The 51785-nt window shown below is 63.5% G+C and carries 47 protein-coding genes and 2 pseudogenes; 43 read left to right on the forward strand and 6 right to left on the reverse strand.

Translation table 11 applies throughout. The features are described from left to right. Positions 1 to 74 precede the first annotated feature (74 nt). Both ACDELDRAFT_RS26070 and ACDELDRAFT_RS25545 read left to right on the forward strand, forming a co-directional pair. Positions 75 to 755: pseudogene (locus ACDELDRAFT_RS26070) on the forward strand (MBL fold metallo-hydrolase); the annotation flags it as partial. 72 nt (positions 756 to 827) lie between these two features. After that, positions 828 to 1187, forward strand: a complete 360-nt coding sequence (locus ACDELDRAFT_RS25545) for a rhodanese-like domain-containing protein (RefSeq protein ID WP_232504711.1) — start codon at positions 828 to 830, stop codon at positions 1185 to 1187. A 63-nt stretch (positions 1188 to 1250) separates the two neighbouring features. Here ACDELDRAFT_RS25545 and lysM read toward each other — a convergent pair whose 3' ends face one another. Continuing rightward, a complete protein-coding gene (lysM, locus tag ACDELDRAFT_RS03385) occupies positions 1251 to 1736 on the reverse strand; it encodes a peptidoglycan-binding protein LysM (protein ID WP_005793452.1) in 486 nt (161 codons plus the stop codon). Between the two features lie 211 nt (positions 1737 to 1947). Between lysM and ACDELDRAFT_RS03390 the strand changes: the two genes are divergently transcribed. Next, positions 1948 to 2715: a type III pantothenate kinase gene (locus ACDELDRAFT_RS03390; RefSeq protein ID WP_005793453.1), complete on the forward strand. Its 768-nt coding sequence runs from the start codon at positions 1948 to 1950 to the stop codon at positions 2713 to 2715. Between the two features lie 48 nt (positions 2716 to 2763). Here the strand turns inward: ACDELDRAFT_RS03390 and ACDELDRAFT_RS03395 are convergent, their stop codons facing one another. The 3 genes from ACDELDRAFT_RS03395 to ACDELDRAFT_RS03405 form a co-directional block, all read right to left on the reverse strand. Beyond that, complete coding sequence (locus ACDELDRAFT_RS03395; RefSeq protein ID WP_005793455.1) at positions 2764 to 3540, reverse strand: hypothetical protein; 777 nt, start codon at positions 3538 to 3540, stop codon at positions 2764 to 2766. Positions 3541 to 3559: 19 nt separating this feature from the next. Further along, a complete protein-coding gene (locus ACDELDRAFT_RS03400) occupies positions 3560 to 4234 on the reverse strand; it encodes a TetR/AcrR family transcriptional regulator (protein WP_005793456.1) in 675 nt (224 codons plus the stop codon). A 208-nt stretch (positions 4235 to 4442) separates the two neighbouring features. Continuing rightward, positions 4443 to 5072, reverse strand: a complete 630-nt coding sequence (locus ACDELDRAFT_RS03405) for a phasin family protein (RefSeq protein WP_005793458.1) — start codon at positions 5070 to 5072, stop codon at positions 4443 to 4445. Between the two features lie 256 nt (positions 5073 to 5328). On the opposite strand from ACDELDRAFT_RS03405, the gene rfbB reads away from it, so the two are divergent. Genes rfbB through rfbC form a run of 6 tightly spaced genes read left to right on the forward strand, consistent with a single transcriptional unit; the run spans position 5329 to position 9401 of the window. Next, positions 5329 to 6402, forward strand: coding sequence for a dTDP-glucose 4,6-dehydratase (gene rfbB / locus ACDELDRAFT_RS03410; RefSeq protein ID WP_005793460.1), 1074 nt, complete (start codon positions 5329 to 5331; stop codon positions 6400 to 6402). Next, a complete protein-coding gene (rfbD, locus tag ACDELDRAFT_RS03415; RefSeq protein ID WP_005793461.1) occupies positions 6399 to 7292 on the forward strand; it encodes a dTDP-4-dehydrorhamnose reductase in 894 nt (297 codons plus the stop codon). Before rfbB ends, rfbD begins: the two co-directional genes overlap by 4 nt. A gap of 59 nt (positions 7293 to 7351) precedes the next feature. Beyond that, positions 7352 to 7549: a type II toxin-antitoxin system VapB family antitoxin gene (locus ACDELDRAFT_RS03420; protein ID WP_005793463.1), complete on the forward strand. Its 198-nt coding sequence runs from the start codon at positions 7352 to 7354 to the stop codon at positions 7547 to 7549. Then, entirely contained in the window at positions 7546 to 7917 is a 372-nt protein-coding gene (locus ACDELDRAFT_RS03425; protein ID WP_040327954.1) for a type II toxin-antitoxin system VapC family toxin, read from the forward strand. Before ACDELDRAFT_RS03420 ends, ACDELDRAFT_RS03425 begins: the two co-directional genes overlap by 4 nt. 21 nt (positions 7918 to 7938) lie before the next feature. Beyond that, entirely contained in the window at positions 7939 to 8847 is a 909-nt protein-coding gene (gene rfbA / locus ACDELDRAFT_RS03430) for a glucose-1-phosphate thymidylyltransferase RfbA (RefSeq protein ID WP_005793466.1), read from the forward strand. Positions 8848 to 8855: 8 nt separating this feature from the next. After that, a complete protein-coding gene (gene rfbC, locus ACDELDRAFT_RS03435) occupies positions 8856 to 9401 on the forward strand; it encodes a dTDP-4-dehydrorhamnose 3,5-epimerase (RefSeq protein WP_005793468.1) in 546 nt (181 codons plus the stop codon). Between the two features lie 18 nt (positions 9402 to 9419). On the opposite strand, the gene ACDELDRAFT_RS03440 is transcribed toward rfbC, so the two are convergent. Further along, on the reverse strand, positions 9420 to 11297 hold the full coding sequence (locus tag ACDELDRAFT_RS03440; protein WP_005793470.1) for a hypothetical protein: 1878 nt from the start codon (positions 11295 to 11297) through the stop codon (positions 9420 to 9422). Between the two features lie 336 nt (positions 11298 to 11633). Between ACDELDRAFT_RS03440 and gspE the strand changes: the two genes are divergently transcribed. The 17 genes and pseudogenes from gspE (at position 11634) to ACDELDRAFT_RS03520 (ending at position 29574) form a co-directional block, all read left to right on the forward strand. Next, entirely contained in the window at positions 11634 to 13364 is a 1731-nt protein-coding gene (gene gspE / locus ACDELDRAFT_RS03445; RefSeq protein WP_040327956.1) for a type II secretion system ATPase GspE, read from the forward strand. Then, complete coding sequence (locus ACDELDRAFT_RS03450; protein WP_005793473.1) at positions 13357 to 14607, forward strand: type II secretion system F family protein; 1251 nt, start codon at positions 13357 to 13359, stop codon at positions 14605 to 14607. Before gspE ends, ACDELDRAFT_RS03450 begins: the two co-directional genes overlap by 8 nt. 28 nt (positions 14608 to 14635) lie before the next feature. Further along, positions 14636 to 15091 (forward strand): type II secretion system major pseudopilin GspG, encoded by a 456-nt coding sequence (gene gspG / locus ACDELDRAFT_RS03455; RefSeq protein ID WP_005793475.1) that lies wholly within the window; start codon positions 14636 to 14638, stop codon positions 15089 to 15091. Positions 15092 to 15129: 38 nt separating this feature from the next. Then, positions 15130 to 15579 carry a type II secretion system protein gene (locus ACDELDRAFT_RS23885; RefSeq protein ID WP_081470076.1) on the forward strand — a complete coding sequence of 150 codons (450 nt, stop codon included), beginning with the start codon at positions 15130 to 15132 and terminating at the stop codon, positions 15577 to 15579. Continuing rightward, the gene (locus tag ACDELDRAFT_RS03460; protein WP_040327958.1) at positions 15576 to 15986 is read left to right on the forward strand and encodes a prepilin-type N-terminal cleavage/methylation domain-containing protein; all 411 of its coding nucleotides are present in this window, start codon (positions 15576 to 15578) and stop codon (positions 15984 to 15986) included. The genes ACDELDRAFT_RS23885 and ACDELDRAFT_RS03460 overlap by 4 nt, the downstream gene beginning before the upstream one ends. Continuing rightward, a complete protein-coding gene (locus tag ACDELDRAFT_RS03465; protein ID WP_005793476.1) occupies positions 15983 to 16663 on the forward strand; it encodes a prepilin-type N-terminal cleavage/methylation domain-containing protein in 681 nt (226 codons plus the stop codon). The genes ACDELDRAFT_RS03460 and ACDELDRAFT_RS03465 overlap by 4 nt, the downstream gene beginning before the upstream one ends. Before the next feature lie 236 nt (positions 16664 to 16899). Then, entirely contained in the window at positions 16900 to 17526 is a 627-nt protein-coding gene (locus ACDELDRAFT_RS03470; protein WP_232504708.1) for a type II secretion system protein GspK, read from the forward strand. Between the two features lie 129 nt (positions 17527 to 17655). Further along, the gene (locus ACDELDRAFT_RS03475) at positions 17656 to 18813 is read left to right on the forward strand and encodes a PilN domain-containing protein (RefSeq protein WP_232504709.1); all 1158 of its coding nucleotides are present in this window, start codon (positions 17656 to 17658) and stop codon (positions 18811 to 18813) included. Further along, the gene (gspM, locus tag ACDELDRAFT_RS03480; protein WP_005793481.1) at positions 18810 to 19370 is read left to right on the forward strand and encodes a type II secretion system protein GspM; all 561 of its coding nucleotides are present in this window, start codon (positions 18810 to 18812) and stop codon (positions 19368 to 19370) included. Before ACDELDRAFT_RS03475 ends, gspM begins: the two co-directional genes overlap by 4 nt. 700 nt (positions 19371 to 20070) lie before the next feature. Beyond that, positions 20071 to 22425, forward strand: coding sequence for a type II secretion system secretin GspD (gene gspD, locus ACDELDRAFT_RS03485; RefSeq protein ID WP_040327960.1), 2355 nt, complete (start codon positions 20071 to 20073; stop codon positions 22423 to 22425). Positions 22426 to 22523: 98 nt separating this feature from the next. Next, a complete protein-coding gene (locus tag ACDELDRAFT_RS03490) occupies positions 22524 to 22910 on the forward strand; it encodes a hypothetical protein (RefSeq protein ID WP_040327971.1) in 387 nt (128 codons plus the stop codon). A 187-nt stretch (positions 22911 to 23097) separates the two neighbouring features. Beyond that, positions 23098 to 24612, forward strand: coding sequence for a hypothetical protein (locus tag ACDELDRAFT_RS03495; protein WP_005793489.1), 1515 nt, complete (start codon positions 23098 to 23100; stop codon positions 24610 to 24612). A 293-nt stretch (positions 24613 to 24905) separates the two neighbouring features. After that, positions 24906 to 25604 carry a peptidylprolyl isomerase gene (locus ACDELDRAFT_RS03500; RefSeq protein WP_232504710.1) on the forward strand — a complete coding sequence of 233 codons (699 nt, stop codon included), beginning with the start codon at positions 24906 to 24908 and terminating at the stop codon, positions 25602 to 25604. A 75-nt stretch (positions 25605 to 25679) separates the two neighbouring features. After that, positions 25680 to 26479: pseudogene (locus ACDELDRAFT_RS03505) on the forward strand (ABC transporter permease). Then, positions 26476 to 27726 (forward strand): ABC transporter ATP-binding protein, encoded by a 1251-nt coding sequence (locus tag ACDELDRAFT_RS03510; RefSeq protein ID WP_005793493.1) that lies wholly within the window; start codon positions 26476 to 26478, stop codon positions 27724 to 27726. Before ACDELDRAFT_RS03505 ends, ACDELDRAFT_RS03510 begins: the two are co-directional and overlap by 4 nt. 48 nt (positions 27727 to 27774) lie before the next feature. Beyond that, positions 27775 to 28665, forward strand: a complete 891-nt coding sequence (locus ACDELDRAFT_RS03515) for a class I SAM-dependent methyltransferase (RefSeq protein ID WP_005793494.1) — start codon at positions 27775 to 27777, stop codon at positions 28663 to 28665. Positions 28666 to 28716: 51 nt separating this feature from the next. Then, positions 28717 to 29574: a class I SAM-dependent methyltransferase gene (locus ACDELDRAFT_RS03520; protein WP_005793496.1), complete on the forward strand. Its 858-nt coding sequence runs from the start codon at positions 28717 to 28719 to the stop codon at positions 29572 to 29574. A 148-nt stretch (positions 29575 to 29722) separates the two neighbouring features. Here ACDELDRAFT_RS03520 and ACDELDRAFT_RS03525 read toward each other — a convergent pair whose 3' ends face one another. Further along, positions 29723 to 33493, reverse strand: coding sequence for a methyltransferase domain-containing protein (locus tag ACDELDRAFT_RS03525; RefSeq protein ID WP_005793497.1), 3771 nt, complete (start codon positions 33491 to 33493; stop codon positions 29723 to 29725). 73 nt (positions 33494 to 33566) lie between these two features. Here ACDELDRAFT_RS03525 and ACDELDRAFT_RS03530 point away from each other — a divergent pair, with 73 nt between their 5' ends. The 17 genes from ACDELDRAFT_RS03530 to ACDELDRAFT_RS03610 all read left to right on the forward strand — a co-directional run. Further along, on the forward strand, positions 33567 to 34352 hold the full coding sequence (locus ACDELDRAFT_RS03530; protein WP_005793500.1) for a glycosyltransferase family 2 protein: 786 nt from the start codon (positions 33567 to 33569) through the stop codon (positions 34350 to 34352). After that, positions 34349 to 35455 (forward strand): glycosyltransferase family 4 protein, encoded by a 1107-nt coding sequence (locus ACDELDRAFT_RS03535; RefSeq protein WP_005793501.1) that lies wholly within the window; start codon positions 34349 to 34351, stop codon positions 35453 to 35455. The genes ACDELDRAFT_RS03530 and ACDELDRAFT_RS03535 overlap by 4 nt, the downstream gene beginning before the upstream one ends. Before the next feature lie 72 nt (positions 35456 to 35527). Next, a complete protein-coding gene (gene argB / locus ACDELDRAFT_RS03540; RefSeq protein WP_040327964.1) occupies positions 35528 to 36418 on the forward strand; it encodes an acetylglutamate kinase in 891 nt (296 codons plus the stop codon). 168 nt (positions 36419 to 36586) lie between these two features. After that, positions 36587 to 37279 (forward strand): response regulator transcription factor, encoded by a 693-nt coding sequence (locus tag ACDELDRAFT_RS03545; protein WP_005793504.1) that lies wholly within the window; start codon positions 36587 to 36589, stop codon positions 37277 to 37279. Positions 37280 to 37317: 38 nt separating this feature from the next. After that, positions 37318 to 38781, forward strand: a complete 1464-nt coding sequence (locus ACDELDRAFT_RS03550) for a sensor histidine kinase (protein WP_005793506.1) — start codon at positions 37318 to 37320, stop codon at positions 38779 to 38781. 520 nt (positions 38782 to 39301) lie between these two features. Then, positions 39302 to 39967, forward strand: coding sequence for a nucleoid occlusion factor SlmA (gene slmA, locus ACDELDRAFT_RS03555; protein ID WP_005793510.1), 666 nt, complete (start codon positions 39302 to 39304; stop codon positions 39965 to 39967). 183 nt (positions 39968 to 40150) lie between these two features. After that, positions 40151 to 40855 (forward strand): TetR/AcrR family transcriptional regulator, encoded by a 705-nt coding sequence (locus ACDELDRAFT_RS03560; RefSeq protein ID WP_005793512.1) that lies wholly within the window; start codon positions 40151 to 40153, stop codon positions 40853 to 40855. 4 nt (positions 40856 to 40859) lie between these two features. Further along, positions 40860 to 42656 carry an acyl-CoA dehydrogenase C-terminal domain-containing protein gene (locus tag ACDELDRAFT_RS03565; protein WP_005793513.1) on the forward strand — a complete coding sequence of 599 codons (1797 nt, stop codon included), beginning with the start codon at positions 40860 to 40862 and terminating at the stop codon, positions 42654 to 42656. 44 nt (positions 42657 to 42700) lie between these two features. Next, positions 42701 to 43135 (forward strand): DUF2147 domain-containing protein, encoded by a 435-nt coding sequence (locus tag ACDELDRAFT_RS03570; RefSeq protein ID WP_005793515.1) that lies wholly within the window; start codon positions 42701 to 42703, stop codon positions 43133 to 43135. Positions 43136 to 43253: 118 nt separating this feature from the next. Continuing rightward, a complete protein-coding gene (locus tag ACDELDRAFT_RS03575) occupies positions 43254 to 45656 on the forward strand; it encodes a 3-hydroxyacyl-CoA dehydrogenase/enoyl-CoA hydratase family protein (RefSeq protein WP_005793517.1) in 2403 nt (800 codons plus the stop codon). Positions 45657 to 45810: 154 nt separating this feature from the next. After that, entirely contained in the window at positions 45811 to 46323 is a 513-nt protein-coding gene (locus tag ACDELDRAFT_RS03580; RefSeq protein WP_005793519.1) for a DUF4442 domain-containing protein, read from the forward strand. A gap of 12 nt (positions 46324 to 46335) precedes the next feature. Then, on the forward strand, positions 46336 to 47535 hold the full coding sequence (locus ACDELDRAFT_RS03585; protein ID WP_005793521.1) for an acetyl-CoA C-acyltransferase: 1200 nt from the start codon (positions 46336 to 46338) through the stop codon (positions 47533 to 47535). Between the two features lie 228 nt (positions 47536 to 47763). After that, positions 47764 to 48642, forward strand: coding sequence for an alpha/beta hydrolase family protein (locus ACDELDRAFT_RS03590; RefSeq protein ID WP_005793522.1), 879 nt, complete (start codon positions 47764 to 47766; stop codon positions 48640 to 48642). Positions 48643 to 48669: 27 nt separating this feature from the next. Further along, positions 48670 to 49497, forward strand: coding sequence for an acyl-CoA thioesterase (locus ACDELDRAFT_RS03595; protein ID WP_005793524.1), 828 nt, complete (start codon positions 48670 to 48672; stop codon positions 49495 to 49497). A gap of 80 nt (positions 49498 to 49577) precedes the next feature. After that, positions 49578 to 50345, forward strand: coding sequence for an enoyl-CoA hydratase (locus ACDELDRAFT_RS03600; protein WP_005793526.1), 768 nt, complete (start codon positions 49578 to 49580; stop codon positions 50343 to 50345). A 247-nt stretch (positions 50346 to 50592) separates the two neighbouring features. Continuing rightward, positions 50593 to 51078, forward strand: coding sequence for a thioesterase family protein (locus ACDELDRAFT_RS03605; protein ID WP_005793528.1), 486 nt, complete (start codon positions 50593 to 50595; stop codon positions 51076 to 51078). A 161-nt stretch (positions 51079 to 51239) separates the two neighbouring features. Beyond that, a partial coding sequence (locus ACDELDRAFT_RS03610) for a bactofilin family protein (RefSeq protein WP_005793530.1) occupies positions 51240 to 51785 on the forward strand: 546 nt, incomplete at its 3' end.

The raw sequence follows: 51785 nt of genomic DNA on the forward strand, positions 1-51785 counted from the left end.
CCCGCAGCAGCCAGGCGCGCGGCCGCGCGGCACAATGGCACCACCCGTTGAATATTTTGTCCCGGATGCCCGCCATGATTCCCCTGCAGCTGTTCGACCCCGCTTCCAGCACCTACACCTACATCCTGCACGATCCCGCCACGCGCGAGGCCCTCATCATCGACCCCGTGGACGAGCAGCTCGAGCGCGATCTGGCGGTGCTGCAGGCGCACGGCCTCACGCTGCGCTGGGCCCTTGAAACCCATGCGCATGCCGACCACATCACTAGCGCCGGACGCCTGGCCGAGCACACGGGGGCGCAGACGGCGGTGCCGCAGGGATGCGGCATCGGCACGGCGGCGGTGCAGCTGCACGACGGGCAGACGCTTGAATTCGGCCGCGAAACCTTGCGGGCGTTGCACACCCCGGGGCATACGGCGGGCAGCATGTCGTACCTGTGGCGCGATCATGTCTTCACGGGCGACACCCTGCTCATCAACGGGTGCGGCCGCACGGATTTCCAGTCGGGCAGCGCAGCGGATCTGTACCGCAGCATCACCGGCGTGCTGTTTGTCCTGCCGCCGCAGACCACCGTCTGGCCGGGCCATGACTACCAGGGCCGCAGCCATTCCACCATCTGCGCCGAAAAAGCCGCCAATGCCCGCGTGGCCGGCCGCAGCCAGGCCGAGTTTGTCGCGCTGATGGAGTCGTTGCACCTGCCCCGCCCCCGGCGCATCGATGAAGCGGTGCCTGCCAATCGCCATTCGGGACTGCGCCACGATGCCGAAGGCGCCGCACTGCAGGCGCCGCGCGCGGCCGAGGGCTATGCGGGCGACGTATCCGCGCCCATGGCGTGGCAGTGGGCGCAAAGCGGGGAGGCCGTGCTCATCGACGTGCGGACCGACGCCGAGCGCGAATGGGTGGGCAGGGTTCCCGGAGCCATTGCGGTGGCCTGGAAACAGTGGCCCGGTATGGCGATGAATGCCGATTTCGACGCCCAGCTGCGCGCCGCGGTGCCCGAGGGCGGCCGGGCCCTAATGCTGTGCCGCAGCGGCGTGCGCTCGATTGCGGCCGCACGGCGCGCTACCGAGCTGGGCATCACGGCCTACAACGTTCTCGAGGGCTTCGAGGGCGACCCCGACGAGAACGGACAGCGCGGCAAGAAGGGCGGCTGGCGCCGGCAAGGGCTGCCCTGGCGCCAGGGGTGAGTGCACAAAGAAACGGGCGCTCTCGCAAGAGGGCGCCCGTTTTTTTTGGGGTGGTTGCCGCCGTTACAGGGGCGGAATGCGCAGCTTCTGCCCCGGGTAGATCTTGTCGGGATGCGTCAGCATGGGCTTGTTGGCCTCGAAGATCTTGGGGTACTTGTTGGCGTCGCCGTAGAACTTCTTGGCAATGGCTGACAGGGTGTCGCCCCGCACCACGTCGTGGTACTGCGCTTCGGGCGCCGGCGCCACCACGGCCATGAGGTTGTCCACATCCTTCACGTTGGCCACGTTGCCGCAGCACAGCGTGACTTTCTCGAGGGCTTCCTGCGTGGGGGCCTGGCCGCGCACCGTGACCTTGCCCTGCGTGCCGTCAAAAGTGACCTGAACAGCCTCGACCCCCAGGTTCTGCGAGGCGATGTAGGCCTCGATCGCCGTGGCGGCCCGGGCGTTGAGTTCTTCCATGGCGGCCGGGTTGTCTTGCACCGCCGCCTCTGCTTCCTTGCCCCCGAAAAGCTTCTCTCCGGCTTCCTTGATGAAACTGAAAAAACCCATGGTGATCCTCCTGTGGTTGCAGCATGCGAAGCGGCCACTTTAGCCGAGCGCATGCCGTTCGTGTGTCAGAGAATTGCCCGAGGTGGCGCGGCCACCACGGCGGGCAGCCTGCACGAACCCTGCGCCCAGGAAAGCATCCGCGCAGGCCTGGGCCGTCAGGGCTGTCCGCCAGGCGAACGGGTGGGCGCGAAAACTCGGGATAATCCGCCGCATGACATTTCTGGCCATCGACGTCGGCAACACACGTCTCAAATGGGCGTTGTACGACGCCCACCGCCCGGGGGCTGCCCTGCTGGCGCATGGTGCCGAATTTCTCGACCACATCGACCGCCTGGCCGAAGGCTCATGGGCCCAGTTGCCGGTGCCAAGCCGCATGCTGGGCTGCGTGGTGGCCGGCGATGCCGTCAAGCGCCGCGTGCAGGACCAGATGGAACTGTGGGACGTGCCCGCCCAGTGGGTGGTGTCGTCGGCCCAGGAGGCGGGCGTCACCAATGGCTACGACTACCCCTCGCGCCTGGGCTCGGACCGCTGGGTGGCCATGATCGGCGCCCGCCACCACGTGCTCGCGCAGGGGCCCGCACGTCCCATCGTGGTGGTGATGGTGGGCACCGCGGTCACGGTGGAATGCCTGGATGCGGACGGCCGGTTTCTCGGCGGGCTCATCCTGCCGGGCCACGGCATCATGCTGCGCGCGCTCGAGGCCGGCACGGCCGGCCTGCATGTGCCCACCGGCGAGGTGCGGCTGTTTCCCACCAACACCAGCGATGCCCTGACCAGCGGAGGCACCTATGCGATTGCCGGCGCGGTGGAGCGCATGGTGCAGCACGTCATTGCCCACTGCGGGGCAGAGCCGGCCTGCGTCATGACGGGCGGGGCGGGCTGGAAGATGGCGCCCAGCATGACGCGGCCCTTCGAGCTGGTGGACAACCTGATCTTCGAGGGGTTGCTGGAGATCGCCGCGCGGCGGTTTGGCCCCTGAGCAGCGTGGGCGCTGCCTTCACACAGGCCAGAACCGTGTGAGCAGGCCTTAGTCTTCCGCCAGTTCGGTGCGCGCCAGTTCCACGTCGAGGTGTTCGCGCGCATCCTGGGGTGTACAGGCAGCCGCCTTTTCATAGAGCTGCGTGGCTTCTTGCATTTTGCTGTCGCCTTCGAGCATCACGAGGGCGTTGGCGTATTCGATCATGCCGATGGCCGAGTCCGGGTTCAGGCGCAACGCCTCTTCGAACAGCCGAAGGCCCATGTCCTTTTTGGCACCGTAGGTCATGCCACCGATCAGCGGGCCCACCTTGTCGATCACTTCGGCATGGAAGGCGCCCAGAGCGATGCGGGCATCGGCATGCCGGGGCGACAGGGCTACGGCCTTCTCGAGCGCATTTCTGACCTTGCTGCCCAGCCCCTGCGCCAGGGCCTTGGCCACGCTGATGCCCTGGCTGTAGCGGCCCAGCGCGTAGGCATGCCAGTACCACGCGTTGGCGTTTTGCGGCTCTTGTGCCGTGAGAGCCTCGGCGCGTTCGGCCACCCGTGTGAACAAAGCCAGGCGTGCCTCTTCTCGCGGTTCGAGGTAGTTGGCATAGATCGCGGTGGCCTTGTTGGCCACGGTGAGCCCGGGGCCGCCGGCGTCCAGCCCCGCTTGTGCCGCGCGCTCGAATTCGCCGTTGTGGAAAAGTGCCCAGGCCCGCAGCACGGCGTCGTCCTGCGGACAGGGCTCGGCATCGCCGCGGTGCAGCGCGCCCCACAGGGCCTTGACGCTGGCGACATCGAAGCGGTAATCGCCCGCGTGGGGAAAGGGGGTCCATTCGGCCATGGTGCGTCTCCTGGGATTGTTACGGGGTAGCTCGGCCAGTCACCGGCGCGTAGGCGCCCACAATCTGCTGCAGGTGCTTGCGCTGCCCGTCCTCAAGGTAGGGTGTGAGCAGGGTCAGTACGTGGTGTGCACCCCGCAGCAGCGCGGCCTGTGCGCTTTCGGGCTCGAGCGCGCGGCGCGGGTCGCGCACGTATTCGAAGCTGAGCCAATAGGTGAGCACCACCACCATGCTCGTGGCAGTGGCCTCCTGGTCGCAGGCGTCGATGCGCACGGCACCGCTGCGGCCCATGCCATCGAGCATCGCCCGCACCGCGCGGGTCTTGCGCGCCAGGATGGCCTGGACATGCGTCTCGAGGCGGCGGTTCTTGGAGAGCAGGTCGTTGAGGTCCCGGTAGAGAAACCGGTATTGCCAGATGATTTCGAACAAGGTGTGCACGAAGAACCAGGCGTCCTCGACGTTGCGCACGTTGTCGGCGGCGCCGAGCAGCTCGTTCAATGCATGTTCGTACCGGTCGAACAGCGCATTGATGAGCTCGTCCTTGGCGGGGTAGTGGTAGTAGAGATTGCCCGGGCTGATGCCCAGCTCGGCCGAGATGAGCGTGGTGGACACATTGGGCTCGCCGAACCGGTTGAACAGGTCGAGGGTGACTTCCAGAATGCGTTCGGCGGTGCGGCGAGGCGCTTTCTTCACCATGGGGCGTGCCTTTGCTTTTGGTTGTTGCGGGCTCTCTGAGGCCTACTCTAACCGAGCGAAGATTGCTGCACTGCAGCAACGCCAACCGTGCGATGCGCGGCCTGCCAAGGCGTCCGTGCACGCGCTCCGCCGTGGTGGTGTGCGCACAGCGGCCCAGCCAAAGCGACCGCGTGCGATGGCGCACGCGGTCGCAGGGAGGGATGCAAGCTCAGCCCCGCGCCGGGGCTGGAGCATGCGTGCGGTTCAGGGGGGCAGAGATGGTGTCGGACGGTGCCGTGGCCTTGGGCGCGGCTGGCGCGCGGCGCTTGGGTGCCGCCTTCTTCGCTGCGGCCGATTTCACGGCGGGCGCCGCGCTGGCCTGCTTGCGCGCGGCGGTCTTCGCGGGGGCCTTGGTTGCTGGTCCGGCGGCGGATCTGGCAGTGGTCTTGGCTACGGGTGCTTTGGCAGCCTTGGGGGTGAGGGCTTCGATGCGCGCATGCAGGGCCTCGATGTCGCGCGCGGAAGGTACACCGAGTTTGCCCAGGGCCTTGGCCACCCGCTCTTCAAAGATGTTTTCGAGCTTGTCCCACTGCCCCGCCGCGCGCGAGCCGATATCGGTGGCCATGGTGGTCACTCGGCTGGTGGCCTCGGTGATCTTTTCCTCGGCCACGGCCTGGGTCTTGCGCTGCAGGGTGAGACCTTCCTTGACGAGGGCCTCGAACACCTTGCCGCCTTCTTCCTGCGCCTTCGAAAACGCGCCCAGCCCGGCCAGCCAGATCTGCTGCGCCGATTCCTTGACGGTGCTGGACAACTGCGCGTCGCTCTTCTTGTTGTTGCCGACCTTCTGCTTCTTGACCATGAGACCTCCGGTAAAGGGTGAATGGTTACCAGGACTGCACAGCACTGGCACACGAACGCACTTTACGCCGCCACGCGTTGCAGGTGTAGGTGCGTGCTCCTAAAAAAGGAGAGGCGGAGGCCGTCGAGCCACGCAATGGCGGCCGCCCAGCGGAGAAGATGCGCTCATGCTGCGCGCAGCGTCCGGTTACGTGTCGGGCGCATGCCGATGGGATAATCGCCAGCTTTGCCAATCGGCAGCTACCTCGGCTCACACCATGATTCTTGTCTCCGGCGGTGCCGGTTTCATCGGCGCCAACTTTGTTCTGGACTGGCTTGCCACCTGCGACGAGCCGGTGGTCAACCTCGACAAACTCACGTACGCGGGCAACCTGCACAACCTGGAAAGCCTGCAGGGCGATGCGCGCCACATCTTCGTGCAGGGCGACATCGGTGACAGCGCGCTCGTGCAGCGCCTGCTGGCCGAACACCGGCCCCGCGCCATCGTCAACTTCGCCGCGGAATCGCACGTGGACCGCTCCATCCACGGCCCCGAAGACTTCATCCAGACCAACGTCGTCGGCACCTTCAGGCTGTTGGAAGCCGCACGGCACTACTGGCAAGCGCTGCCTGCTGCAGAAAAAGAAGCATTCCGGTTCCTGCACGTGAGCACCGACGAGGTGTACGGCACGTTGTCCGCAGAAGCCCCGGCCTTCACCGAGGCGCACTGCTACGAACCCAACAGCCCGTATTCGGCCAGCAAGGCCGCCAGTGACCACCTTGTGCGCGCCTGGCACCACACCTACGGCCTGCCGGTGCTCACCACCAACTGCAGCAACAACTACGGCCCCTACCACTTCCCCGAAAAGCTCATCCCGCTGATGATCGTGAACGCCCTGGCTGGCAAGAACCTGCCCGTGTACGGCGACGGCATGCAGATCCGCGACTGGCTCTACGTCAAAGACCACTGCAGCGCCATCCGCCGCGTGCTCCAGGCCGGCCAGCTGGGCGAGACCTACAACGTGGGCGGTTGGAACGAAAAGCCCAACATCGACATCGTGAACACCGTCTGCGCCCTGCTGGACGAGCTGCGCCCCCGCTCTGACGGGCAAAGCTACCGCGCGCAGATCACTTACGTCCAGGACCGCCCCGGCCACGACCGGCGCTACGCCATCGACGCCCGCAAGATCGAGCGCGAGCTGGGCTGGAAACCAGCCGAAACCTTCGACAGCGGCATCCGCAAGACCGTGCAGTGGTACCTGGACCACCCCGAATGGGTGGGCCAGGTGCAATCGGGCGCCTACCGTGAATGGGTGCAAAAGCAGTACCAGGCCGCCGAGGCAACGGCATGAACATCCTGCTGCTGGGCAAAGGCGGCCAGGTGGGCTGGGAACTGCAACGCAGCCTGTCCGTGCTGGGCACGGTCACCGCGCTGGACCACGACAGCACCGGGCATTGCGGCGACTTCGCCAACCCCGCAGGGCTGGCCGACACGGTGCGCGCGCTGCGCCCCGACGTCATCGTCAATGCCGCGGCGCACACCGCCGTCGACAAGGCCGAAAGCGAGCCCGAGTTCGCGCGCACCCTCAATGCCACCACGCCCGGCGTACTGGCCGAAGAAGCCGCGCGCCTGGGCGCCTGGCTGGTGCACTACAGCACCGACTACGTTTTTGACGGCAGCGGCACCCGCCCGTGGGTAGAGACCGACACCCCCGCCCCCCTGAGCGTGTACGGCCGCACCAAGCTCGAAGGCGAACAGCGCATCCAGCAATCCGGCGCCAAACACCTGATCCTGCGCACCAGCTGGGTCTATGCCGCGCGCGGAGGCAACTTCGCCAAGACCATGCTGCGCCTGGCGCAAGAGCGTGACCGCCTCACCGTCATCGACGACCAATGGGGCGCGCCCACGGGCGCCGACCTGCTGGCCGACGTCACCGCGCACGCACTGCGCCACCTGCAGCAGCACCCCGAGGCCGGCGGCCTGTACCACTGCGTGGCCGGCGGCGAAACCAACTGGCATTTGTATGCGAAATACGTGCTTGCGCAAGCACAGCAAGCGCAACCTGCTATCAAGATTAAAGCAACCGAGGTGGCGCCTGTGCCCACCAGCGCGTTCCCCACGCCGGCGCAGCGCCCGCACAACTCACGCCTGGACACCACCCAATTGCAAACCATCTTCGGCCTGCAACTGCCGCACTGGCAAACCGGCGTCGAGCGCATGCTACAAGAAGTGTTGTCATAAAATAAGTCATCATTTGATGTCGAAATCGACGCATCGCTTGATGTCCAAAGGATGAACCCATGCGTACCACACTCACTCTTGACGATGAATTGTTGGCCCAGGCGCAGCAAATCAGCGGTTTGACCGAACGTACCCAGTTGATCCGCGAAGCACTGCTTGCGCTGGTGCAGCGCGAGAGCGCGCGCCGTCTGGCCCGACTCGGCGGGACCGAACCCCAATTGCAGCCCATCCCCCGCCACAGAGAGCCTGAAGCGTGATGCTGGTGGACACATCCGTTTGGATAGACCATTTGCGTCACGGTGAAGCCGAACTAACGGCCGCACTACAGGCCGGGCAGGTGGATATGCACCCATTTGTGGTTGGTGAGCTGGCCTGTGGAAGCTTGCGCGCACGCGCCGAGGTGCTGGGTCTGCTGCAGGCGCTGCCCCAGCTCCGGGTGACCACTGACAGGGAAGTGCTGTTTTTTATGGACGCGCACGCACTTATGGGGCGCGGCATAGGCTATGTGGATATGCATCTGCTGGCAGCCGCCCGGCTGGGGGCGCAACTACTCTGGACTCGCGACAAAAGACTGCACGCCATCGCCGCCGAACTGGGTCTGGCGCATACCGAAAAACAACACTGATTCAAGAAAACGCGTCACACCATGAACGCTTACAAAGTCACCCAAGCCACCAACCGCAAGGGCATCATCCTGGCCGGGGGCTCCGGCACCCGGCTGCACCCGGCCACCCTGGCCATCAGCAAACAACTGCTGCCGGTGTACGACAAGCCCATGATCTACTACCCGCTCAGCACGCTGATGCTGGCGGGTATCCGCGACATCCTCATCATCAGCACGCCGCAAGATACCCCGCGCTTCGAACAACTGCTGGGTGACGGCAGCCAGTGGGGTATCCACCTTGAATATGCAGTGCAGCCCAGCCCCGACGGACTGGCGCAGGCATTCATCATTGGCGAAGACTTCATCGGCGACGCGCCCAGCGCCCTGGTGCTGGGTGACAACCTGTTCTATGGCCACGACATGCACCTGCTGCTGGGCAACGCCATGCAGCGCAAGGAAGGCGCCAGTGTCTTCGCCTACCACGTGCACGACCCCGAGCGCTACGGCGTGGCCGAATTCGACGCCTCGGGCAAAGTGCTCTCGCTGGAAGAAAAGCCCGCATCGCCCAAATCCAGCTACGCCGTCACGGGGCTGTACTTCTACGACCGCCAGGTGGTCGAACTGGCGCGCAATCTCAAGCCCTCGGCACGCGGCGAACTCGAGATCACCGACCTCAACCGCCTGTACCTCGAGCAGGGCCGCCTCAACGTCGAGATCATGGGCCGGGGCTACGCCTGGCTCGACACGGGAACGCACGACAGCCTGCTCGAAGCCGGCCAGTTCATCGCCACGCTCGAGCGCCGCCAGGGCCTGAAGATTGCCTGCCCCGAAGAGATTGCGTGGCGCCAGCGCTGGATCGACGCAGCCCAACTGGAAAGCCTGGCCAAGCCCTTGAGCAAGAACGGCTACGGCCAGTACCTGCTGCGCGTGGTCCAGGAAAAGATCTATTGAGAACCCGTATGCAAGCCACCCGCCTCGCCATACCCGACGTCGTCCTGATCGAGCCCAAAGTGTTCGGCGACGCGCGCGGGTTTTTTTACGAAAGCTTCAACCAGCGCGATTTCAACGCTGCCACCGGCACGGACTACCAGTTCGTGCAGGACAACCACAGCCGCAGCAGCAAAGGCGTACTGCGCGGCCTGCACTACCAGGTCCAGCAGCCCCAGGGCAAGCTCGTGCGCGTGGTGCACGGGGCCGTGTTCGACGTGGCGGTGGACATCCGCAAAAGCTCGCCCACCTTCGGGCAATGGGTGGGGGCGGAACTGAGTGCCGACAACCACCACCAGCTGTGGATCCCACCCGGCTTTGCCCACGGCTTCGTGGTGCTCAGCGATGTGGCGGAGTTCCTGTACAAGACCACCGACTATTACGCGCCGGAGCATGAGCGGTGCATTGCGTGGAATGACAGCACCTTGGCCATCGATTGGCGTTTCGAGGGCACGCCCAACCTGTCGGTCAAGGATGCTCAGGGGCGGGTGCTTGTGCAGGCGGAAGTGTTCGCCTGAGGGGCTGCGTCAGCTGGCTTATGGCCGGGGCGTGGACAAAGTCTGCTGCACTGACCGGTAGAGCGCGGCTGAACCATAGCTCGCATTGTCCGGGTCGAACGCAAATGGGTTGTGGCTACGGGGCACGAGCCGACCGTACCAACGTGGCTCCATAAAGAACGAGAGAAACTCCGCTCCTCGGGCGGCATGCTGGCCCAGCATGCGCTGCACCGAAGCTGTGTCCATGGCCTTGAGGGGATGGAATTCTGTCACCCCGTACCCGTGGTGTGCGGAGCGGGCATACCACCGCGAAAACGTGTCGCCGTAGGCGGCGTCGCCGTACAGGCTCACTCCCAGCCTAATGGCGCCCATCGGTTGTAGCGACGCCTGGATGGCATATTTGTTCGCATCCCAGCCTGGATTGGTAAACGGGATGATCTGGTGGGTGTAGTGCGGCGTGCCGGCAAGGCATGACTGGCGCACCGCACCATCGAAGAACTTCAGATAGTCCACGACCTGCTGGCTGCGGAATGTGTGCCAGAAGGGTACCAGCGGGTTGTAGTAATAGGCCGACTGATCGGCCGGCAGATCGATATGGGCCTGCGCGCCATGGGGGATGGGCTTGCTGTGCGGAAGCGGCTGTTGAGGCAGTGCGCTGGGCGTGCTTTGCTCGCGGTCCATCAGAGCGATGTTGCGTGTCCCCAGGAGGATCAACTGCCCCGGTGTCTGCTCGATGAATACATCGATGCGGTGCAGCCCCGTGGGCAAGCGCCGGAAGTCCAGGTCCCAGCGCCACCCAGTGTTGGCGTCGCCAAATTCGGGGTGGGCGGCAAGTACGTCCTGCCGCCCCTGATTTGCCGGGGTCTTGCCCACAAAAACACCGTTGCGGTAGATGTGCACCCAAGGCGGTGGAGCTCCTTCCGTTCGGAGTGCGTAGGCCCACCCTGCGATGGGCAGGCTTCCGTGGGCGAATGAGTCGATGTGTTCCGTGAACCGTTGAAGCGGCTCTGTGCGAATGTCGCGCGAGGGCGGTTGCACCTCCTCGAACGAGGCATAGTCCGATCCCAGCACTCGGTTGAGTTGTTCGATGCGTCCAAATTCCTGCTTCAGGAATTGGCGAAACCACGCCACGGAATGCGGGCTGTAATCGGTCACCCGATAGGGAGGAGCAAAGCCCATGCCGGCCTCAAAGTCGGGGAACAGGTGGTGCAGCTCGCCCAGCAAGGTCACGCCCCTGATCTTGGCGACGTCCACAGCCGGCAAGCGGCATACGGCCTCCAGCAACGCCTTCGTGGCCTGCACTCGCCGAGCAGTCAGCTCGGTCTCGGTGGTCGCGAAAGTCCAGTTGTTGAGTGGGGCCCCGTAGTAGCGGCTTTGGGCCAGTGGGCCGTCCCGGGTCTGCGCGAGGTTGGCGGAGTCTGCGGCAAGGGCTTTCTCCAGCGGCGCGTCGGTGCTGAAGTGCGTTGAAAACAAATACAGGATCAGAGGTCGGGAATTGTCACGCACGGTGCGCACCAATCGACCCACGGTGTCGGTGTCTATCTCCCAGCCATCGGCACTTTTGCGAAACAGCTGCAATAGAGGAACGGGGAGGGTATAGCCCAGAGGGTATGTGGGTGCGGCACCGGCGGCGTGCTGCAGGCCGGTAAGGGTGGACTCCACCAGTTTTGCCGCCGAGCCACTTGGGCCCGTACATGTCGCGCGCAAATCGTCGAACTCCGGCGCGCCAGCACCCTCCTGCGCCATGACGCAGGGTTCGATCACGCCGATCATCGGCGCCAGCAGCATGGGGGCACGCTGGCCGTGTGCGGGGAGGCTGCGAACCATGAGCAGCCCACCTACTCCGGCGGCCAGCACGCCGCAGGCAGCCAACGCCATGGCCAGGTCGACAAAGCGGCGGGGGGAGCGACAGTTCATGGCGGATGCGGGAAGGGCGATCGAGAGAGAGGCGGTGAATGTAATTCAAGTGATCCCCGTGGCCGTTTGCTGAACGGCCGTTGGTACCTGACCAGCCGCCGGTTTTGGCAGGAAGATCTGATGGCGGTTGGTGACGGCGGAGCCGAGAGCCACCGGAATGCCGGTTTCTTGGGGATGTCCCGTGCCGACGCATTGTGCGTGTACAGCAGCATTCACGAGTGGCGGAGCGGGGAACCTAGCGGCGGCTACACTCAAGCCCATTTCCTGCGAGGTAGTGGCTGGGCCCTGCCTGTGCCCCTTATGGATGGCCCCCCGCAGTTCCGTACCCCGACATTCATGACGACAAATACACTTTCGGCTTCGAGCGAACCGTTCATGGCGGTTGCCGAGCAGCGGCCACGCATCGGCGAATTGCTGGTGCAGGCTGGCAAGCTCAGTGCGCGCGACCTGGAGCGCGCACTTTCAGCGCAGCAGGAGATGGGAGGCATGCTGGGCCGGGTGCTGGTGCGTCTGGGGCTGGTGTCGGACGCCGATGTAGCCAGGGCCCTGTCTTCGCAATTGGCCATTCCGCTGGTGCCGGGCGACGATTTTCCGGACTTGATGCCTGAAGTGGACGGCTTGCTTCCAGAATTTCTGCAAGCGAATGCCGTGTACCCCCTGCGCCTGGCAGATGGCGTGCTGCACGTTGCCATGGCGGTGCCGCAGGATGCGTTTGTCGTCAAGGCACTGCGCCTGGCCACGGGCTTGGCGATCCAGCCGCACTTGGCACTGGAGGGGGATATCGAGAAGGCCCTGGCCGAGCCTGTGGAGGAGGCCCCCGAAGATGAAGATGACGGCTTTGGCGATGGGCTAGATGGCGGCGACTTTGTCGAGCACCTGAAAGACCTGGCCAGCGAGGCGCCCGTCATTCGTTTGGTCAATACCATCATTGGCCGCGTGATCGACCTGCGGGCCTCGGACATTCACCTGGAGCCGTTTGACGACGGCCTGCATGTGCGGTATCGGGTGGATGGCGTTATTCATCCGGGCGAACTTGTGCCGCCGCGCCTGTCCGCCGCCGTCAATTCGCGTGTCAAGTTGCTGGCGCATCTGGACATTGCCGAGCGCCGCCTACCGCAAGACGGCCGTATCAAGACGCGGGTCAAAGGCCGTGAGCTGGACTTGCGCGTCTCCACGGTACCCACCGTACACGGCGAAAGCGTGGTCATGCGCGTGCTGGACCGAGCGAGTGTGCGTCTTGAACTGGAAAAGATGGGGTTTGAAAAAGACACGCTGGAGCGCTTCAACACGCTGCTGGCGCGTCCGCACGGCATCTTGCTGGTTACCGGCCCAACCGGTTCGGGCAAGACCACCACCCTTTATGCTGCGCTGGCCAAAATTGATGCTTCGGCGCAGAAGATCATCACCGTGGAAGACCCGGTGGAATACCAGCTCGAAGGCATCAACCAGATCCAGGTGCATTCGCAGATCAACCTGACGTTTGCCAACGCTTTGCGTTCCATCCTTCGGCAAGACCCCGACATCATCATGATCGGGGAAATGCGCGACGGTGAAACTGCGCAGATTGCCGTGCAGTCGGCGCTGACGGGGCATCTGGTGCTTTCCACGCTGCACACTAACACCGCTGCAGGTGCGGTGATCCGCATGCAGGACATGGGGGTGGAGCCCTATCTCATCACCTCGGCCGTGAATGGCGTGCTCGCTCAGCGCCTGGTGCGCACCCTGTGCAGTCATTGCAAGCAGGCCTACGATCCAGGCACTGAAGTGCGCAGCACTACCGGGCTGTCGCGCTTTTGTCCGGCGACCCAGCCCGTGTACCGGGCGGTGGGCTGTGAACACTGCCGTCAGTCGGGCTACCGGGGCCGCACGGGGATCCACGAACTGCTATTGCTGGATGAGCCCATGCGCCGCGCCATCATCGAAGGGCGCGATGCGAATGTGCTTAACGGTATTGCGGCCCAGGGTGGTATGTTGAGCCTCTACGAAGATGGCTTGCGCAAGGTGGCCGCGGGCCACACGACTCTGGACGAGTTGGCGCGCGTCACTCAGGACCAGTCCGATGCCTGAGTTCGTATGGCGAGCTGCAGCGGCCTCTGGCAAGGTGGAGGAAGGCCGCACCAATGCCTCCAGCGCGGCTGCGGTTCTCAAGCAACTGCGGGGGCAGGGGCTGACACCCCTGCGCATCGAAGATGCCGTTGCTGCGGCGTCGGCGGGAGGCGGCACCGCATCGGTTCCAGGCAGCTTCGCGCAACCCAAGGTGCGCCAGTCCAAGGGGCCTGTGACGGCGCCCGATGTATTGGCGATTACTTCGGAGCTGGCCATCATGCTGCGTGCGGGCCTCGCGCTCGATAATGCCCTGCGCGTGCTGATAGACATGAGCCACAAGCCCAGTGTGGCAGCCCTCATGCAGGGCATTCTGGATGCCGTCAAAGGCGGCACACCCCTCAGCCGTGCGTTGTCGCACCATCGCGAGCTATTTGGTGATTTTTATATCAATATGGTTCGCTCCGGGGAAGCGAGCGGCCAGATGTCGGCCGTGCTGGACCGACTGGTTGAGCATATGGAACGCCAGCGTGCCCTGCGGGACAGCGTCATCTCTGCCACTATTTATCCGGCCATCTTGTTGGCGGTGGCAGTGCTATCGCTGATTGCGATGCTGGGTTTCGTGGTGCCACAGTTCGAGAAGTTGTTTACCGATATGGGCGATGCACTGCCCCTGCCGACCCGCTTGGTGATGGGCCTTGGCCATGCATTTACTAGCTATGGCCTTCTGATGGGGATGGTGGCCCTGGGGGGTGGTTTGCTGCTGGTGAGGTGGTTGAAATCGCCCCCTGGGCGCCGTTGGTGGCAGACGCGGCTGTTGCGGTTGCCATTGATGGGGCGCCTTGCTCTCAAATACCAGTTGACACTGTTCTCACGCTCGCTGGGCACGCTGCTGGGCAATGGCGTGCCCATGCTTACGGCGCTGCACATTGCGACGGAGACAGTTGGCAACACGGTGTTGCAACAGGCTTTGGGGCGGGTGGCTCCTATTGTCAAAGAAGGGGGCAAGGTGGTGCAGGCCATTTCCGCTACCGGTATCTTCGAGCCCCTGGCAATCAATCTCATCCGGGTGGGCGAAGAAACCGGCCGGATTGGTCCCATGATGCTGGAATTGGCAAACATATTGAACCGCGAAGTTGAAACCGGTATCAAACGCCTGCTGACGTTGGTGGAGCCGGTCCTCATTCTGGTGCTGGGCGTGTTGATCGCCGCCATCATTGTTTCCATCCTGCTTGGAATTCTGTCTATCAATGACCTCGCCGTATAATTTTTGTTTGCCCAAGGAACAGTCTCCCATGGTGAGTATTCGTGCCCGCCGCGCTTGCGGCATTTCGTCTTTTCGCAAGCCCTCTCGGGGTTTCACGCTGATTGAGTTGTTGGTGGTGCTGGCCATCCTCACGCTGTTGGCGGGGCTGGTGGGACCGCGCGTGCTCAATCAATTGGGTGGAGCGAAGTCCAAAACTGCGGGTGTGCAGATTGCAGATTTGGACAAGTCGCTCGAACTTTTCAAGCTGGATGTGGGGCGTTATCCCACCACTGAAGAGGGTTTGGAGGCGCTGGTTAAAAAGCCCGGTAGCGTGAATGGATGGGCTGGGCCTTACCTCAAGGGTGGTGTGCCAACCGATCCTTGGGGGCACCCCTACCGTTACACGAACGCGGGCGCATCTGGCGGTATTGACATCGTCTCTCTTGGCTCTGACGGCGCTCCCGGGGGAGAGGGTGAAGCCGCGGATATCCGCAATAAACCCTGAGTCTGTTGGATCGCCACCCATCTCACAAGGGCGTCGCTGTGCGAGGCGAGCGAGGCTTCACCCTGGTTGAGTTACTGGTCGTTTTCGGTATCTTGGCTTTGCTCATGGGTCTTGCCCCTGTGGCGTTTGACCGCATGCGAGACGCATCGGCCTACCGTGACACTGTGCGGACCATGCTGGGCCAAATGCGCAGTGCGCGCTATCGTGCAATCGCAGAAGGGCGCGAAGTGCGGTTTTCTGTCAATTTGGCTGAACGAAATTATGGGGTGGATGCCGAGGTGCGACGCACTTTGCCAGATTCGTTGCGACTTCGTGCTGTGGTTGCAGGCAACGAGCTTGTAGGGCGAGGTGAGGCGTCGATCCGGTTCTTGCCGAGTGGTGGCGCTACCGGCGGTAGCATTGAAGTTCTGCGTGCTTCTGGAGGCGGAACTCGCTTGAGAGTTGATTGGCTTTCCGGTCGCGCCACGCTGGAAGCGCTTTTGCCATGAGCCGTGGAGGCCAATCGCAACGAGGATTCACCTTGTTGGAGATGCTCGTTGCCTTTGCCATCATGGCCTTGTCATTGGGAATGCTCTATCGCGCCAGTGGCGGTACTGCGCGCACTGTGGCGCAGGTCGAGCAATATCAAGGTGCAGTTTTTCTGGCAGAGTCGCTTCTGTCGCTGAGGGATGCGGTCCCTGAGCAGGGTTGGAACCAATCGGGGGCCTCCGCTGGCTACGCATGGGCCATCACCAGTGCGCCATTTCCCACATCGGTGGGCAATTTGAATGCACCTCCTCTGCACGAAATAAAGATCGCCATATCCTGGGATGAAGGCTCAGGCCGTCAGCGTCAGTTTGAATTGAACACGGTGCGGCCCCAGAGAAAGCCAATGCCGGTTGGGCGCAATTTATGACCAAGTTCGTGCACGGCAGTAAATCTGTCGGGGCCAGCCGGGGTTTTACTCTGGTTGAGTTGTTGGTCGTCATTTCTCTTCTTTCGTTGGTCATGCTCGCGATGGCGTCTGCGTTGCGCACGATGGCTCAGACGGAAGAGCGGGTTGACCTGCGCTTGCAGCGGAACGATGAGATGCGCGTGGCCGGTGATTTTCTGCGCGATATCTTGGGGCGGATTTCTGCGAGGAAGCTTGCTGCTCCCGTCGTTGATGGCGGTAGTCAATTCGCTTTCACTGGTGAAGAGCGAGAGCTGAGCTGGATCGGGATCATGCCTGCGCGCTATGGCGCTGGCGGTAGATATCACTTTAGGTTGTCGTTGGATGCGGCATCCGAAGGACGTGCCTTGGTCGTGCGCTTTGTTCCGTGGACGGGTGATTCGCAGCCACCAGATTGGGCGCAGGCAACTGCCCATACGCTGATCACAGGTGTCGCAGAATTTGCGCTGCAATACGAGGATGGAGAGACAGAGCCTCCCGTGTGGACGCGGCGTTGGACGGTTGTTGACCGTCTGCCTCAGCGTGTGATGGTCGGGATCAAGACTTTGAAGGGAGCGTGGCCGGAACTGGTGGTCGCAATGCGCATAGCACCGGCCAGCGACCCCTTGAGCTCTGGCGCCGTATTTGGCGGGAGCCAATAAATATGCAGCTCCAGTCCTTTCGGCCAGGTTTTCGGCATCAAGGCATGGTGTTGATCGCTGTGCTTTGGTTGGTGGCGGCTCTGAGCATCATCGTAACGGGGCTTACGCGCTCCGTGCGCGAAGAGGCGCGGATGATGTCTCGTGCACGCCAAAGCGTAGAGGCCTTGGGTATAGGAGACGCAGCCATTCAAATCGTGCTTCAGGGCATGTCGGCACAGTCCGCTCCTAGAGGGCGCTTGGACGAGATCGATGTCGCATACCGAGGTGTGCCAGTCTCGGTGCAGGTGATGCCGCTCAACGGATTGATAGATATCAATGCTGCTGCGTTGCCATTGTTAACGCGTCTTTATGCTGTGGCGGGGGGCTTGCCTGCAGAGGCGGCTGAAGCGTTGGCTCAAGCGACGGTGGCTGCCCGTGAGCGAAAAGACTCGGGGGGGCGTGCGGCGCGATTTGAGGCAGGGGAGGACCTGCTCCAAGTACCGGGTATTGATTACAGCCTCTATGCTAGACTTTCCGGCCTCATCACCGCAGATCTTCGGGGTGGCGGCAAAGTCAATCCCATGGCTGCGCCACTGGAGGTGCTCGCGGTCTTGGCCGACGGCGATGTCGCCGTTGCCCAGCGCATCGCGGCAGATCGCCGCGCTGGGCTGGAAGGTATTGACACCACGGCGTTGAATGCCGGGGCCATCGATAACGCAACCGTTCGGCGTTTTCGCTTGCAGGCGCGTGTGCCCCTTGTGGATGGCACGTGGGTGCGGGTTGCTCGAACAGTTGACCTCACTCCGCGTGCTCGCGACGGCATGCCTTGGCACACTTTTTCGTCTGGCCACAGTTTTGAATCCGTGGGCCAAAAAAACAATTAAAGCACCATGCAGTCCATCTCCTCGGATGCCCGCTTTTTGGGGGTTGACCTGAAAGCCTTGTGGCAAGAGACATGCCACTCATGGCGGCGAATCCACGAGTGGCCTGGGTTATCCTGGCTTACACCAGCCGTGCCGGTGATCCTGTACCAGGCCGATGGAGCCCAATCCTTTTGGTTGGGGGATGCGCTGCAGCCCATCGATCTCGATAAAGCGAAGACGAGTTTTGTGGCGGTGGAATTGCCCGATGATCACGTTCTGCGGCGGACCCTCACCTTTCCCCAAATCGATAGCGCCGACATCGCCGCTGCTGTAGCGCTAGAGGCGCGCACGAGTAGCCCTTTTTTGGCCCAGGATCTGGTATGGGGGCATTGCACCCGCCCGGTTGAGGGGGGAGGTACGCGTAGCGTTGAAGTGGCAATGGCTTCTCGCAAGCAAATTCAGGCCTATCTTGCAACCCAAGTTGGAAAGTTGCCCGGCAACACTCCCCCTGAAGTTTGGGTGCTTGCCGATAAAACATGCCCCATTGTCCTCGGCGGGTACGGAGAAGTACATCGCGCCTCCCAGGCGGCGCGGCAGCGCCGTTGGGGCTATGCCCTGCTGCTCCTGGCCTGTATGCTGTCTTTGGGCATTGCCGTGACTCCTACGGCCCAACTCCGATTGCGTGCAATCGAGGCGGTCGTGGCGTATGACGGCATCGCGCAGCGCACTGCCCCTCTGGCGCAGCAGCGTGAAGCACTCATGCAGTCGGTCGAGAAGCTGGGCTCGCTGTCTGAAATGCTCGCCGGACGCATCGAACCTTTGCGGGTTCTTGACAAGTTGACCAAGGTCCTTCCGGACGACACAGCATTGCAGAGTTTCCGACTCCAAGGGGTCAAGGTCACTATCGCCGGGGACACGGCCAACGCGTCAGCCTTGCTGCAATTGCTGGGTGAGCAGCCTGGTTTGCGCGATGTGCGTGCGCCTACGGCTGCAATGCGCATGCCGGGTGCATCCAAAGAGTCATTCGCCATCGAATTTGTGCTGGATCCGCAGCAATTCGGTGTCGTGGGTGCTGCAGTACCACTGGCTACTCCGCCCGTGAGTCAGGTGCCCGCACCTGCGGCTGTGGCGGTGCCTGCATCGGCAAGTGCACCCCCGCCGAACCCGAGCGCTGGCAGGTCGCCGACTCCGGGGGCGGCGCCGGGCGCTCCGGTGGCCACTTTCGGTGGGCGCGCCACGTTTGGCGGGACCATGCCAAAGGCGCCCGCGGTTCCAGCCTCTGCTGTAACGCAAGGGAGCAAGCCATGAAGATCGCCCTGTCTCGGGAGCGGATGCTGGTGGGCGCATCGGCGATAGTCCTGCTGTTGCCGCTTATTGCACTGGGCGGATACATCGTGCACAAGCATCAGTGGGCGCAGGCGCGATTGGAAGAACTGCTTCCCCGGTATGCGAGGTTGTCCGGGCTTGAAGCACAACGCTCGGATATCGCCGCTACGTTGGCGCGAGCCGATGCGGCCCGTGCCCAGTACACCTACCCCTCTACCCAGGATGCGAACCAGGCCGGCAATGCTGCACAGCAGCGCATACGTGACATTTTCAGCAGCGCAGGCCTGCAAGTGATCAGCAGCCAGGTATTGCCGGCAAAGGACGAAAAGAACTTTGATCGGATACCCATCATGGTGCGCACTGAAGGGGAAATGCTTGCGGTACAAAGCGCACTGGCGGTACTGAGCAGCCAAGTGCCTGTCATCGTCATCAACGATTTGGATGTTCAGTTGCCGGGCGGATTGGCCAACGCGCTACCCAAGGTTGCTCCACGCCTGACTGTCACATTCAGTCTCACCGTCTTGAGAGAGCGTTCCTGATGATGAAGCGTTACGCCTTGCCTCTTTTGGTGTTGGTGAACATCGGTCTCGCCCTGACTCTTGCATGGATGTGGGTAGGGAGCGATGGCAGCCTGCGCAATACCCACTGGAAGGCTCCACCTCCACACCAGACCGACTTCGCTTCTATGGTGCCTGCCTTGCCTGGGCCTGGCTCGGCAGATACCAGCCAGTTCATTGCCATGTTGGACCGTCCGCTCTTTTCCTCGTCGCGACGTCCGCCCCCGCCGCCACCCCCGCCGCAGGCTGAGGCTCCCCAGGTTGACACCCTTGCTACCGCAAAACTGTCAGGCCTTTTCTTTGGCGACGGTGTGGGGGGCATCATCATCCATATCGACGGCAAGCCTCGACGGGCCAAACTAAACGACCTCGTGGAGGGATGGACGGTGAAATCCATTCAAGGCCGTGCCGTCACATTGGCGCGTGGTGGCGAAAGCCGTGTACTGCAGTTGCCGCGGGCCGCGGTGACCACCTACAGTGGTTTGCCATCGGCTCCGGGGCAGGGGGGGGCTAATGCCCCAGGCGGGGCTCCCGGTTCCAGACCCATAGGCGCTGCCCCAGCGGCGGGCGCGCCGGGGAGTGGCGCTTCTCCGGCAAGCGGCGGCGCCCCGCTCCGGGCTACGTTCGGCGGGCGCCGCTAAGCGCAGCCTGTCCCTTTATTACTGTTAATTGGCAACGCGTCATGACCCAATACCGATACGCTCTCACCACTGTTGCGCTGGCTGTGTGCCAATTCGCAGCAGCACAGGCGCCGCAGAAGGCCGAGGCACTTCCTGGCACCAATGTCGTCACTGAGTCTGGAGCTGCCTCGAAAGCCATCGCGCCAGCATCTGCGTCAGCAGCCAAGGCAGATGAGCACAAAACCGCCGAACCTCGCCTCATTCGAGGCAACGATCGAATTGTTGCGCCTGCCCGAACAGTGCCTCCCATCGAGGGGGCTCCGGTGTCGTTCAATTTTGAAGAAGCGCCGGTGGCTGAGGTGGTCCGCACAATCTTGGGAGATGTGCTCAAGGTCGATTATGTGCTGCACCCCCCACTGAGCGGAACGGTAACTTTGGCAACGCGCAGTCCCATGCCTCCAGACCAGGCAGTGTTTTTGCTCGAAAGCGCACTGCAGGCCAACGGCTTGGCCATGATGCGGGACGCTCGGGGTTCATACCATGTGGGAAGGCCCGAAGCCCTCAGGAATATTGGCGGTTCGGTCAGGCAGGTGGGCAATGGCCCGTTGCCTCCGGGTTACGGAGCGATCGTGGTTCCGCTTCAGTACATCGGAGCGGCAGAGATGGCGACCATTCTCAAACCCTTGATGCCCCCCGATGCCATCGTCCGCGTGGACAACATTCGCAACCTGCTGGTGCTCACTGGCACCCGTACCCAAGCCGAGGGCTGGCTGGATCTCATCAACACCTTTGATGTTGATTTGCTCAAGGGCATGTCGGTTGGATTGTTTCCACTCAAGCATGCCTCGATCAAAGAAGTGGAGGCTGCGCTTCGCCTTGTGAGCGGGGCTCCACAGGCGTCAGGAACGGGCGGTTCGTCGGTGGCGGCGTCGGTTGGGGTGCCGGGTACTGCCGCAGCATCCGCAGGCGCTTCTGCCGCCGCGCTGGGTGAGAACAGCCCCTTGTTCGGTGCGTTGCGCATCATGCCGGTCGAGCGGCTCAACGCCGTTTTGGTGGTCACGCCCCGTGCAGCCTATCTCGAAGAGGCCCGCCGCTGGATTGAAAAGCTTGACCAGCCGAGCGACGGCGGAGCGGAGCCCCAACTTTTCATCTACCGTGTGCAGAATGGCAGCGCCCGGCATCTTGCCGGCGTGCTCTCGGGCATCTTCGGTACTGGACAGCAAACGGGGGGGTATGTGGCCAACAGCGGTGTCGCGCCCGGGTTGGGCACAAGCACGGGTACATCGTTCGGCCAGCAACAACCATTTGGAAACACGGGTGTCCAGGGTGGCGGATTTGGTGGCAGTAACTATGCAACCAATTCATTGGGTGGCAATACCTTTGGTCGCACTGCGACGGGCGTGGGGGCTTTAGGCACGCAAAACCGCACGAACCAAGGCGTGGCCACTGGTGGGGTCGTGGCCGCCAATCTGGGCGGCGTGCGCGTCATGGCTGACGAACAGAACAATTCCATCCTTGTCTGGAGCACGCGTTCCGATTTTCAGAAAATCGAAAACACGCTCAAGCGGCTCGATTTGCCGCCTACGCAGGTGCTCATCGAGGCCAGCATCATCGAGGTCACGCTGGGCGACGACCTCAAGTATGGTCTGCAGTGGGCATTCTCTGACACCCATCGTGGCGGCCCCGGGAGCGGTTTGATCGGGGCGCTGCCCTCGGCCTCCACCGGCGGCTTTTCCTATACGCTCAAGGACACCCTCGGAAACATGCGCGTCACGCTCAATGCGCTGGCCGCCAAATCGCTCATCAAGGTCATCTCCAGCCCCTCGCTGATGGTGCTGGACAATCAGACGGCGACCATAGCCGTTGGAACCCAGCAGCCCATCCGTACGGGGGAGACCACCAACCTCAATACAGTCGGCAATTCCACCACTACCACCTACCAGTACAAAGACACGGGCGTTCAACTGTCCGTGCAACCGTCGGTCAACTCAGGCGACCTTGTCACCATGGACATCAGTCAGGCCGTCACCGATGTTGGGGACGAAGACACGGTGACGGGCCAGCGCGCGTTCCTGCAGCGTCAGATCAGCAGCAAGGTTGCCGTGCGTTCGGGTGAGGCCGTGGTGCTCGGCGGTCTTATCAAGGACAACTCATCCTCTGGCAGATCGGGGGTGCCTCTGTTGAGCAGCCTGCCGGTGGTGGGAGGCCTTTTCGGCGCTACCACGAGCAGTAGCGGGCGCACCGAATTGCTGGTGGTCATCACGCCCAAGGTGGTTCGCTCTGACCCTGAAATCCGGCAAGTGAGCGAGGAACTGCGCGATCGACTCAAGGGTCTGTCTACCATTGACATGAGCGATCGTGCAGCCGCACGCCCGGCGCCCGCTGCGCCTGCATTGCAGCCTTTAACCCCGCCTTGAAGTTATTGTTCAGTCGGTTTTTATCAAGCGTGAATTGTTAATAGAAGGAAACCATCAAGATGAAGACTCCCTCGTGGAAGCACTCGCGCGTTCTCTGGATGCCTGCGTTGGCCGCTGCAGCCGCCTTGGGCCTGGCCGGGTGCGCCACCCTCTCCGGGCCCCCCGAAAAGGTGGTGGAGCAGCGCTCGGGCGAATACTGGAAGGCGCGTATTGCGGGCGACTACGTCAAGGCCTATGAGCTTTCCACCCCTTCCTATCGCAAGCTAAAAACGTTGGAGCAGTTCCGCATGCAGTTTGGCCCCAGCGTCAGCGTGCAGGACGCCGAAGTGGCAAGTGTGGCGTGTGAACCGCAAAAATGCACGGCCCGCATGAAAATCAGCGCCAAGCCCGCTTTGATTGGTGTGAAATTGGGTACGATACCTTTATACATGGATGAAATCTGGCTGCTTGAAGACGGTCAGTGGTGGCACTATCAAGAGCCTTGATAGAAGGTCATTGCTGTGGCTGGAAGGCTCTGTGTAGTGGATGTGCATTGCGGTGTTGCTTTTCTTCAACAAAGGGTTTTTTACAAACTTCTCGCTGTACTTGCCTCTGACACGCTGTGCTACCATCCCCTAGCGTAATCAATCGTGGTAGTTGCGCTTACCAACTTTTTTAACTGGAGTTCTTGATATGAAGAAAAATGTTCTGGCCCTGAGCATTGCTGCCATGATTGGTGGCCTGGGCTTTGCCGGCGCTGCATCGGCGCAGGTGGTGTCGCCTTTGACGGTGAACGAAAGCGGCACGGGTCACATGCTGCTGGTGCCTTACTACACGGCGCAAAACGGCAACATGTCCGTGTTCCACGTGGTGAATACCGATACCGCCAACGGCAAGGCTCTGAAGGTGCGTTTCCGCGGTGCTTCGAACTCTGACGACGTGCTGGACTTCCAAGTGTTCATGTCGCCTGGCGATGTGTGGACCGCTGCCGTGACGCAAGGTTCTGACGGCGTTGCCAACCTGGTGACCGCTGACGGCACCTGCACGCTGCCCGCCATCGCCAAGGGTGTGGCTGTGCCGTTCGTGCAAGACCGTCTGCCTTCCGCTATGACGGCTGCTGACAAGGCTAATAACACCCGTGAAGGCTATGTTGAGATTTTCAACATGGCTGACATCACCAGCGCCAAAGATCCTCTCTTTGGTGGTGTTGGTAATTTGGTGCCTGTGAATGCGCCCCTGTACACGGCCATCAAGCACGTGAATGGCGTGGCTCCTTGCACGGACTCCGTTCTGCAAAGCACGCTGACCACAGAGGCTGCGACTGCCGGTTTGGTCGCTCCTACTGATGGTCTGACGGGTTCGTGGTACATCATCAATGTGCCGCAAACGACTACGTTCGCTGGCGCTGCCAATGCCATCGTGGCAACGGGTACCACGAACAATGTGTTCTCCGCGCAGAGCACTGGTACGGCAGGACTGTTCACGGCAGATCCACTGTTCAAGTCGGGTGTTTTGACTGCTCAGAAGTACGACGTGCCTGATCTGTCGACGCCTTATGTTGGCGCTGCATCGCAAGCCGCCGCAGATACGCAAGCTTCGCAGTTGACGGCTGCTTTGGCTCATGCACAGGTGATCAACCAGTATGCCAACGATGCCAGCATCACGGCGAAGACTGACTGGGTGTTCTCGATGCCTACCCGTCGTTACAGCATCGCTGCTAACTACAAAGCACCCATCGGTGCAGGTGTTTTGGCGACCTCTGCGTATGCAGCTGCCTCTGCCACTGAAAAGGCTGCCGCTTACCGTCTGATCAACGATGGTGTGACGGGTTCTTATTTCGTTACCGCTTCGAACACCACGGTGAACTCGATTGGTCAGATTTGCGCAAGCTCCATTGGTGCTACGTTCTATGACCGCGAAGAGACCTCCAAGACCTCTGGCGCAGTGTTCTCGCCTGGCACCGTGTCCCAGACGCCTCTGTGCGGTGAAGTCAGCGTGCTGAGCTTTGCGGATGCTGGTGCTTCCGTTCTGGGTGCTTCCGTGGCGCGTTCTAACGTGACCGGCGCATACACGAACGGCTGGGGCCGCATTAGCTTCTCGGCTGGCGTGCCTGTCCTGGGCGCTTCGTTTATCAAGCTGACCAACCCCGCCGCTTCGGCTGGTGTGTCGGGCAACTACGGTATCACGTGGCCCCACGCTTACAAGTAAGCACGGCACTTTTCACGCTAGCGTGATCTAAAAGGCGGGGGTAACCCCGCCTTTTTTTATTCTGACCTTGGTGACAAGTGGTAATTTCAATGAACGTTTCACGATCTTCTCTTGCAATCCGTGCCTCCATGCTGGCTGTTTCCATGGCAGGTTTCACTGCACACATGGCGTGGGCTGCTGGCCCGGTGCTGGCACAGGGTCCGCAAGCGCATATCACTGCTGAAGATATTGAGGCTGATGCGCTACGCATGCCCGAAGAAATGCGGGCATCTGTACTTTCCCGGCCGAAAACAGTGTCGCAAATCGCTAGCAATCTGTATGCGCGCCGTGCCCTTGCCAACAAGGCACAGGCCGAAGGCCTGGCGAGCGACCCCCACGTAGCCGCCGCATTGCAAGTGGCCCGCGACAAGGTGCTGTCCGATGCCCTGCTGGCCAAGATCGACAAAGACAGTGCTCCAAGCGACGCCGTGGCCGAAGGCCAGGCGCGCAATATCTATAAGGCCAAGCCTGACAGATTCCAGGCCCCTGAGCAGGTTCAGGTGCGCCATATCCTGATCGCCGGCACCGATGGAGGCGCCCGTGCGCAGGCGGAAAAAGTTCTCGAAGAACTCAAGGCAGGTGCGGATTTTGCCCAACTGGCCAAGGAGCGTTCGGCAGATACCGGCAGTGGTGCCAAGGGTGGCGATCTGGGCCTGTTTGCACGCGGTCGCATGGTGCCCGAGTTTGACGAGGCGGCATTTGCACTGAAGCAGCCGGGCGATCTGAGTGGCATCGTTGAAACCAAGTTTGGTTTCCACATCCTCAAGCTGGATGCTCGGCGCCCCGCCGGACTGCGCCCCTACGAAGAAGTGCGCGAAGAGCTGATCAAGGAAGTGCGCGGAAAATTGCAGCAGGATGCCCGTGTTGCCGAAGCTGAAAAAGTCCAACAGGGCCTGACAATCAACAACGAGGCGATTGAAGCGTTTGCTGCCACCCATAAGGCTGCGCCTTGATGCGCTGAGTCGCCAACTGGCCAAGGGCGGTAGCCTTTGGCCGCTTGGATGTTTCTTCGCCTAGCCAAATCCTGCATGTTGACTTTGTGGACTGAAATGCGCGCAGTGTGGAGTGCGCGAGCCTTGGTGTGGGTGCTCACGCGGCGTGAAGTCGCTGCCCGTCATGCGGGCACTGCCGTAGGAGTGCTGTGGCCGTATCTGCAGCCCCTGCTCACGGTGGCTGCGTACTACTTGGTGTTCGACGTGGTGTTTTCCATGCGTCTGGGCGCTGAAGCGCCCACGCACGCCGTGGGCACCTTCTTGGTGGTAGGCGCGTTGCCCTGGATGGCGTTTTGCGACGCCGTCTCACGCGGCATGAACAGCCTGATCGAAGCTGGTGGCCTGCTTCAAAAAACCCCTTGCCACCCGTGCTGCTGGTGGCGCGCGCCGTGCTGGCCAGCATGGTGATCTACGGGCCGTTGCTGTTGCTGGTGGCTTTGGCCTATGCGCCGCTGCACCATTTCAGCCTGGCTGTGCTGGCCCTTGCACCGCTACTGGCGCTGCAATTGATTTTGTGCCTGCTGCTGGGTTACTTGCTGGCCATACTGGCTGCTGCCCTGCGCGACACCGTGCAACTGGTGGGTTTTTTGCTGTCGGTGGGTATCTATCTCACACCTATCTTGTTTCCGCTCAGCCTGTTTCCTGAGAACTGGCGCTGGGTGCTGTGGTTGAATCCTGCGACGGCGCTTGTGCTGGGCTACCAGCAGGTGCTTTTGCTCGGAGCGTGGCCGCCTGCCAGTGTGTGGCTGGTGGGGTTGCTGTGGCTGGCGGGGCTGGCGCTGGCGCTGAATTTGGTGGTCGAGCGCAGTCGCGACCAGTTGGTGGACTGGCTATGACGCGCCACGCGAGCAACAGCAACACCGTGCTCAAGGTGCAGGGATTGGGCAAGGAATACAAACTCTATGCTTCACCGCGCGAGCGGCTTAAAGCCTTGGTAACGGGCCACGCCCGCCACCGCAGCCATTGGGCGTTGCGCGATGTGTCGTTCGAATTGCAGCGTGGCCAATGCATTGGCGTGATTGGCGATAACGGTGCGGGTAAGAGCTCGCTGCTGAAGCTGCTGGCCGGTACTTTGCAACCAAGCACGGGCACCATCGAGCGGGTGGGCCGTATTACAGCCATTCTGGAATTGGGTGCAGGTTTCCACCCCGATTTCAGTGGGCGCGACAACCTGTACTTCGGTGGTAGCCTCATCGGCATTGACCACGCCGAAATGGCGCGGCTTGAGCCTGGGATCATCGAGTTCTGCGAACTTGGGGAGGCGCTGGATCGGCCGGTCAAGACCTATTCGTCGGGCATGGCGGTGCGTCTGGCCTTTGCGCTGGTGACGGCGGTGCAGCCCGATGTGCTCATCATCGACGAAGCCTTGGCCGTTGGCGACCAGCATTTTCAGAAAAAGTGCGTGGAACGCATCATGGAATTCCGCAGCAATGGCTGCACGATCTTGTTTTGCTCCCACAGCCCCTACCACATTCGCCACCTGTGCGATGTGGCGCTATGGCTCAAGGGCGGGCAGGTGGCACAGTTTGGCGCTACCGAGCCAGTGCTCGCGGCATACGACCACCACACGCGCCAGCGTTTGGCAGATGAGCTGCCGGTGCACGAGCATTATGGTCAAGAGGCACCGCAACCCGCACCTGCCGCAGAAGCACCGGTGGCGGCCATAGATGCAGGTAGCGCCTGCATTCTGTCGGTGGATGTGAAGGACTTGGGCGAAGCTCAGGGGGAGCGTCCACCGGTGCTGCATAGCAACGATTTGGTGGTAACCATCACGGCACGCGGGCGTGGCGACGAGCGTCCGAACATTGGCTTCATGATCGAGCAGTCCAAGGGGGTTGGTATCACCTCGCTGGCCACGCATGAAGACGGTGCCGCACCAGTGCAGTTGGAGGATGGTAGTTGGCGTTCGGTGCTGACGTTTCCTGATTTGCCGCTGCACAGTGGGGACTACGTTATCAGCGCTTTCCTGTTCGACGAAACCGGATTGGCCGTCTACGACGAGTGGTTCCAGTTTCTGCATTTCAGCTTTATCTTCCCAAAGCCCTTGCCTGGGCTTGTTCGCTTGCCTCACCACTGGAGTTAGTGTCTTTGCAGCAGGCTTGTTCCTGCGGAGCAGGATAATCCCCAAGTTATGACAACTTCAAAGAATGCCCTCAGTGCGGGGCAGCAATTGTTGCAGGAAGGCCGCCAATTGCTGGCGCAAGGTGATAGGGTCGGCGCCGCACAGGTGCTGACTCGTGCGCGGGATGAACGCGATACGGTGCTGGCCGCCCATGCCCTGATTGAGAGCAACGATCTGGTGGGCTCGTTCACCAACATGATGGGGCTGGATTGCTCCATTGCTCCAGAAGACGATATCTTTGGCTTTTTTAACAACCATCCTTCCAGCCATAACCCTTTGCGCGACTATCTGGCTGACGGCTGGCGAACCCTGGCGGAGCTGATGCTGCTCTTGGAGGCGGTGGACCAACCTTTGCTCAAGATACCGCGGGTGCTTGAGTTTGCCTGCGGTCATGGCCGGTTCACCCGCCATCTGGTCAAGGCATTAGGTGCCGAGCGAGTGGTCGTGTCGGATGTAGTGCCGAGCGCGGTGGATTTCTCGCAAAACACGTTTGGCGTTGGGGGATTCTTGTCCGCCAGCGTTCCTGAGGATGTGCAATGGCCGGGGCGCTACGATCTGGTGTTTGTTCTGTCGCTGTTCAGCCATTTGCCGCGTAGCACCTGGGCGCGCTGGCTCAAAGTACTGTATGAGGCGGTAGCGCCGGGCGGGCTTCTGATTTTCAGCACGCATGGAACCAAAGCGGCCAGATTCGATAGCGTTCAACTGGACGCGGAGGGCTTTTTCTTTGCGCCGTCCAGCGAGTCGCACGCCATTGATACACAAGAGTACGGTACGGCTTTCACTTCCGAGGCATTTGTGTTGCAGCGCATCGCAGAAACTTGCGGGGCTGAAAGCTTGGTACATCGGTCTCCCGTGCATTTTTGGAACCATCAAGACGCGTATGTGCTGCGGCGACGTTGATCCGGTGAGTAAGGGATGCACCGCTGACCACCGCCAGAAGGCGGTGCCCCAATGAATTGGAGCTTACGATTGCAGGAGCGCGTGTGGGGCCTCGCTCCGTGGGACGCTGGTCGTATCACCGACGAGTGGTTTCGCGCGCACTTCGAATATGCGGCCGATGTGGTGCAGCACTGGATGGGTAATGTGCTGGATCTGCCCACGGCACGGCTGCTCAACTTCGGCTGCGGCGATGGCATTACCGATCTCGCATTGGTGCTGCGCCACGGAGCAACCGCTATTCATGGTGTGGACATTCGGCGTGAATATGCCAAGCTGCCTCGCATTGCGCGCGAGCAACTCGGAATGTCGCGCATTCCTGCAGCGTTGACTTTTGAAACCATTACTCCCAGCGCGCCGTTAGCCGGTAAGCGGCCTTTGGTGGACGGCATCATGAGCTGGTCCACCTTCGAGCACGTGCAGCGCGACCAGCTCGCACCAATTTTTCATGATCTGTATGCATGCCTAAGGCCGGGCGGGTATTTCTTCATACAGATCGAGCCGCTGTTCTATTCGCCTTACGGCTCACACTTGCGTCGTTATGACGATGTGCCGTGGCACCACTTACTAGCCACCGAAGAAGAATTGTGGAGCGTCATTCAAGCCCATGATGGTCCGATTGATGCAGCAGAGACCGATTTTGGTTTTGCCGATTTTGGCGTGGATGGCTACAAGAAATTTGTATTCAACGAATACCGTGCGCTCAATCGCCTGACCGCCGACGAACTCGTGGCGATTACGACCGGTGCGGGTTTCAAGCTGGTACGGCAGGAGCGCAGAAGTCTCGACATGCCTATTCCTGTGGCACTGCGTGGCAAGTACCCTGATGATTGGTTGCTCAACAACGAAATTTTCTTGTTGCTGAGCAAGTAAAAGGTTGCGCTGCTTAACCGAGCCGGTGGAACGGCGTGCTTGTGAGCAATCGCCGCTACTTGCATGACCGTTAGTCGATAGTCAGGCTATTGGTCAGGGCCAGTCGTCACGCGAGCTCACTCAGAACACTGCCACGTGTACCGGTTTTCTAGGCGCGTAACCAGTTCTTCACTCGCGTTTGCCAGTGCTGTGGAATGCGCTGGGCCACGCCCCGTAACAGTGGATGCGAGCGCAAACGTACTACTCCCGTGAGCAACAGCGACTTGGCTCCGCCGCTAGCGCTGGCAGGTGCAGGCACATGTTCCTGTAGAAACGCCATGGAAAGGGGCGCTGCCGTTGCGGCTAGGGGCACGCCTGCGAGATAGTCGCGCTGGTAGTGCCAGTCGCTGGCCATTGTGCCGCCTGCCTGCGCGGGCGGTTGGGGAGGCTGGCCCGTGGCAAAGTGCTGCTCGCGCAGGGTGCTGAACAGGTTCATGCATTCAGCCGCCGACATGTCCCAGCGCACCACCCAACTCCAGGGGCGGCCGGCCAGCCGTTCGGGGAAGGCTCCCAGGTCGGGCGCGACCACAGGCAGGCCGCCCTGCAGGCTGGCGCTGAGGGTGTAGCTGTAGGTCTCTGGCCATTGGGCTGGAAACCAGACCAGGTCAGGTTGCAGCCACTGCAGAAGGCCTGGCAAATCTTCGTCTTCATAGCTGCCATGCACGGTGAGATGGGCGCGTGGCTGCGTCTGCAGGTGGCGGTAGCCATAGCCCAGCAGATGAAATTCGATGGGCGCTTTGCGCCGGGCTGCCTCCAGCGCGGTGGCTTCGAGCAGGTCGGCTCCCTTGATGGCGCTGAGGGCGCCCAGCACCACAATCTTGAGGGGCGCACCCGCTGGTAGCGGCTTGGCGTGGGGCGTTGGAGGTGGTGGGGTATCCGGCGCCGCCATGTCGGTATGCGGTATGGCGCGCACGCGCGCACCCGGGGCAAAGTCTGCGATCCGGCGCGCAGTGTCTTGGCTGGGTGCTATGACCAAGCGGGCGCCGGTGAGGAAATGCCGGTTGCGGTGGCGCCAGTCGGCAATGGTGCCTCCACCCATGGGGGCAGGGTCCTGCGGCGAACAGCAGGTGCACTGGCCGGGCGCAAGTTCTCCGGCATAGCGGTTGTCGCTGCCCGTCATCGAGATGTGCGTGCAATAGCTGTAGAAGTCGTGGGCGGTGAAGTCGTAACCTACCCCCAATTGGGGGGGGAGATCCAGAATGAGCGGGTCGTGGCCCAGCAGGTGGTGGTAATGGACATGCCGAACGCCCAATTGAGTGAGGGCCTGTAAGAGGTCTTCGTATTGGTCCGCGAGCCGGAAGACAAGCTGAAAGCCTTCGTCCTTCCCTGCACTCTCCAGGCGCACGCAGCGATCGGGGGCCGGGGTGAGTGTTAGGAAGACGGCCTGGTCGCTGAGGTGCTGGGCCAGTTCGCGCATATGGCGCACGGTGCCGCCGGCGCGGTCGTGCAGCACCGCCAACACCACGGGTAGTCGGGCCTGAGTGATGCGTGCCACATCCAGCGCCAGGCGGTAGGGGCGGGCAGGGTCTGCCTGGACAAAGGCCATTACGTCGCGCTCGTAGCGCGGGTGCAGGCGGCGCAGCGTCTCCATGGCGGCCTGTTCGCGCGGGCTCTTGCTGTCGCCAAAACTCACGCCGCCGGTATGCAGGACGAAGGTGTCCAGCAGGTGCAGGTTGCGCCAGCCGGCCGCTGCTGCACGCTGGCAGAAATCGTTTTCCTCGCCGTAGCCCTTGCCGAAATTCTTGGTATCGAAGAGCCCCACCTGCGCCAGGCAGTCGCGGCGGATGTACATGCAAAAGCCCACGCCGGTGGGCACGTCAACGACTGCGCCAGGGTTGGTTTGGGCGCAAAGCGCATCCAGCCGCGCAGTGTCGTAGCCGGCCGGCAAATTGTTGTCTTTGCAGAACCGGGGATAGCTGCAGATGGTGGCGTTGTTGGAAAACGGCGTGACCGAGGCCACTTTGCTGTCGCCATAGGCTGCGCGGCGAATGCGGTCGAGCCAGTCGTTGGCCACTTCGGTGTCGCTGTTCAGCAGCAAAACGTCGTTGCTCTCGCTCAGGGCCATTCCACGGTTGACGGTGCCTACAAAGCCCAGATTCTCGGGGTTTTCGAGCAGAGTAATGCGCGCGTCCTGGGCTGCACGTTCGCGCAGCCAGGCCGTCACTTCGGGTTCAGGGCTGGCGTCGTTGATGATGATCAGGCGGTAGGCGGTTTGGCAGGTGCTTGCCAGCACAGAATCTATGCACAAGCGGGTGTCGTTCAGACCACGGTACACGGGGACGATGATGTCGACCACCAGTTCTGGCGGGGTCATCGGCACAGGGCGGGCTGTTGTGTTGGAGTGTGATGATCGCGGGGCGCGGCCCAGCAAGCGGTCCAGTCGCATCTTGGCGTGGACGATGGGACGGGTAGCGCGGAACACGGTGGAGGTTTCGATGGTGTGAAGGTGTTGGGCCAGTTCAGCCAGATCGCGCTGCAGGCGGGTGGCTTCCTGCTGCCAAGTGGCACGTTGGCGGGAAGCCGCCTGGGTGCTTTCTTCCAGGAGGATGTTGCGGCTTTGCGCCGTGGAAAGGGCTGTTTGCACCTGGCTCAGTTGCTCTTGCAGATGTGCCTGCATCTCGCGTGCGCCGCTTTCCAGCTGGACAATCCGGTCGTGCAGCGGCAACACCGTCGCCGACAGTGCCACGTAGTCGGCCGACATGGGCCAGCCGATCTCGACCTCAAGGCTGCCGCCACCGGGGGTGCAGCCAGCCAGGATGTCGCGGGGAATGGGTAGTTCGAACCAGGGTTCGTCTCCGGCCAGCAATAGCAAGGTGGCGCCCGATGCCGCGGGCATTGGGGCCTGCCAGACGATCTGGCTATGGGGCGTGGCAGCAAGCAGCGAGCGGGAGTCGGCTGTGGCCGACCACTGCCACAGTTCGGCTCCATCGGCGCTACGCAGCGCCAGGCGGTACAGGTGCATGAAGCCGGGCCGGTCGGCCGGGTCCAGGCGCAATTGGGTGATCGGAAGGGGCTGGCCGGGCAGTTCAAAGCGCAGGGTTTGGCGTTCCTCACCAATGACGCCCGACGCAGTGAATTTGTGCTCTTCGCTGTAGTGGCCGCCCTGGCCGATGTAGAGCTCGGCACTGAAGCGTGCCTGGGCACGCGAAGCAGTGAGTGCTGTGGGCACTTCGGCCTGCTGGACCTGGGCTGCAGGCTGTGCCACGCAAATGAACTGGTAGGTCAGTGCGTCTGGAGCGCCCAAGAGGTGCCTCGCCACGGCAGGGGGCAGACGGTCGAAAGCGACGTCGAATTCCGACTCGGGCAATTCACGGGCAATGGTGTCGATCACCTCGATGGCCCAGCGTTGCTCGCCCAAAAAGCGTGCCAGTGAGCGCCGGGTAAAGAAGCGCAGATGGGTGCGGTCGAGCAAGCCCTCTTCGCGGTAGAGGAATTCGCCCTCCAGCAGCTCGGCAATGAGGCCAATGTACCCGGCGTTGGGCACTGAAATCAGCACCCGCCCCTCGGGCTTGAGAAGCTGCCGGCAGGCTGCCAGCACCTGCTCGGGCCGGCTGAGATGTTCAAGCACGTCGGCGCAGACGATGAAGTCGTAGAGTTCGCCAGCGAAAGTTCCAGCCAGGTCGCACAATTCCAGGTTGTCCACCACCACGCGCCGATAGTGCGGGCGTGCGTGCGTGGCCTCGGCTTCGCTGAGCGTCACGCCGTCGACGGTGCAGCCGCGGGTTGCAGAAAGGTGCTGTCCTAGTGCGCCACTGCCGCAACCCAGGTCGAGCACCGTGGCTCCCGGGGCCACCAAGCTTGCCAGAACCGACAGCGACGTGCGTTCTCCCGGCGTGATGCTGCGCAGATATACGTGCAAATCTTCCAATGAATGCGTCATCCCGGGATTATGACGGCGGGCCCTGTGCATTTGTAACAGCGGTGCAAGCCGGAGCAGCGACAATGACGCCTTGATGAATGCTGTCCTACCCCCATCGCGCGGCCTTGTGGTTTCCGTGGTCAGCCATGGCCACGGCGCGCTGGTGCAGGCCCTGTTGAATGATATGGCGCGGCTGTGCGCCGCCACCGTGCAGCGCGTGGTGTTGACGCAGAATCTGCCCGAGCCTGAGCCCCTGCCACCACCGCAGGGTTGGCCATTTGTGTTGCAGTGTGTCAAGAATAGGACCCCCCTGGGTTTTGGTGCCAACCACAACAGGGCGCTGGCCGGCGCGACCGAGCCCTTTGTCTGTGTACTGAACCCCGATATCGGTCTGGTAGGGCACGACCCTTTTGCCCAATTGACAGAGTCCGCAGCGCAGCCTGGAACAGGCTGCGCATACCCCGTGCAGCTGGATGCCCATGGGCGGGTACAGGACAGCGAACGCGAGCTGCCCACGCCCTCGGCACTATGGCGCCGGCGCTTGCTCGGGCGCCGCGAAACCCGCGTCGACTGGGTGAACGCTGCCTGCCTCGTTCTGCCGACGACGGTCTGGCGCGCCGTGGGTGGCTTCGACGAGGCCTATTTCATGTACTGCGAGGATGTGGATCTGTGCCTGCGCGTGCGCCTGCAAGGGGGGGCGCTGGTGCGCGTACCTGTGCAGGTGGTGCATGCCGGGCAGCGCGCCAGCCACCGGCGCTGGGGGCATCTGCGCTGGCACGTGCGCAGCCTGCTGCGGTTGTGGCGCTCACCGGTGTATGGCAGGGCACGCCTTTTGTTACGTGGAGAAACCGGTGGCGCGGGTACCATCGGCCGCTCATGATTTGGTTGTCTTTGGTGGCTTTTCTGGTGGCGGTGCTTGCAGCGGGACTGATCGTTCGCTGGATGAGTGGTTCTGCGTCCGTGTATGGCGAAAGCATGCCGCAGCGCTTTCATCTGGGCGACGTTCCGCGCCTGGGCGGTGCGGCAATGCTGCTGGGCCTGGCGTCGAGCTGGGCGCTGGGGGTTGCCCAGACGCAGCCCCGCTGGGGTGACCCCGGTTCGCTGCGGCTGGAGGGGTGGGTGTGGATGTGGTTGCTGGCGCTGTTGCCCGCCGCCGTGAGCGGCATCGCTGAAGACCTGACGCAGCGGCTCACGGTGCGTTACCGGCTGGCGTTCACCGGCATGTCGGGGCTGCTGGCTATTACGCTGCTCGACATGAGCGTGCCCCGCCTGGGAATGCCGTGGCTCGACACGCTTCTGGTTTGGGCGCCGTGGCTGGGCCTGGCCATCGCCCTGCTGGCGGTGACCGGCCTGCCCCATGCCTTCAACATCATCGACGGCTACAACGGCTTGGCGGGCATGGTGGCCATCATCGTCTGCCTGGCACTCGCCCATGTGGCACTGCAGGTGGGCGACCGGGGCTTGGCGGCGCTGCTGGTTTCCACCGCTGCGGCGACCGGAGGGTTCCTGGTGTGGAATTACCCGCGGGGCATGTTGTTCGCGGGGGACGGCGGGGCGTACATCTGGGGCGTGGTGATCGCGCTGGCCAGTGTGTCGCTTGTGCAGCGCAATCCCGAAGTTTCCCCCTGGTTTCCACTGCTGCTGTTGATCTACCCAGTGTGGGAGACTGTTTTTTCCATTTACCGCAAGACGGTTCGCGGGGTGTCGCCCGGCGTGGCCGATGCGCTGCATTTCCACCAGCTCATCTACCGGCGCATCGTGCGCAGCGTTTTCCACAATGACGAGTCGCGCCGGGTGCTGATGCGCAACAACCGCACCTCACCCTACCTGTGGGGCTTCACCGTGCTCACGGTGGTGCCTGCCGTGCTGTTCTGGCGCAATACGCACGTGCTCATGGCATTTTGCGCGCTGTTTGTGGTGAGCTATGTGGTGGCCTATCTCTCCATCGTGCGTTTCAAGGTGCCCGGCTGGTTGCGGCGCTGAGCGGCGGGCGCGGCGCCTGCGGGAATGCGGCACAATTTGCGCCTCATTGTTTTCTCCGGATGGCACGCCTCCATGACCGACCTTCTTTCGATAGCACCCCGCGACAAGGCTGAAATACTGGCCCAGGCGCTGCCTTATATCCGCAAGTTCCATGGCAAGACCATGGTCATCAAATATGGCGGAAACGCCATGACCGACCCCGATCTCCAGGCCGATTTTGCCGAGGATGTGGTGTTGCTCAAGCTTGTGGGCATGAACCCGGTGGTGGTGCACGGGGGCGGCCCGCAGATCGAGACGGCGCTCAACCGGCTGGGCAAGAAGGGCCATTTCATCCAGGGCATGCGCGTCACCGATGCCGAAACCATGGAAGTGGTCGAGTGGGTGCTGGCCGGCGAGGTGCAGCAGGACATCGTGGGCCTGATCAATCAGGCGGGCGGCAAGGCCGTGGGCCTGACCGGGCGCGATGGCGGCATGATCCGCGCGCAAAAGCTCAAGATGGTGGACAGCAAGGATCCAAGCATCGAGCACGACGTGGGGCAGGTAGGCGACATCGTCGCCATCGACCCCAGCGTGGTGAAGGCGCTGCAGGATGACGCCTTCATCCCCGTCATCAGCCCCATCGGCTTCGGCGAGAACAACGAAAGCTACAACATCAATGCCGACGTGGTGGCGAGCAAGCTGGCCACGGTGCTGCAGGCAGAAAAGCTCATGTTGCTGACCAACACCCCCGGGGTGCTGGACAAGGAGGGCAAGCTGCTCACCGACCTCACGGCGCGCGAGATCGACGCGCTGTTCGCAGACGGCACCATCTCGGGCGGCATGCTGCCCAAGATTGCCGGGGCGCTCGATGCCGCCCGTGCGGGGGTGAACGCGGTGCACATCATCGACGGACGGGTGCCCCATGCCATGCTGCTGGAAATCCTGACCGATCAGGCCTACGGCACGATGATTCGCAGCCACTAACATGGCCCAAGCCCTCGCGCGGCGGCCCCGCTTCTCCCTTCGCTCCTGTCGCTGCGCAATGAAGCGTGGGGGGGCGCTGTGCGCGGGCCACAGGGGCGCGCGGTGCGCTCGGCCTGTGTGGACAGACCAAGCCATGCGTGGCCTGACGGAACGCCAGGGATAACTTTCATGCGCCTGCTCCTGGTCGAAGACGACGTGATGGTGGCCAGCGGCATCAAGCTCGGGCTCACCGACGCGGGCTACGCTGTTGACTGGGTGGGCAGCGGCGAGCGGGCCGAAGAGGTGCTTCGCACCGAATCCTTCGATGCCGCCATCATCGACATTGGCCTTCCCGCCATGGACGGGCTCGAGCTGACCCGCCGCCTGCGCCGCCCGGGCATGGCCAGTTCCGCCATGCCGGTGCTCATCCTCACAGCCCGCGATGCCCTGCACGACCGGGTGCAGGGGCTGGACCTGGGCGCAGACGACTACATGGTCAAGCCGTTCGAGCTGCCCGAGCTGCTGGCGCGCCTGCGGGCCTTGCTGCGCCGCTCGCAGGCCGCCACCACGGCGGTGCTGAGTTTTGGCCCACTGGAACTCGACACGGCGGGGCGCCGCGCCAGCGTTCGCTCGGGCGAGATCGACCAAGTGATCGATCTGGGCCCCCGCGAGTGGACGGTGCTCGAATACCTGCTCATCCACGCCCCCAAGCCTGCCAGCAAGGACAAGCTGTTGCAGGCGCTCACCGGGTGGGATAAGGAGATCACGCCCAATGCCGTCGAGGTCTATGTCTCGCGGCTGCGCGGCAAGCTCGAGCCGCACGGCGTTGCCCTGCGGTCCATCCGCGGTTTTGGCTACCGGCTGGAACTGCAACTGCCCTGAACCTGCGCCCCACCATGCAGCGGCCCCGACTTCGCGCGATGACTTCCGATCTGCGCAACCGGCTGCTGATGCTGCTGGTGCTGCCCCTGCTGGCGCTGGCCTTGGTGGGCGTCTGGCTCGACTACCGCTCGGCGGATGAGGCGGCCGAGCGCCATGATCTGCGCTTGGTGCGCCTGCTGCCCGCGCTGGCCGATTCTGTGCTGGCCCCGCCGATCCACGACAGCGGGCCGCCTCTGCTGCTGTTGGCGCCGCCGGTCGAAGACTTCCTGCGCCAGAACGCGGGCTACGCAAGCTACAGCGTGCGCGACACCTCGGGCCACCTGCTGCTGGGGGACGACTGGGTGCATGGCGCCGTGCCCACCACCCATGCGCCCGAGTTCCACAGCGTGGAGTTTGGCGGCGTTACCTACCGCGTGGCCGTGCAGCGCGGGCGCACGGGTGCCGGCGAGCTGGTGGTGGCGCTGGCCGATGGGTCCGACCCGCGCCAGCAATGGGCGCAGCAACTGCTGCTGCGCGTGCTGCTGCCCAACCTGGTGCTGGTCGCGGCGGCCGGTCTGGCCATCCACTGGGCGGTGCGCAGGGCCTTCAAGCCGCTGGTCGATCTGGCGGACGCGGTGGAGCGGCGCTCGCCGCGCGACCTGAGTCCCATCGATGAAACCGCATCGCCATCGGAAGTGCGCCCACTGGTGCACTCGCTCAACCGCCTGTTCGCGCTGGTGAACGCCCAGGCCGAAGGGCAGCGCCGCTTTGTGGCCGATGCGGCCCACCAGTTGCGCACGCCGCTGGCCGGGCTGCAGGCGCAGGTGGAGGCGTGGGCCCTGATGGCGCGGGCCTCGGTGCCGGCATCGTTGTCGCTCAATTTTAATAAGAAACACCCTCCAGCGCACGATCCACGTGCGCAAGGTGCTATTGTTTTAGGAGTTGATGAGATCGAGAAGCTGCGCAACGCCACGCGGCGCACGTCGCAACTCGCCCACCAGTTGCTGGCCCTGTCGCGCGCCGATGCCCGCAGCCTGGACGCCCAGCCACCCCAGCGCGTGGACCTGAAAGACCTCTGCGAGACACTGCTCGAAACTTTTCTCGACCCCGCCACCGGCAAGGGGCTCGACCTGGGGCTGGATGTGCAGCCCGTGCATGTCACCGGCCACGGTTGGCTGTTGCGCGAACTGCTCTCCAACCTGGTCGACAACGCCATCAAGTACACCCCTGCGCCGGGGGTGGTCACCATCCGCTGCGGGGTGCGGCGCAACGGGCTGAATCCACCCCGCGTGTTCCTGCAGGTCGAGGACGACGGCCCGGGCATCGCCGAGGCCGAGCGCGGACGCGTCGTGCAGCGGTTCTACCGCGTGCCGGGCGCGGCGGGAGAAGGCACCGGTCTGGGGCTGGCCATTGCTGACGAGATCGTGCGCGTGCACCACGCATCGCTGACCCTCGCACCCGGTGGGCACGGGCGCGGCCTGCTGGTGACGGTGGTCTTCCCGCCAGAAGCGCCGGGCGCCTGACGGGGCGCGGCGCTTGCGCCTCGGAGTGGGATGGGGCGAGTGCGGTCGTCGCTCAGAGTGCAGTGCCCGGCACCTGCTCGTGACCAGGCCTGCCGCCGTGAGCGAGGCCAGCCTGGGTACTCCTTGTAATCGTGGTCGTGGCCGTGGTTGCCGCTAAAGGGGTCAACGTGGCAATGGTGGGGCACATGGCTTCGCCGTTGTCGTGCGCACCGGCGCGAGGGTGGGCGATTGGCGAGGTGCAGCCAACGAAGGCGGACCGCCGTGCAGTTGCCGGCTTCGCGGGTAGGGGAACAGAGGTGGTGTGTAATGGCCACCCATGGCCGCTGCGTGCAAGGCCAGAAAACCTGGGCCTGTGCGCTCCAGCACCAGTGCGCTGGGCGGGCGCTGCAAAAAAGGGCTGTGCGAGAATCATTTCCACACATGATTTACGCACCGTCCCCTGCCGCGCAACCACTGCACAGCCCGTGCAGACGCGCCTTGCGCATGCACGGCGCTGGTGCCCAACCCATCCCCGTCGCGCATGTCTGAACTTCTGCCCGCACCCGAGCCCGCCAGCCATGCCGACGCGGGTGAAAACCCTCCTGCGCGCAAGCGCCCCAAGCCGGGCGAACGCCGGGCGCAGATCCTTCAGGCGCTGGCCCAGATGCTGGAGCAGCCGGGGGCCGAGCGCATCACCACGGCCGCGCTGGCGGCGCGCCTGTCGGTCAGCGAGGCGGCCCTGTACCGGCACTTCGCCAGCAAGGCCCAGATGTTCGAGGGTCTGATCGATTTCATCGAAGAGGCCGTGTTCAGCCGGGTGGCGCAGATTCTGGGGCGCGAGCAGCCCGTTCTTGCCCCATCGCTGGCCGGCGCCCCGCAGGCGGCGCGCGTGGTGGCGCTGGTGCTGCAGTTCGGAGAGCGCAACCCCGGGCTGGTGCGCGTGATGGTGGGCGATGCCCTGGTGCTGGAGCATGAGCGTCTGCAGCAGCGCATGAACCAGTTTTTCGAGCGCATCGAATCCACCTTGCGCCAGTGCCTTCGCCCCGTGGCGGACGAGGCCGGGTCGTCCACCCCCACCGTGGATGTCCAGGTGGCAGCCAGCGTGCTCACCGCGTTCATGCTGGGCCGGCTGCAGCGTTTCGCCCGTTCGGGTTTTCGGCGATTGCCAACCGAGCATCTCGACGCTAGTCTGGCGCGCATGCTCTGACGGAGCTGCCAGGCCAGCCCCGCCACTGCAGGGCCCGCCGCCGTCCGGCCCCTGACCGCTGTCATGGGCGGGTGGTGTGCGAACAACGTCCGGGCGGCACAAGCCCCCTTACTTTTGGAGGGGCTTTGCGAGCACTGCCCAATTTGCTGCAAAATAGCACGAACGTTCGTTTTATTTTCGCGCATGCCTTCCTCTACCAAATCCAGCCAAGTCACCCGTATTCCGCGCGCAGCCGGCAGCACGGGCCGGGCGTTGCAAAAGGGCCAGCAGACCAAGGCCGTTATCGTGGATGCCGCTCTGGGCCTGGCCACCCATATCGGCCTTGAAGGCCTGTCGATCGGCGCATTGGCCGATGTCACCGGCATGAGCAAGTCGGGCGTATTTGCCCACTTCGGCTCGCGCGAAGAGTTGCAGATATCGGTGATCCGTGAATACCACACCCGTTTCGAGCAGGAGGTGTTCTACCCCGCCATGGCTGCGCCGCGTGGCGTGGCACGCCTCCGGGCCCTGTTTGACAACTGGATGAAGCGCACCTCGATCGAAATTGACTCGGGCTGCATCTACATCAGTGGCGCCATCGAGTTCGGCGACCGCACGGGCCCCGTGCGCGATGCCCTGGTCAGTTCGGTGCTCACGTGGCATGCCGCCATGCGGCGCGCCATCGAACATTGCCAGGAGCTGGGCCAGCTGTGCGAGGAGGCCAGCCCCGAGCAGATGCTCTTCGAGATCCACGGCCTCATCCTCGCGCTGCACTACGAAGCGCGCTTCCTGCAAACCCCGGGCTCCATCGATCGGGCCATCACGGGTTTCAACAACATCCTGGCCCGCAACAGCCGAGTTCCTGTCGCAACGGGCCGCCACCTTTCCACCCAAACCACCAAGGAGTAAACCCATGCCTACCTACACGCCGCCCCTGCGCGACATGCAATTCGTCATGCACGAAGTGCTGAAGGTCAGTGATGAATTCAAGGCGCTGCCGCCGCATGCCGAGGTGGATGCGGACACCATCAACGCCGTGCTCGAAGAGGGCGGAAAGTTTGCCGCCGAAGTGGCTTTCCCGCTCAACATCAGTGGCGACACCGAAGGCTGCAAGCTCGACAAGTCCACCCACGAAGTCACCACGCCCCAGGGTTTCAAAGAAGCCTACGCCAAGTACGTCGAAGGCGGCTGGGCAGCGCTTTCGTGCGACCCGGCCTATGGCGGCCAGGGCCTGCCGTTCGTGGTGAACCAGTGCTTCTACGAGATGATGAACTCGGCCAACCAGGCCTGGACCATGTACCCCGGCCTGAGCCATGGCGCCTACGAGTGCCTGCACGCCCACGGCACCGAAGAGCAAAAGAAGATCTACCTGCCCAAGCTCACCAGCGGCGAGTGGACCGGCACCATGTGCCTGACCGAACCCCATTGCGGCACCGACCTGGGCCTGCTGCGCACCAAGGCCGAGCCCCAGGCCGACGGCACCTACAAGATCACGGGCGCCAAGATCTTCATCTCGGCCGGCGAGCACGACATGACCAGCAACATCGTGCACCTGGTGCTGGCGCGCCTGCCCGATGCGCCCGTGGGCAGCAAGGGCATCAGCCTGTTCGTCGTGCCCAAGTTCAAGGTGAATGCCGACGGCAGCCTGGGCGAGCGCAACGCCATCTACTGCGGTGGCCTGGAGCACAAGATGGGCATCCATGGCAACGCCACTGCGCAGATCGTGATCGACGGCGCCACCGGCACCATGGTGGGCCAGCCCAACAAGGGCCTAGCCGCCATGTTCGTGATGATGAACGCCGCCCGCCTGGGCGTGGGCAACCAGTCGCTCGGCCTGACCGAAGTGGCCTACCAGAACGCCCTGGCCTATGCCAAGGACCGCATCCAGATGCGCAGCCTCTCGGGTACCAAGGCCAAGGACAAGCCGGCCGACCCCATCATCGTGCACCCCGACGTGCGCAAGATGCTGCTCACCGCCAAGGCCTACGCCGAAGGCGGCCGCGCGCTGCAATGCTTTTGCGCGCTGCTGCTCGACAAGGAGCTGAGCCACCCCGACGAGAAGGTGCGCAAGGAATCCGGCGAAATGCTGGCCCTGCTCACCCCCATCGTCAAGGCCTTCATCACCGACAACGGCTACGAGGCCGCCACGATGTGCCAGCAGGTCTTTGGCGGCCACGGCTACATCAAGGAATGGGGCATGGAGCAGTACGTGCGTGATGCCCGCATCAACATGATCTATGAAGGCACCAACACCATCCAGTCGCTGGACCTGCTGGGCCGCAAGATTCTGGGCAACAACGGCGCCACGCTCAAGAAGTTCGGCAAGCTGGTGGGCCAGCTGGTGGAAGAAGAGGGCGTCAACGAGAAGATGGCCGAGTTCATCAACCCCATCGCCTACCTGGGCGACCAGATGACCAAGTTCACTACCGAAATCGGTTTCCGCGGCATGCAGAACCCCGACGAAGTGGGTGCTGCTGCCGTGGACTACCTGCGCGTGGCCGGCCACCTGGTGTTCGGCTACTTCTTTGCCCGCATGGCCCAGGTGGCTCTGCGCGAAATTGCCGCCGGCAACACCGACCCGTTCTACCAGGCCAAGCTGCAGACGGCGCGCTTCTACTTCGCCAAGCTGTTCCCCGAAACGGCGACGCTGATGCGCACCGCCCGTGCCGGCAGCAAGGTGCTGATGGACACCGACCTGGCGCTGGCCTGAGCGTCCGATCTGCCGATTTCAGCCTGAATTGCATTGGAGTCTTCATGAATAAAGCGCTAGCAGCTATTGTTTTTATAGTAACGGCCGCCCCGGTGTGGGCGCAGATGTCCCCCGTGGGCCTGTGGCGCAATGTGGACGACAAGACCGGCGAGGCCAAGGCTGAGATCCGCATTCGCGAGAACGGGGGCGCCCTCACGGGCGTGCTCGAAAAGCGGCTGTCGAAGGACGCCAAGCCCGAGGATCTGTGCAAGGAGTGCAGCGACGACCGCAAGGATAAGCCGCTGCTGGGCCTGGAGATCATCCGCAGCGCCAAGAAGGCCGAGGACAAGGAAGTCTGGGAAGGCGGCAAGATCCTGGACCCCGAAAACGGCCGCAACTACACGCTGCGCATGACGCCCGTCGAGGGCGGCAAGAAGCTGGAGGTGCGCGGCTCCATCGGCCCCTTCGGTCGTACCCAGACCTGGCTTCGGGTGCAGTAAGCCGCCTTCCCTCTTTTACACCCCCCCGTTTGCCTCGCGTTGGTCCAAGAGCCTGGATGCAACCCCTGGCCAAGGTCCCGACAAGCTCGGTCCGAACGGAAAGAACCTACACAAACCCATGTCAAGATTCCAAGTCAAGAAAGTCGCCGTGCTCGGCGCAGGCGTGATGGGCGCGCAGATTGCTGCCCACCTCGTCAACGTGAAGGTGCCCGTGGTGCTGTTCGACCTGCCTGCGAAGGAAGGCCCGAAAAACGGCATCGTCACCAAGGCCGTGGAAGGCCTGAAGAAGCTCAAGCCCTCGCCCCTGGGCGTGGCCGACGACGCGGCGCTGATCCAGCAGGCCAACTACGAAGAGCACATGCACCTGCTCAAGGAATGCGACCTCGTGATCGAGGCCATTGCCGAGCGCATGGACTGGAAGCTGGACCTCTACACCAAGATCGCTCCCCACGTGGCCAAGCACGCCATCCTGGCGTCCAACACCTCGGGCCTGTCGATCACCAAGCTGTCCGAAGTGCTGCCCGAGAGCATCAAGCCACGCTTCTGCGGCATCCACTTCTTCAACCCCCCGCGCTACATGACGCTGGTGGAGCTGATCAACACCCCCACCACCCAGCCTGAAGTGCTGGACCAGCTCGAAGCCTTCGTCACCAGCGGTCTGGGCAAGGGCGTGGTGCGCGCGCACGACACGCCCAACTTCGTGGCCAACCGCGTGGGCATTGCAGGCATGCTGGCCACCATGAAGGAAGTCGAAAATTTCGGCCTGACCTATGACGTGGTGGACGACCTCACGGGCAAGAAGCTGGGCCGTGCATCCAGCGGCACCTTCCGCACCGCCGATGTGGTGGGCCTGGACACCATGGCCCACGTCATCAAGACGCTGCAGGACAACCTGAGCATCGAGACCGACCCTTTCTACGAAAGCTTTGGCACGCCCGCCGTGCTGAAAAAGCTGCTGGAGCTGGGCAACCTGGGCCAGAAGACCAAGGCAGGTTTCTTCAAGAAGGTCGGCCGCGATGTGATGCGTTTCGAGCTGGAAAGCGAAGAGTACGTGCCCGCCGGCCAGAAGGCCGACGAGGTGTATGCCCGCATGCTCAAGAAGCCCGCTGCCGAGCGCCTGCGCCTGCTGCGCAACGCCGAAGGCGCGCCCGGCCAGTTCCTCTGGGCCATCCTGCGCAACAGCTTCCACTACGCGGCCGTGCACCTGGGCACCATCGCCGACAACGCCCGCGACGTGGACCAGGCCATGCGCTGGGGCTTCGGCATGAAGCAGGGCCCCTTCGAGCTGTGGCAGGAAGCTGGCTGGTTGGAAGTGGCGAAGATGATCCAGGAAGACATCGACGCTGGCAAAGCCCTGTGCAAGGCACCGTTGCCCGAGTGGGTCTTCAAGGGCCCCGTGGCCGAAGCCGGTGGCGTGCACACCGCACAAGGTTCTTGGAGCGCATCGCAGAACAAGTTTGTGCCCCGCCGCCAGCTGCCCGTGTACGAGCGCCAGATCTTCCCCGAGGCTCTGCTGGGCGAAACCAGCCTGCCCGACTGGCGCACCGCTGGCACCACCATTGCTGAATCGAAAGCCCTGCGCACCTGGACGCTGGACGGCCAAGTGCTCATCGCCAGCATCAAGAACAAGATGCACGCCATCAGCCCCGAAGTGATGGAAGCGCTGATGGAAGCGCTGGAACTGGCCGAGTCTGAGTACCAAGGCATGGTGATCTGGTCCGGCGACGCGCCTTTCAGCGTGGGTGCCGACCTAGAAGCCACGATGCCCGCCTTCATGGTTGGCGGCGCCGACGCGGTGGAAAGCATCGAGCAGGAGCTGCAAAACCTGATGATGCGCATCCGTTACGCGCAGGTGCCTGTCGTCGCAGCCATCCATGGCATGGCGCTGGGCGGTGGTTGCGAGCTGGCCGTGTATTCGGCCAAGCGTGTGGCGCACATGGAAAGCTACATCGGCCTGGTGGAGGTGGGCGTGGGCCTGGTGCCCGGCGCCGGCGGCCTGACCTACATCGCCCGCCGTGCGGCCGAGAACATGGCCCAGTCCACCTCCAAGGATGTGCTGCCGTTCCTGACCGAAGGTTTCACGGCCGCTGCCATGGCCAAGGTGGGCACCAGCGCGATCGAATCGCGCAAGCTGGGCTTCCTGCTGGATTCCGACATCATCGTTCCGCACAAGGACGAACTGCTGTTCGTGGCCATCAACGAGGCCAAGTCCATGGCCGCCAGCGGCTGGCGCGCTCCCCACAAGCGCCTGTTCCCCGTGGCAGGCCGCAGCGGTGTGGCCACCATCAAGGCGCAACTGGTGAACATGCGCGACGGCGGCTTCATCAGCGCCTACGACTTCAAGATCGCGTCGATGATCGCCGAGGTGGTGTGCGGTGGCGATGTGGATGCCGGCGTGATGGTGAGCGAGGAATACCTGCTCACGCTGGAGCGCAAGGTGTTCTGCCACCTGATCTCCCAACCCAAGACGCACGAGCGCATCCTGGGCATGTTGTCCACCGGCAAGCCGGTGAGAAACTGATGAAGCACCCTCTGAGTCGCTTCGCGCTTTCCCCCTCTCCTGCGGGAGGAGGACGCACTCTGTGGCCTGGCAAGGCCGGTTCCACGGGGGCGCTGGCACGGGCCGCGCTCGTTCTGTGCAATGCGGGCGACGTGCAACCTCATGGGCATCGGACATGAGCGAAGCACGCGCCCCCAACAAACTCCAGCGCTCGCTGATGCGCCTGGACGAGGCCCCCGCCTTCATGCGTGGTTTTGTGCAGAACATCATCCTGCGCCGGGCTGTGCCCTTCACCGGCACGGCCGGGGTGAAGTTCGTGTCGCTCACGCCTGAGCGGGTCGAAGTGCGTCTTGCCAACGAGCACCGTGTGCAAAACCACATTGGTGGTGTGCACGCCTCGGCCATGAACCTGCTGGCCGAGACGGCCACCGGCATGGTGGTGGGCATGAACGTGCGTGACGACTGCACCCCGCTGGCCAAGGAGCTGAGCATGGCGTTCAAGAAGCGCGCCATGGGCGGCCTCAAGGCCGTGGCCACGCTCACGGCCGAGCAGCGCGCCGCCATGCGGGCCAGCGACAAGGGCGAGGTGCAGGTGTCAGTCACCGTGACCGACGAAGCCGGCGTGGAGCCGGTCGAATGTGTATTTACGTGGGCCTGGGTTCCTTCCAGCCGCCCCGCCAAGAATTGAAGGAGTTTCACCATGGCTCAAAAACAAGTCCAGGACGCCTACATCGTTGCCGCCACGCGCACGCCCATCGGGCGCTCGGGCCGCGGCTACTTCCGCAACACCCGCCCGGACGACCTGCTGGTCGCCGCCATCCGCAGCGCGCTGAAGCAGGTGCCCACGCTCGATCCCCGGGCCATTGAGGACTCGATCATTGGCTGCTCCTTCCCAGAGGGCGAGCAGGGCATGAACATGGCGCGCATCGCCATGGGCCTGGCATTCGATCATCCCGTGGGCGGCGTCACCGTGAATCGCTTTTGCGCCTCGGGCGTGACCGCCATCCAGATGGCCGCCGACCGCATCCGCGTGGGCGAGGCCGATGTGCTGATCGCCGGCGGTGCCGAATCCATGAGCCTGGTGCCCATGGGCGGCAACAAGCCCTCGTTCAATCCTGAGGTGTTTGCCCGCGACGAGAACGTTGGCATCGCCTACGGCATGGGCCTGACGGCCGAGAAGGTGGCCCAGCAGTGGAAGGTGAGCCGCGAGATGCAGGACGCTTTCGCGCTCGAATCCCACTTGCGCGCCCTCAAGGCGCAAAAGGCGGGTGAGTTCACGGACGAGATCACACCGATCGACGTCATCGAGCGCACGCCCGACCTGGCCACGGGCGAAGTCCGTACCAAGACCCGCACCGTCAACCTGGATGAAGGTCCACGCCCCGACACGTCGCTCGAAGGCCTGGCCAAGCTCAAGCCCGTGTTCGCCGCGCGCGGCAGCGTCACGGCCGGCAACAGCTCGCAGACCAGCGATGGCGCGGGCGCGCTGATCCTGGCCAGCGAGAAGGCCGTGAAGCAGTTCGGCCTGACGCCGCTGGCGCGCTTCGTGAGCTACGCCGCGCGCGGCGTGCCGCCCGAAATCATGGGCATCGGCCCCATCGAGGCCATCCCGGCCGCGCTGCGCTACGCTGGCCTCAAGCACGAGGACATCGGCTGGTTCGAGCTCAATGAAGCCTTTGCGGCCCAGTCGCTCGCCGTGGTCAACACCCTGGGCCTGGACCCGGCCAAGGTCAACCCCATGGGCGGCGCCATCGCCCTGGGCCACCCGCTGGGTGCCACGGGTGCCATCCGCGCCGCCACCGTGGTGCACGCGCTGCGCCGCCACAAGCTGAAGTACGGCATGGTGACGATGTGCGTAGGAACAGGCCAAGGCGCCGCCGGCATCTTCGAGGCGGTTTAACTGGCTACTACGCGGGCGTCATGCGTCGTTGGGCGGTGCTCGCAATCCTCACGTACCGCAAGTACGCTCCGGTTGCTGCGCTCCGTCCGCCTAGCCTGACACCCGCTCGCTACGCCCTTGAGGGCGGGGTGTAGCCCCATTCCTAAGGGCGGAGGGGCCGCATGGCTGCTCCTCCATGGTTTCTGGCATCAAGTCGGCAAAGACCGGCGTGACACAAGGAGACACAGCATGAACAAGCAGACCTTGCGGGTCGATGAGGGCGCCAGCGTGGCGCTGTGCGTGTTCGAGCCCACAGGCGCGCCGCGCGCCAGCGTGGTCGTCGGCGGGGCCATGGGGGTGCGGCAGGACTACTACGCGGCGTTCGCACAGTGGCTCGCGCAGCAGGGCTTTCGCGTCACCACGTTCGATTACCGGGGCCATGGCGATTCGCTTGTGGGCCCCATGCGCGAGGTGCGCGCCAACCTGTTTGACTGGGCGCGCGACTACGAGGCCGTGATCTCGGCTGCGCGCGCGGCGCTGCCCGGGCAGCCGCTGTACCTGCTGGGCCACAGCTTGGGCGCGCAGTTGCCTGGGCTGTTGCGCAACCCCGGCCAGGTGGACGGCCTGCTCAGCGTGGCCGCCGGCAGCGGCTACTGGCGCGACAACGCGCCGCGCCTCAGGCGCATGGTGCCGTACTTCTGGTGGGTGCTGGTGCCGCTGGCCACGCGCCTGTGCGGCTACTTCCCCGGCCGCAAGCTGCGCAAGGTGGGCGACCTGCCGGCCGGGGTGATCCTGCAGTGGCGCCGCTGGTGCCTGAGCCCCACCTACAGCGTGGGCGCCGAGGGCCCCGAGGTGGCGCAAAGCTATGACGCGGTGCGCTTTCCGGTGCTGGCGCTGTCGATGAGCGACGACGAACTCATGACGCTGCGCGGCACGCACAATCTCGTCAACCTCTACAGCAACGCGCCCACGCGCGTCGAGCGCATCGTGCCGCAGGACGTGAAGGCGCTGCGCATCGGGCATTTCGGGTTCTTTCGCGAGCAGTTCCGCCAGAGCCTGTGGCCGCGCGCCGTGGGGGCGCTTCAGGGCTTGGGCGGGGCGGGGGCAGTCGCGGGAACGACCCCCTGAGCGCCATTTTCGCGGCACACTCACGGCATGACTTCCACCCCACATCCTCTGGACGAGGCGCTGCGTCTGTCGTCCACGACCCCCGGCCAGTACGAAGGCCACACCCACCCCGGCTACTGGAACATGGTGGGGCCCTTTGGCGGCGTGACGGCGGCCACGCTGCTGCGGGCCATCCTGCTGCACCCGGACCGCCTGGGCGACCCGCTGTCGCTCACGGTGAACTATGCGGGCGCGCTGGCCGAAGGCGCGTTCACGGTGCAGGCCGTGCCCGTGCGCACCAACCGGTCCACCCAGCACTGGACGCTGTCGATCCTGCAGCCCGACGCCGAAGGCGCGCCCGTGGTTACCACCACCGCCACGGCCGTCACCGCCGTGCGCCGCGAGACCTGGAGCGTGGGCGACACGCCCATGCCCCCCGTGCCGGGGCCGCTCGAACAGCCAGCCATTGCGCCCGGCTTTGGTTCGGAGTGGCTGGGGCGCTACGAAATGCGCCCGGTGACCGGATCTGTGCCGAGCGCCTGGGACGGCTCGGGCGACCACAGCCTCACGCAGCTGTGGATGCGCGACGCACCCCCACGTCCGCTCGATTTCTGTGCCCTGGCGGCGCTGGCCGATCTGTTCTTTCCCCGCATCTGGCTGCGCCGTGCGCGCCGCGTGCCCGCGGGCACGGTATCCCTCACGGTGTACTTCCACGCCAGCCAGGCCCAGTTGCAGGCGACGGGCACGGGCTACCTGCTGGGCCAGGCCCGGGGACAGGAGTTCCGCAACGGCTTCTTCGACCAGGCCGTGCAGTTGTGGAACGAGGCCGGCGCCATGCTCGCCACCAGCCACCAGATCGTTTACTACAAGGAGTGACGGCGCACGCCCCGCACGCGTGCGGCGCCCTTTCTTGTTTGCTTGCCCACTGCTCCGCAGTTCATCCGGAAACCCTCACCATGACCCAAGACATCCTCGTCCACACCGAAGCCGGCGTGGCCACCATCACGTTCAACCGCGTGGACAAGAAAAACTCCATCACCCGCGACATGTACGCCGCCATGGCCGACGCGCTGCAGGCCGCCAAGGACGACGCCAACGTGCGCGTGGTGGTGTTCCAGGGCGACGTGGCCATCTTCAGCGCGGGCAACGACATTGGCGATTTTCTGCAGCAGCCCCCCGCGGCCCAGGATTCGCCGGTGTTCCGTTTTCTGCGCGGCCTTGCGGCCTTCCCCAAGCCGGTGATTGCCGCCGTGTGCGGCCCCGCCGTGGGCATTGGCACCACCATGCTTTTGCATTGTGATCTGGTCTACGCGGGTGACAACGCGGCGTTCTCCATGCCTTTCGTGAACCTGGGTCTGTGCCCCGAGGCCGCGTCAAGCCTGCTGGTGCCGCAGATGCTGGGCTACCACCGCGCCGCCGAAGCCCTGCTGCTGGGCGAGCCCTTCATGGCCGAGGCCGCGCTGGAAGTGGGCCTGGCCAACCGCGTGGTGCCGCCCACCGAGTGCAATGCCTATGCCCAGGCCCAGGCCAAAAAGCTGGCAGCCAAGCCGCTGTCGTCGCTGATCGAAACCAAGCGCCTGATGAAGGGTGGGCAGATGGCGCGGGTGCTGGAGGTGATGGCCGAGGAAGGCGAGAGCTTTGGACGCATGCTGCGCGAGCCCGCCGCGCGAGAAGCATTCTCGGCGTTCATGGAAAAACGCAAGCCCGATTTCAGCCAGAGCTGAAATTGGGCACGCCGCGCAGCGGTGCGGGCGGCGCAGCGGCCCGGAGTATTCGCCAAAAACGCAAGCCCGATTTCAGCCAGTGCCGAAACCTGGCACCCCGCCAGTGTGTGGATTGCGCCGCAGACCCGAAGGAGGGGCGTTTTCGCAAAAAATGCCCACAAGCGCTTGTAATACAAGTGCTGAGTGCTATGAAAATTGATGAGCATGCTTGCGGCCTTGTGCCACGTCCGTTACTGCCAGGAACCCCATGAGCAAAACCACCAGCCCGCCTGTGACAGCCTTTGAACCGGAATTCATCGCCAGGCTGAGCGCTATCTTTGAAGAGAAAATCGTGTTCAACCAGGCGCTGGGCCTGAAGGTGGTCGAGCTGCGGCCCGACGGCGTCGTCGGCCGCATCGAGATGAAGCCCGATCTGGTGGGCCACTACGCCTACAACCGCATCCATGGCGGCGTGATCAGCGCGGGCCTCGATTCGATGGGCGGCCTGGCCGTCATGGCCGCGATCGGCGCCCGGCACATGGACGAACCGCCCGAGCAGCGCCTGCAGCGCTTCGCCAAGCTGGGCACCATCGACCTGCGCGTCGATTACCTGCGCCCGGGCATTGGCAGCCATTTCGAGCTGCGTGCCAGCGTGCTGCGCCTGGGCTCGCGCGTGGCGAGCACGCGCATGGAGTTTCTGGGCCCTGACGGTCAGCTCATGTCCACGGGGGCGGCGGCCTATATCGTTTCGTAGCGGCAGCAGGGCAGGGCGCACGGCGCCACGCGCACGTGTGTGCCGCTGCAAGCCTTGCAAGGGCATGCAACCAACGAGCGGTTTGGTTACCGTTCTTGCGTAACGAAGGCATCCGTGGCGCGCAGGCAAACCTACGATCCATCTCTTTTCAAGGAGATCCGATGGCCGTGCAAAACCCCTTCTTTGGCAAACGTGAAACCGAGTCGTTCCAGCCCCGTCAGAACACCTCGTCGTCTTCGGTTCTGGGGGGCACGCCGGTGGCTGGAAACGGGGCCTCGAACCCGGTGGCCAGCCCTGCGGCAGCAAAGTCCGTGGTGAGCGAGGGTACGGGCAGCAAGCTCACGGTGGGGCCCAACATCAAGCTCAAGGGCGTGGAAATCACCGACTGCGACACGCTGGTGGTCGAGGGCACGGTGGAGGCCACGATGGACTCGCGCGTGATCCAGATCGCCGAGAACGGCGCGTTCCGGGGCTCGGCCGAAATCGACATCGCAGAGATTCACGGCGAATTCAACGGCTCGCTGACGGTGCGCCAGAAGCTGGTGATCTACAGCACGGGCAAGGTGGCCGGCAAGATCCGCTACGGCAAGCTGGTGGTGGAAGAGGGCGGGCAGCTTGCGGGCGAGATCGAGGCGGGGTTCTCTGCCGCATCGCCGTCGGCCAGCGGCGCCCAGCGCCCGGCGTCGGCCGTGCGGACCGAGCCCACG

Source organism: Acidovorax delafieldii 2AN, from assembly GCF_000175235.1.
GTDB classification, from domain to species: Bacteria; Pseudomonadota; Gammaproteobacteria; order Burkholderiales; family Burkholderiaceae_C; genus Acidovorax; species Acidovorax delafieldii_B.

Coding starts and splice junctions, on each gene's coding strand:
- gspE (WP_040327956.1), top strand. CDS start 11,634: ATGACGACAAATACACTTTCGGCTTCGAGCGAACCGTTCATGGCGGTT.
- ACDELDRAFT_RS03515 (WP_005793494.1), top strand. CDS start 27,775: ATGACAACTTCAAAGAATGCCCTCAGTGCGGGGCAGCAATTGTTGCAG.
- ACDELDRAFT_RS03405 (WP_005793458.1), bottom strand. CDS start 5,072: ATGGTCAAGAAGCAGAAGGTCGGCAACAACAAGAAGAGCGACGCGCAG.
- ACDELDRAFT_RS03535 (WP_005793501.1), top strand. CDS start 34,349: ATGATTTGGTTGTCTTTGGTGGCTTTTCTGGTGGCGGTGCTTGCAGCG.
- ACDELDRAFT_RS03450 (WP_005793473.1), top strand. CDS start 13,357: ATGCCTGAGTTCGTATGGCGAGCTGCAGCGGCCTCTGGCAAGGTGGAG.
- ACDELDRAFT_RS03595 (WP_005793524.1), top strand. CDS start 48,670: ATGACTTCCACCCCACATCCTCTGGACGAGGCGCTGCGTCTGTCGTCC.
- ACDELDRAFT_RS03590 (WP_005793522.1), top strand. CDS start 47,764: ATGAACAAGCAGACCTTGCGGGTCGATGAGGGCGCCAGCGTGGCGCTG.
- ACDELDRAFT_RS03560 (WP_005793512.1), top strand. CDS start 40,151: ATGCCTTCCTCTACCAAATCCAGCCAAGTCACCCGTATTCCGCGCGCA.
- ACDELDRAFT_RS03420 (WP_005793463.1), top strand. CDS start 7,352: ATGCGTACCACACTCACTCTTGACGATGAATTGTTGGCCCAGGCGCAG.
- gspM (WP_005793481.1), top strand. CDS start 18,810: ATGAAGATCGCCCTGTCTCGGGAGCGGATGCTGGTGGGCGCATCGGCG.
- rfbB (WP_005793460.1), top strand. CDS start 5,329: ATGATTCTTGTCTCCGGCGGTGCCGGTTTCATCGGCGCCAACTTTGTT.
- rfbA (WP_005793466.1), top strand. CDS start 7,939: ATGAACGCTTACAAAGTCACCCAAGCCACCAACCGCAAGGGCATCATC.
- ACDELDRAFT_RS03510 (WP_005793493.1), top strand. CDS start 26,476: ATGACGCGCCACGCGAGCAACAGCAACACCGTGCTCAAGGTGCAGGGA.
- ACDELDRAFT_RS03525 (WP_005793497.1), bottom strand. CDS start 33,493: ATGACGCATTCATTGGAAGATTTGCACGTATATCTGCGCAGCATCACG.
- ACDELDRAFT_RS03600 (WP_005793526.1), top strand. CDS start 49,578: ATGACCCAAGACATCCTCGTCCACACCGAAGCCGGCGTGGCCACCATC.
- ACDELDRAFT_RS03495 (WP_005793489.1), top strand. CDS start 23,098: ATGAAGAAAAATGTTCTGGCCCTGAGCATTGCTGCCATGATTGGTGGC.
- rfbC (WP_005793468.1), top strand. CDS start 8,856: ATGCAAGCCACCCGCCTCGCCATACCCGACGTCGTCCTGATCGAGCCC.
- ACDELDRAFT_RS03585 (WP_005793521.1), top strand. CDS start 46,336: ATGGCTCAAAAACAAGTCCAGGACGCCTACATCGTTGCCGCCACGCGC.
- ACDELDRAFT_RS03580 (WP_005793519.1), top strand. CDS start 45,811: ATGAGCGAAGCACGCGCCCCCAACAAACTCCAGCGCTCGCTGATGCGC.
- ACDELDRAFT_RS03575 (WP_005793517.1), top strand. CDS start 43,254: ATGTCAAGATTCCAAGTCAAGAAAGTCGCCGTGCTCGGCGCAGGCGTG.
- rfbD (WP_005793461.1), top strand. CDS start 6,399: ATGAACATCCTGCTGCTGGGCAAAGGCGGCCAGGTGGGCTGGGAACTG.
- ACDELDRAFT_RS03465 (WP_005793476.1), top strand. CDS start 15,983: ATGACCAAGTTCGTGCACGGCAGTAAATCTGTCGGGGCCAGCCGGGGT.
- ACDELDRAFT_RS03530 (WP_005793500.1), top strand. CDS start 33,567: ATGAATGCTGTCCTACCCCCATCGCGCGGCCTTGTGGTTTCCGTGGTC.
- ACDELDRAFT_RS03400 (WP_005793456.1), bottom strand. CDS start 4,234: ATGGTGAAGAAAGCGCCTCGCCGCACCGCCGAACGCATTCTGGAAGTC.
- gspG (WP_005793475.1), top strand. CDS start 14,636: ATGGTGAGTATTCGTGCCCGCCGCGCTTGCGGCATTTCGTCTTTTCGC.
- ACDELDRAFT_RS03605 (WP_005793528.1), top strand. CDS start 50,593: ATGAGCAAAACCACCAGCCCGCCTGTGACAGCCTTTGAACCGGAATTC.
- ACDELDRAFT_RS03545 (WP_005793504.1), top strand. CDS start 36,587: ATGCGCCTGCTCCTGGTCGAAGACGACGTGATGGTGGCCAGCGGCATC.
- ACDELDRAFT_RS03390 (WP_005793453.1), top strand. CDS start 1,948: ATGACATTTCTGGCCATCGACGTCGGCAACACACGTCTCAAATGGGCG.
- ACDELDRAFT_RS03460 (WP_040327958.1), top strand. CDS start 15,576: ATGAGCCGTGGAGGCCAATCGCAACGAGGATTCACCTTGTTGGAGATG.
- ACDELDRAFT_RS03550 (WP_005793506.1), top strand. CDS start 37,318: ATGACTTCCGATCTGCGCAACCGGCTGCTGATGCTGCTGGTGCTGCCC.
- lysM (WP_005793452.1), bottom strand. CDS start 1,736: ATGGGTTTTTTCAGTTTCATCAAGGAAGCCGGAGAGAAGCTTTTCGGG.
- ACDELDRAFT_RS03520 (WP_005793496.1), top strand. CDS start 28,717: ATGAATTGGAGCTTACGATTGCAGGAGCGCGTGTGGGGCCTCGCTCCG.
- ACDELDRAFT_RS03570 (WP_005793515.1), top strand. CDS start 42,701: ATGAATAAAGCGCTAGCAGCTATTGTTTTTATAGTAACGGCCGCCCCG.
- ACDELDRAFT_RS25545 (WP_232504711.1), top strand. CDS start 828: ATGGCGTGGCAGTGGGCGCAAAGCGGGGAGGCCGTGCTCATCGACGTG.
- ACDELDRAFT_RS03395 (WP_005793455.1), bottom strand. CDS start 3,540: ATGGCCGAATGGACCCCCTTTCCCCACGCGGGCGATTACCGCTTCGAT.
- gspD (WP_040327960.1), top strand. CDS start 20,071: ATGACCCAATACCGATACGCTCTCACCACTGTTGCGCTGGCTGTGTGC.
- ACDELDRAFT_RS03490 (WP_040327971.1), top strand. CDS start 22,524: ATGCCTGCGTTGGCCGCTGCAGCCGCCTTGGGCCTGGCCGGGTGCGCC.
- ACDELDRAFT_RS03440 (WP_005793470.1), bottom strand. CDS start 11,297: ATGAACTGTCGCTCCCCCCGCCGCTTTGTCGACCTGGCCATGGCGTTG.
- ACDELDRAFT_RS03565 (WP_005793513.1), top strand. CDS start 40,860: ATGCCTACCTACACGCCGCCCCTGCGCGACATGCAATTCGTCATGCAC.
- argB (WP_040327964.1), top strand. CDS start 35,528: ATGACCGACCTTCTTTCGATAGCACCCCGCGACAAGGCTGAAATACTG.
- slmA (WP_005793510.1), top strand. CDS start 39,302: ATGTCTGAACTTCTGCCCGCACCCGAGCCCGCCAGCCATGCCGACGCG.